General features: G+C 34.4%; 59 protein-coding genes (1 of these 59 running past the window's edge). 28 read left to right on the top strand and 31 right to left on the bottom strand.

The window, feature by feature from the left end:
* Positions 1 to 887, top strand: partial view of a single-stranded-DNA-specific exonuclease RecJ gene (gene recJ / locus J3U09_RS10575; protein ID WP_220225586.1) — the 3' portion only. The gene continues 844 nt to the left of window position 1, outside the view; only the last 887 of its 1,731 coding nucleotides appear in the window; its start codon lies beyond the left edge, outside the window; its stop codon occupies positions 885 to 887.
* A 121-nt stretch (positions 888 to 1,008) separates the two neighbouring features.
* Positions 1,009 to 2,391 carry a UDP-N-acetylmuramate:L-alanyl-gamma-D-glutamyl-meso-diaminopimelate ligase gene (mpl, locus tag J3U09_RS10570; RefSeq protein ID WP_220225585.1) on the top strand — a complete coding sequence of 461 codons (1,383 nt, stop codon included), beginning with the start codon at positions 1,009 to 1,011 and terminating at the stop codon, positions 2,389 to 2,391.
* Positions 2,392 to 2,645: 254 nt separating this feature from the next.
* On the opposite strand, the gene J3U09_RS10565 is transcribed toward mpl, so the two are convergent.
* Together J3U09_RS10565 and J3U09_RS10560 are read right to left on the bottom strand one after the other, a co-directional pair.
* Positions 2,646 to 4,004 carry an L-serine ammonia-lyase gene (locus tag J3U09_RS10565; RefSeq protein WP_220225584.1) on the bottom strand — a complete coding sequence of 453 codons (1,359 nt, stop codon included), beginning with the start codon at positions 4,002 to 4,004 and terminating at the stop codon, positions 2,646 to 2,648.
* Positions 4,005 to 4,241: 237 nt separating this feature from the next.
* Positions 4,242 to 4,622 carry a hypothetical protein gene (locus tag J3U09_RS10560; protein WP_220225583.1) on the bottom strand — a complete coding sequence of 127 codons (381 nt, stop codon included), beginning with the start codon at positions 4,620 to 4,622 and terminating at the stop codon, positions 4,242 to 4,244.
* A gap of 171 nt (positions 4,623 to 4,793) precedes the next feature.
* On the opposite strand from J3U09_RS10560, the gene proS reads away from it, so the two are divergent.
* The 3 genes from proS (at position 4,794) to J3U09_RS10545 (ending at position 8,683) form a co-directional block, all read left to right on the top strand.
* Positions 4,794 to 6,509, top strand: coding sequence for a proline--tRNA ligase (gene proS / locus J3U09_RS10555; RefSeq protein ID WP_267358163.1), 1,716 nt, complete (start codon positions 4,794 to 4,796; stop codon positions 6,507 to 6,509).
* 33 nt (positions 6,510 to 6,542) lie between these two features.
* Positions 6,543 to 7,094: a tyrosine-protein phosphatase gene (locus tag J3U09_RS10550; protein ID WP_065735038.1), complete on the top strand. Its 552-nt coding sequence runs from the start codon at positions 6,543 to 6,545 to the stop codon at positions 7,092 to 7,094.
* Between the two features lie 134 nt (positions 7,095 to 7,228).
* The gene (locus J3U09_RS10545) at positions 7,229 to 8,683 is read left to right on the top strand and encodes a M48 family metalloprotease (protein ID WP_065562019.1); all 1,455 of its coding nucleotides are present in this window, start codon (positions 7,229 to 7,231) and stop codon (positions 8,681 to 8,683) included.
* A 61-nt stretch (positions 8,684 to 8,744) separates the two neighbouring features.
* Here J3U09_RS10545 and J3U09_RS10540 read toward each other — a convergent pair whose 3' ends face one another.
* Both J3U09_RS10540 and rluC read right to left on the bottom strand, forming a co-directional pair.
* A complete protein-coding gene (locus J3U09_RS10540) occupies positions 8,745 to 9,404 on the bottom strand; it encodes a histidine phosphatase family protein (RefSeq protein WP_220225580.1) in 660 nt (219 codons plus the stop codon).
* A gap of 26 nt (positions 9,405 to 9,430) precedes the next feature.
* The gene (gene rluC, locus J3U09_RS10535) at positions 9,431 to 10,405 is read right to left on the bottom strand and encodes a 23S rRNA pseudouridine(955/2504/2580) synthase RluC (RefSeq protein WP_267358162.1); all 975 of its coding nucleotides are present in this window, start codon (positions 10,403 to 10,405) and stop codon (positions 9,431 to 9,433) included.
* A gap of 144 nt (positions 10,406 to 10,549) precedes the next feature.
* On the opposite strand from rluC, the gene dsbB reads away from it, so the two are divergent.
* The 4 genes from dsbB to rapZ all read left to right on the top strand — a co-directional run bounded on the left by dsbB (position 10,550) and on the right by rapZ (position 13,428).
* The gene (gene dsbB / locus J3U09_RS10530; RefSeq protein WP_065735035.1) at positions 10,550 to 11,083 is read left to right on the top strand and encodes a disulfide bond formation protein DsbB; all 534 of its coding nucleotides are present in this window, start codon (positions 10,550 to 10,552) and stop codon (positions 11,081 to 11,083) included.
* A 75-nt stretch (positions 11,084 to 11,158) separates the two neighbouring features.
* Entirely contained in the window at positions 11,159 to 11,815 is a 657-nt protein-coding gene (gene rluA / locus J3U09_RS10525; RefSeq protein WP_065562015.1) for a bifunctional tRNA pseudouridine(32) synthase/23S rRNA pseudouridine(746) synthase RluA, read from the top strand.
* 74 nt (positions 11,816 to 11,889) lie between these two features.
* Complete coding sequence (locus J3U09_RS10520) at positions 11,890 to 12,486, top strand: XTP/dITP diphosphatase (RefSeq protein ID WP_065735034.1); 597 nt, start codon at positions 11,890 to 11,892, stop codon at positions 12,484 to 12,486.
* Between the two features lie 93 nt (positions 12,487 to 12,579).
* Complete coding sequence (rapZ, locus tag J3U09_RS10515; RefSeq protein ID WP_065735033.1) at positions 12,580 to 13,428, top strand: RNase adapter RapZ; 849 nt, start codon at positions 12,580 to 12,582, stop codon at positions 13,426 to 13,428.
* Between the two features lie 6 nt (positions 13,429 to 13,434).
* Here the strand turns inward: rapZ and J3U09_RS10510 are convergent, their stop codons facing one another.
* Both J3U09_RS10510 and envC read right to left on the bottom strand, forming a co-directional pair.
* On the bottom strand, positions 13,435 to 14,232 hold the full coding sequence (locus tag J3U09_RS10510) for a divergent polysaccharide deacetylase family protein (RefSeq protein WP_065735032.1): 798 nt from the start codon (positions 14,230 to 14,232) through the stop codon (positions 13,435 to 13,437).
* A complete protein-coding gene (gene envC, locus J3U09_RS10505) occupies positions 14,229 to 15,437 on the bottom strand; it encodes a murein hydrolase activator EnvC (protein ID WP_267330946.1) in 1,209 nt (402 codons plus the stop codon). The genes J3U09_RS10510 and envC overlap by 4 nt, the downstream gene beginning before the upstream one ends.
* 202 nt (positions 15,438 to 15,639) lie before the next feature.
* Here envC and glyQ point away from each other — a divergent pair, with 202 nt between their 5' ends.
* The 4 genes from glyQ (at position 15,640) to ybaK (ending at position 20,123) form a co-directional block, all read left to right on the top strand.
* A complete protein-coding gene (gene glyQ / locus J3U09_RS10500; RefSeq protein ID WP_065562010.1) occupies positions 15,640 to 16,572 on the top strand; it encodes a glycine--tRNA ligase subunit alpha in 933 nt (310 codons plus the stop codon).
* Between the two features lie 10 nt (positions 16,573 to 16,582).
* Positions 16,583 to 18,655 carry a glycine--tRNA ligase subunit beta gene (gene glyS / locus J3U09_RS10495; protein WP_065735030.1) on the top strand — a complete coding sequence of 691 codons (2,073 nt, stop codon included), beginning with the start codon at positions 16,583 to 16,585 and terminating at the stop codon, positions 18,653 to 18,655.
* A 60-nt stretch (positions 18,656 to 18,715) separates the two neighbouring features.
* Complete coding sequence (locus tag J3U09_RS10490) at positions 18,716 to 19,540, top strand: hypothetical protein (protein ID WP_267330944.1); 825 nt, start codon at positions 18,716 to 18,718, stop codon at positions 19,538 to 19,540.
* A 97-nt stretch (positions 19,541 to 19,637) separates the two neighbouring features.
* Positions 19,638 to 20,123: a Cys-tRNA(Pro) deacylase gene (gene ybaK, locus J3U09_RS10485; protein ID WP_065562007.1), complete on the top strand. Its 486-nt coding sequence runs from the start codon at positions 19,638 to 19,640 to the stop codon at positions 20,121 to 20,123.
* Positions 20,124 to 20,243: 120 nt separating this feature from the next.
* On the opposite strand, the gene J3U09_RS10480 is transcribed toward ybaK, so the two are convergent.
* The 4 genes from J3U09_RS10480 to J3U09_RS10465 all read right to left on the bottom strand — a co-directional run bounded on the left by J3U09_RS10480 (position 20,244) and on the right by J3U09_RS10465 (position 23,334).
* Complete coding sequence (locus tag J3U09_RS10480) at positions 20,244 to 20,516, bottom strand: HU family DNA-binding protein (protein ID WP_065562006.1); 273 nt, start codon at positions 20,514 to 20,516, stop codon at positions 20,244 to 20,246.
* Positions 20,517 to 20,691: 175 nt separating this feature from the next.
* On the bottom strand, positions 20,692 to 21,285 hold the full coding sequence (locus J3U09_RS10475; protein WP_267358161.1) for a YjaG family protein: 594 nt from the start codon (positions 21,283 to 21,285) through the stop codon (positions 20,692 to 20,694).
* Positions 21,282 to 22,352 carry a uroporphyrinogen decarboxylase gene (hemE, locus tag J3U09_RS10470; RefSeq protein WP_065562004.1) on the bottom strand — a complete coding sequence of 357 codons (1,071 nt, stop codon included), beginning with the start codon at positions 22,350 to 22,352 and terminating at the stop codon, positions 21,282 to 21,284. Before hemE ends, J3U09_RS10475 begins: the two co-directional genes overlap by 4 nt.
* 76 nt (positions 22,353 to 22,428) lie before the next feature.
* Entirely contained in the window at positions 22,429 to 23,334 is a 906-nt protein-coding gene (locus J3U09_RS10465) for a LysR family transcriptional regulator ArgP (RefSeq protein WP_065562003.1), read from the bottom strand.
* Between the two features lie 208 nt (positions 23,335 to 23,542).
* On the opposite strand from J3U09_RS10465, the gene rpiA reads away from it, so the two are divergent.
* The gene (gene rpiA, locus J3U09_RS10460) at positions 23,543 to 24,202 is read left to right on the top strand and encodes a ribose-5-phosphate isomerase RpiA (protein ID WP_065562002.1); all 660 of its coding nucleotides are present in this window, start codon (positions 23,543 to 23,545) and stop codon (positions 24,200 to 24,202) included.
* A 69-nt stretch (positions 24,203 to 24,271) separates the two neighbouring features.
* On the top strand, positions 24,272 to 25,513 hold the full coding sequence (gene serA, locus J3U09_RS10455; RefSeq protein ID WP_065562001.1) for a phosphoglycerate dehydrogenase: 1,242 nt from the start codon (positions 24,272 to 24,274) through the stop codon (positions 25,511 to 25,513).
* A gap of 178 nt (positions 25,514 to 25,691) precedes the next feature.
* Here the strand turns inward: serA and srlR are convergent, their stop codons facing one another.
* The 6 genes from srlR to srlA form a co-directional block, all read right to left on the bottom strand.
* The gene (srlR, locus tag J3U09_RS10450) at positions 25,692 to 26,471 is read right to left on the bottom strand and encodes a glucitol operon DNA-binding transcriptional repressor SrlR (RefSeq protein WP_065562000.1); all 780 of its coding nucleotides are present in this window, start codon (positions 26,469 to 26,471) and stop codon (positions 25,692 to 25,694) included.
* 100 nt (positions 26,472 to 26,571) lie between these two features.
* A complete protein-coding gene (locus tag J3U09_RS10445) occupies positions 26,572 to 26,940 on the bottom strand; it encodes a transcriptional regulator GutM (protein ID WP_065561999.1) in 369 nt (122 codons plus the stop codon).
* Positions 26,941 to 27,014: 74 nt separating this feature from the next.
* Positions 27,015 to 27,794 carry a sorbitol-6-phosphate dehydrogenase gene (srlD, locus tag J3U09_RS10440; protein WP_065561998.1) on the bottom strand — a complete coding sequence of 260 codons (780 nt, stop codon included), beginning with the start codon at positions 27,792 to 27,794 and terminating at the stop codon, positions 27,015 to 27,017.
* 10 nt (positions 27,795 to 27,804) lie between these two features.
* Complete coding sequence (locus tag J3U09_RS10435; RefSeq protein WP_267337709.1) at positions 27,805 to 28,173, bottom strand: PTS glucitol/sorbitol transporter subunit IIA; 369 nt, start codon at positions 28,171 to 28,173, stop codon at positions 27,805 to 27,807.
* A gap of 95 nt (positions 28,174 to 28,268) precedes the next feature.
* Complete coding sequence (locus tag J3U09_RS10430; RefSeq protein WP_065561996.1) at positions 28,269 to 29,258, bottom strand: PTS glucitol/sorbitol transporter subunit IIB; 990 nt, start codon at positions 29,256 to 29,258, stop codon at positions 28,269 to 28,271.
* A 31-nt stretch (positions 29,259 to 29,289) separates the two neighbouring features.
* Positions 29,290 to 29,838 (bottom strand): glucitol/sorbitol-specific PTS transporter subunit IIC, encoded by a 549-nt coding sequence (srlA, locus tag J3U09_RS10425; RefSeq protein WP_267358160.1) that lies wholly within the window; start codon positions 29,836 to 29,838, stop codon positions 29,290 to 29,292.
* A gap of 267 nt (positions 29,839 to 30,105) precedes the next feature.
* Here srlA and J3U09_RS10420 point away from each other — a divergent pair, with 267 nt between their 5' ends.
* From J3U09_RS10420 to J3U09_RS10370, 11 genes are all read left to right on the top strand, one after another.
* Positions 30,106 to 30,702 (top strand): Dps family protein, encoded by a 597-nt coding sequence (locus J3U09_RS10420; protein ID WP_267358159.1) that lies wholly within the window; start codon positions 30,106 to 30,108, stop codon positions 30,700 to 30,702.
* 79 nt (positions 30,703 to 30,781) lie between these two features.
* A complete protein-coding gene (locus tag J3U09_RS10415) occupies positions 30,782 to 31,330 on the top strand; it encodes an NADPH-dependent FMN reductase (protein ID WP_065735025.1) in 549 nt (182 codons plus the stop codon).
* A 69-nt stretch (positions 31,331 to 31,399) separates the two neighbouring features.
* Entirely contained in the window at positions 31,400 to 32,077 is a 678-nt protein-coding gene (mutH, locus tag J3U09_RS10410) for a DNA mismatch repair endonuclease MutH (RefSeq protein ID WP_267358158.1), read from the top strand.
* Positions 32,078 to 32,291: 214 nt separating this feature from the next.
* Positions 32,292 to 32,711, top strand: coding sequence for a PTS sugar transporter subunit IIA (locus tag J3U09_RS10405; RefSeq protein WP_065561992.1), 420 nt, complete (start codon positions 32,292 to 32,294; stop codon positions 32,709 to 32,711).
* Positions 32,712 to 33,206: a PTS system mannose/fructose/N-acetylgalactosamine-transporter subunit IIB gene (locus J3U09_RS10400; RefSeq protein WP_065561991.1), complete on the top strand. Its 495-nt coding sequence runs from the start codon at positions 32,712 to 32,714 to the stop codon at positions 33,204 to 33,206.
* A gap of 24 nt (positions 33,207 to 33,230) precedes the next feature.
* Complete coding sequence (locus J3U09_RS10395; protein ID WP_065561990.1) at positions 33,231 to 34,037, top strand: PTS mannose/fructose/sorbose transporter subunit IIC; 807 nt, start codon at positions 33,231 to 33,233, stop codon at positions 34,035 to 34,037.
* Between the two features lie 17 nt (positions 34,038 to 34,054).
* Complete coding sequence (locus J3U09_RS10390) at positions 34,055 to 34,891, top strand: mannose/fructose/sorbose PTS transporter subunit IID (RefSeq protein ID WP_267330940.1); 837 nt, start codon at positions 34,055 to 34,057, stop codon at positions 34,889 to 34,891.
* 157 nt (positions 34,892 to 35,048) lie between these two features.
* Complete coding sequence (locus tag J3U09_RS10385; protein ID WP_065561988.1) at positions 35,049 to 36,293, top strand: zinc-binding dehydrogenase; 1,245 nt, start codon at positions 35,049 to 35,051, stop codon at positions 36,291 to 36,293.
* Between the two features lie 102 nt (positions 36,294 to 36,395).
* A complete protein-coding gene (locus J3U09_RS10380) occupies positions 36,396 to 37,367 on the top strand; it encodes a sugar-binding transcriptional regulator (protein ID WP_065561987.1) in 972 nt (323 codons plus the stop codon).
* A 156-nt stretch (positions 37,368 to 37,523) separates the two neighbouring features.
* Positions 37,524 to 38,936, top strand: a complete 1,413-nt coding sequence (locus J3U09_RS10375; RefSeq protein ID WP_267358157.1) for a glycoside hydrolase family 28 protein — start codon at positions 37,524 to 37,526, stop codon at positions 38,934 to 38,936.
* 618 nt (positions 38,937 to 39,554) lie between these two features.
* Positions 39,555 to 40,808, top strand: coding sequence for a PTS ascorbate transporter subunit IIC (locus J3U09_RS10370; RefSeq protein ID WP_267358156.1), 1,254 nt, complete (start codon positions 39,555 to 39,557; stop codon positions 40,806 to 40,808).
* 41 nt (positions 40,809 to 40,849) lie between these two features.
* Here the strand turns inward: J3U09_RS10370 and argA are convergent, their stop codons facing one another.
* The 4 genes from argA to aroE all read right to left on the bottom strand — a co-directional run bounded on the left by argA (position 40,850) and on the right by aroE (position 44,379).
* Positions 40,850 to 42,178, bottom strand: coding sequence for an amino-acid N-acetyltransferase (gene argA, locus J3U09_RS10365; RefSeq protein ID WP_065735021.1), 1,329 nt, complete (start codon positions 42,176 to 42,178; stop codon positions 40,850 to 40,852).
* Between the two features lie 166 nt (positions 42,179 to 42,344).
* A complete protein-coding gene (aroL, locus tag J3U09_RS10360) occupies positions 42,345 to 42,860 on the bottom strand; it encodes a shikimate kinase AroL (protein ID WP_267358155.1) in 516 nt (171 codons plus the stop codon).
* Between the two features lie 201 nt (positions 42,861 to 43,061).
* Entirely contained in the window at positions 43,062 to 43,415 is a 354-nt protein-coding gene (locus J3U09_RS10355; RefSeq protein ID WP_065561983.1) for a DUF1870 family protein, read from the bottom strand.
* Positions 43,416 to 43,548: 133 nt separating this feature from the next.
* Positions 43,549 to 44,379, bottom strand: a complete 831-nt coding sequence (gene aroE / locus J3U09_RS10350) for a shikimate dehydrogenase (protein ID WP_267358154.1) — start codon at positions 44,377 to 44,379, stop codon at positions 43,549 to 43,551.
* A gap of 382 nt (positions 44,380 to 44,761) precedes the next feature.
* On the opposite strand from aroE, the gene rpmB reads away from it, so the two are divergent.
* Positions 44,762 to 44,998 carry a 50S ribosomal protein L28 gene (gene rpmB / locus J3U09_RS10345; protein ID WP_025314527.1) on the top strand — a complete coding sequence of 79 codons (237 nt, stop codon included), beginning with the start codon at positions 44,762 to 44,764 and terminating at the stop codon, positions 44,996 to 44,998.
* Between the two features lie 15 nt (positions 44,999 to 45,013).
* Positions 45,014 to 45,181, top strand: a complete 168-nt coding sequence (gene rpmG / locus J3U09_RS10340) for a 50S ribosomal protein L33 (protein ID WP_034884348.1) — start codon at positions 45,014 to 45,016, stop codon at positions 45,179 to 45,181.
* Between the two features lie 122 nt (positions 45,182 to 45,303).
* On the opposite strand, the gene gltP is transcribed toward rpmG, so the two are convergent.
* From gltP to J3U09_RS10285, 11 genes are all read right to left on the bottom strand, one after another.
* A complete protein-coding gene (gene gltP, locus J3U09_RS10335) occupies positions 45,304 to 46,614 on the bottom strand; it encodes a glutamate/aspartate:proton symporter GltP (protein WP_176713972.1) in 1,311 nt (436 codons plus the stop codon).
* Between the two features lie 91 nt (positions 46,615 to 46,705).
* Positions 46,706 to 49,399 carry a DNA topoisomerase (ATP-hydrolyzing) subunit A gene (gene gyrA / locus J3U09_RS10330; RefSeq protein ID WP_065561980.1) on the bottom strand — a complete coding sequence of 898 codons (2,694 nt, stop codon included), beginning with the start codon at positions 49,397 to 49,399 and terminating at the stop codon, positions 46,706 to 46,708.
* A gap of 97 nt (positions 49,400 to 49,496) precedes the next feature.
* Positions 49,497 to 50,075 carry an SIS domain-containing protein gene (locus tag J3U09_RS10325; RefSeq protein WP_065561979.1) on the bottom strand — a complete coding sequence of 193 codons (579 nt, stop codon included), beginning with the start codon at positions 50,073 to 50,075 and terminating at the stop codon, positions 49,497 to 49,499.
* Positions 50,076 to 50,092: 17 nt separating this feature from the next.
* Positions 50,093 to 50,467 carry a YraN family protein gene (locus tag J3U09_RS10320; protein ID WP_267358153.1) on the bottom strand — a complete coding sequence of 125 codons (375 nt, stop codon included), beginning with the start codon at positions 50,465 to 50,467 and terminating at the stop codon, positions 50,093 to 50,095.
* Complete coding sequence (locus tag J3U09_RS10315; protein ID WP_267358152.1) at positions 50,430 to 52,283, bottom strand: penicillin-binding protein activator; 1,854 nt, start codon at positions 52,281 to 52,283, stop codon at positions 50,430 to 50,432. Before J3U09_RS10315 ends, J3U09_RS10320 begins: the two co-directional genes overlap by 38 nt.
* Positions 52,284 to 52,303: 20 nt before the next feature.
* Positions 52,304 to 53,386 carry a 23S rRNA (cytidine(2498)-2'-O)-methyltransferase RlmM gene (gene rlmM / locus J3U09_RS10310; protein ID WP_267358151.1) on the bottom strand — a complete coding sequence of 361 codons (1,083 nt, stop codon included), beginning with the start codon at positions 53,384 to 53,386 and terminating at the stop codon, positions 52,304 to 52,306.
* A 38-nt stretch (positions 53,387 to 53,424) separates the two neighbouring features.
* Positions 53,425 to 54,369: an LpxL/LpxP family Kdo(2)-lipid IV(A) lauroyl/palmitoleoyl acyltransferase gene (gene lpxL / locus J3U09_RS10305; RefSeq protein ID WP_065735011.1), complete on the bottom strand. Its 945-nt coding sequence runs from the start codon at positions 54,367 to 54,369 to the stop codon at positions 53,425 to 53,427.
* 239 nt (positions 54,370 to 54,608) lie between these two features.
* Positions 54,609 to 55,403: a thymidylate synthase gene (gene thyA, locus J3U09_RS10300; protein ID WP_065735010.1), complete on the bottom strand. Its 795-nt coding sequence runs from the start codon at positions 55,401 to 55,403 to the stop codon at positions 54,609 to 54,611.
* The gene (gene lgt / locus J3U09_RS10295; RefSeq protein WP_065735009.1) at positions 55,400 to 56,269 is read right to left on the bottom strand and encodes a prolipoprotein diacylglyceryl transferase; all 870 of its coding nucleotides are present in this window, start codon (positions 56,267 to 56,269) and stop codon (positions 55,400 to 55,402) included. Before lgt ends, thyA begins: the two co-directional genes overlap by 4 nt.
* Positions 56,266 to 56,838 carry an RNA pyrophosphohydrolase gene (gene rppH, locus J3U09_RS10290; RefSeq protein WP_065735008.1) on the bottom strand — a complete coding sequence of 191 codons (573 nt, stop codon included), beginning with the start codon at positions 56,836 to 56,838 and terminating at the stop codon, positions 56,266 to 56,268. Before rppH ends, lgt begins: the two co-directional genes overlap by 4 nt.
* A 98-nt stretch (positions 56,839 to 56,936) precedes the next feature.
* Entirely contained in the window at positions 56,937 to 57,497 is a 561-nt protein-coding gene (locus J3U09_RS10285; protein WP_065561971.1) for a YgjV family protein, read from the bottom strand.
* Positions 57,498 to 57,671: the final 174 nt, after the last annotated feature.

The following is a 57,671-nucleotide window of genomic DNA, read 5'->3' as shown; positions in this document are numbered from 1 at the left end:
ATCTTGCTTATTATATAGCCCCGAGACTAAATGCTGCTGGACGAATGGATAATATGTCTCTGAGCGTAGAATTATTGCTATGTGAAGACTATGATAGTGCAGTCAATCAAGCAGCCGATCTTGATACGCTTAATAGTGATCGAAAATTAATTGAGCAAACGATGTATCAAGAAGCTTTATCCCACGTTGAACAGATACATAAACCTTCTTTACCTAATTCAATAGTGGTACATCATCCTGAGTGGCATCAAGGTGTTATTGGTATAGTCTCAGCACGATTGAAAGACAAATATTATCGTCCTGTGATATGTTTCGCTTCGACAGAAGATGGATTATTGAAAGGTTCTGGAAGATCAATAGATGGTATTCACTTACAAAATGTACTCTATGAATTGAATCAAAGATATCCAGATATTTTGGTTAGCTTTGGTGGTCATGCCATGGCTGCTGGATTAAGTATTCAAGAAAAAGATTTAGATAAATTTAGGGATCTTTTAGAAACAGTGATAACTGAGCAACTTGATTTGAAGGTACTTGAACAAACGATTGAAACCGATGGCGAGATAAATAACGAAGATTTTAATTATTCAATTGCAAAACTACTAAAAGACTCTGGTCCATGGGGTGAAGGATTTATCGAACCTACATTTGATGGCGAATTTATTATTCATCAGCAACGCATATTTGCTGAAAAACACCTTAAATTAGTATTAGAACCCAAAAATGGGGGACCAATAATTGAAGGGATCTGTTTTAATGTTAATTTAACAAAGTGGCCAGACCAAACGATAAAAGAAGCAAAAATTGTTTATCACTTAGATGTAAATGAGTTTCGAGGAAATCAAACCCTAAAATTAATGATAAGACATATTTGGCCTATCGCATAAGCGATTAAGATCGACTATAATTACTAGATTCTGTAAAATCAGATCAGTTAATCATAAAAATAAAATTAGCAATACAATAGTTTTATCATTAGTACATTTTATACAACATTAAGGACAAAAAATGCATATTCATATTCTTGGGATTTGTGGCACATTTATGGGCGGTATTGCATTAATAGCTCGTTCATTAGGTCACAAAGTAACAGGATCAGATAAAAATGTTTACCCACCAATGAGTACGCTGTTACAAAAAGAGCATATTGATATTATTGAAGGAGACGATCCATCACAATTAACACCAACTCCTGATCTAGTTATCATTGGCAATGCTCTATCAAGAGGAAATCCTTGTGTTGAATACATTTTGGACAATAACATTCCTTACGTCTCTGCACCACAATGGTTACATGATAATGTACTAAAAGACCGTTGGGTTATTGCTGTGGCAGGTACACACGGCAAAACAACAACGGCTGGAATGGTTAACTGGATTTTAGAAAAACAAGGCTATAAACAGGGTTTTGTTATTGGTGGTGTTCCGGGTAATTTTGAAGTATCAGCAAGATTAGGTGAAGGTAACTTTTTTGTTATTGAAGCGGATGAGTATGACTGTTCATTTTTCGATAAACGCTCTAAATTTATGCATTATTGTCCCAAAACACTGATTATGAATAATTTGGAATTTGATCATGCAGATATTTTTGATGATCTTAGTTCTATCCAAAAACAGTTCCATCATCTAGTTCGTTTAGTACCAAGTAAAGGATTGATAATTTCTCCTCAAGAAGATGTCAATTTAAAACAAGTATTAGCAAAAGGTTGTTGGAGTAAACAATCTTTTACCGAATCTGAAGACGGTTGGTTAGCGAAAAAGATTGCTAATGATGCCAGCCAGTTTGATGTTTATTACAACAACAAAAAGATGGGTACAGTTAACTATTCTTTAGTTGGTGAACACAATATGCATAATGCCTTAATGGCAATTGCCGCTGCACACAATGTTGGTATAGATCCAGCAGATGCTTGTTTAGCGTTAGGTTCATTTTTAAATGCTAAAAGACGCTTGGAGCTATATGGTGAGGTCAATAACATTGAAATTTATGATGATTTTGCTCATCATCCAACGGCAATTTTAGCAACATTAGAAGCATTACGCAGCAAAATTGGTGCAAATCGACGAATTTTAGCAGTATTAGAGCCTCGTTCTAACACAATGAAGTTAGGGATTTCAAAAGATGAACTCGCTCCATCATTAGGTCGCGCTGATGAAATATATATGTTCCAACCAGAACAACTACCTTGGTTAGTTGCTGATGTAGTCGATGCCTGTATCCAACCGGCTTATTGGACAGCTGATATTGACTTATTAGTTGAAATGATAACAAAATCAGCCAAACCAACCGATGCCATTTTGATTATGAGTAATGGTGGTTTTAGTGGAATTCATAACAAGATTTTAGAAAGCTTAAAAAAACAACAATTAAGAAAACAATTAGATGCATAACGATTAATCGCACTAAATAATTAATTTTCCTAAATGCATCTGCATATTAAAAGATGCAAAAAAGATTGTTGTAATACTTAAATATGCCACTCTTATTTATAATCAGATAATAGTGGCATCGAGTAATAGTGGTAATGTTTTAACAGTGATTATGGTAAGACTTATAACTTAACATTTATCACTCACTAAAGTAACTTCGGTGAGTGATTACTTACATTGTACAGCAAAAAGCTCACATAATTAACTCTTCATTATTAACTACAGTGAACAGTAATTGCTAACCCACCACGTGAAGTCTCTCGGTATTTTGCATTCATATCCTTTCCGGTTTCGTACATAGTTTCAATCACCTTATCAAGCGAAACGATAGCTGCAGTAGTGCGCCTTAATGCCATGCGTGTCGCATTAATTGCTTTAACTGCAGCAATCGCATTACGTTCAATACAAGGAACTTGTACTTGACCATCAACAGGATCACAGGTTAAACCTAAATTATGTTCCATACCAATTTCGGCTGCCATACAAACTTGCTGAGGATTACCCCCCAACAATTCAGCCAGACCAGCAGCCGCCATTGAACAAGCAACACCGACCTCACCCTGACAACCAACTTCAGCACCTGAAATAGATGCATTTTTTTGATAAAGTAAACCAATGGCTCCACAAGTTAAAAAATAGCGAATAAAAATATCGGGCGAGACCGGATCGATAAACTTATCATAATAGGCAAGAACGGCTGGTATTATGCCGCAAGCGCCATTGGTAGGAGCCGTCACTACCCTTCCCCCTGCGGCATTTTCTTCACTGACTGCTAACGCAAACATATTTATCCAATCAATAATAATCATTGGATCATTATTATTTTTGCTAGTCAATAATTGGCGATAAAGTGCATTTGCTCGACGAGGAACCTTAAGCGCACCAGGTAATAATCCTTCAGTATTCATGCCGCGTTTAATACAATTAAGCATTGTTTGTCCAACTAAAGAAAAATAATTTACAACATCATCATAACTATGCAGTTGTAACTCATTTTTTAACACAATACTCGATACCGACAACGAATTATCATCACAATGCTTCAATAATTGCGCTGCTGTTGAAAAAGGATAAGGCACATCAACAGAATTCTGCTGTTGTTGTCCAAACTGCTCCTCTTCAACAATTTTTCCTCCACCCACTGAATAATAGGTTTTCTGGACGATGAGTTCATTATCATGATAAGCGCTTAACGTCATACCATTTTCATGTAATGGTAAAAAAGTTGAATGAAAAATAATGCTTTCGTTTGAAAAATCAATTTGGTATTTACCATTATATATCGGTAATTTACCACATTGGTTCATGGTTTGAATAAAATGGGGAATTTGGTCAATATTAACGGTATCAGGCTTTTCGCCAGATAATCCAAGAATAATTGCAACATCAGTATGATGCCCCTTGCCGGTCAGTGATAAAGAACCATAAACATCTGCCACAATTTTTGTCACTAATGGCATTTGCCCATTATCAATCAGTTGATCAATAAACGCCTTACCCGCTCGCATTGGACCAACTGTATGTGAACTAGAAGGACCTATACCAATTTTAAATATCTCAAAAACTGAACCCATTTTATCCCTTTTATAATCTTTGACATGCACGTAGTTATGAATAAAAAATGACTTATATAATGCTATATTATGGTGATAAGTATTAGCTAATCAAGCTAATAATTGAGATTAAATTTTTATCCTTAAATAAATTAAAAAAAAGTTGAGGAGCGGGGTTTTTGACACCTAATTTTGGTTTAAAAACATATCAAAGTGATTATATAGAATCATAGTAACAATTTTATAATACCCGTAATTTTAATCCATAACAGAGTCGAAGTAACAAATTAACCCCGTATCTATATGTTCAATTTTTAATGTTCCCCCTGTATAAAGCTCCGTTTGAAAATAGCTTGGTTTTTCTATCAAAGTCACCTTACCATAGAGTTCATTATCCAAGAACATGTATCCTTCGTTGTTAATGTAAAAACCATCATCCGGTTCGATTAATCCACCACACGGGCAATCATTACTGCTTACTAAAGCATCATCTTTAGTTTTGCAAGTATCAAAGTGCCAACCGACATTTGAAATTTCATCATAACTCATATCCATTAAATAATATTTGGTAATTTTGAATGGATAGTAAAATAGAACCATGCAAAACAGAATAAGAGCAATACGAGATAAAAATTTCAAAAATATTCAACCTTATTATTTTTCTAATCTTATAATTATCTAAATTTACTCTATATTTTTAATCATAACAACAATAACCAATAAAATTACTTTAGTGTTACGTTAGGTACTGCTAAACTAGCTCACATTTTAGTATATTCATTAGTACATTATTTTTTTCAGGATAAATTTATGCGAACCAGTAAATATCTTCTATCTACATTAAAAGAGACACCCGCTGATGCTGAAGTGATAAGCCATCAATTAATGTTACGTGCCGGCATGATCCGTAAAGTTGCCGCTGGACTATATACTTGGCTACCCACTGGCTATCGTGTACTTAAAAAAGTTGAAAATATTGTTCGGGAAGAGATGAATAAAGCCGGTGCAATTGAAGTATTAATGCCTGTTGTACAGCCTGCTGATATTTGGCAAGAGAGTGGTCGTTGGGAACAATATGGTCCAGAGCTATTACGTATTAAAGACCGTGGTGACCGTGATTTTGTATTAGGCCCAACCCATGAGGAAGTGATCACTGACTTACTTCGTAATGAAGTCAGTTCCTATAAACAATTACCGCTTAATGTTTATCAAATTCAAACCAAATTCCGCGACGAAGTCCGCCCACGATTTGGGGTAATGCGTTCGCGTGAATTTATTATGAAAGATGCTTATTCGTTTCATACTTCACAAGAATCTTTACAAGAAACCTATGATGATATGTATAAGGCTTACAGTGCGGTATTTACTCGTGCAGGCTTAAATTTTAGAGCAGTGCGTGCTGATACGGGTTCTATTGGTGGCAACTGGTCGCATGAGTTCCAAGTATTAGCCGATAGTGGTGAAGATGATATTGTCTTTTCAACTGAATCTGACTACGCTGCTAATATTGAGATGGCACAAGCATTAGCACCAACGCAAAGCCGATCAGGACCAACTAAGGCAATAGAACTGGTTGATACACCTGATGCCAAAACAATTGATGAATTAGTTGCACAATTCAATTTACCGATTGAAAAAACAGTTAAAACACTCATGGTTAAGGCGACTAAAGAGAGTGGGCACCAACTTGTAGCTTTATTAGTCCGTGGTGATCATACGTTGAACGAAATCAAAGCGGAAAAAATTGATATTGTGGCATCACCGCTTGAATTTGCAACTGAAGAAGAAATTCGCGTGGTAGTGAATGCAGGACCTGGCTCTTTAGGACCAGTAAACCTTAATATGCCAATCATCATTGACCGTGATGTGGCAGTAATGAGTGATTTTAGTGCTGGCGCCAACATTGATCATAAACATTATTTCAATATCAATTGGGAAAGAGATGTCGCTTTACCTCGCATTGAAGATATTCGTAATGTGGTTGAAGGCGATATTAGCCCAGATGGTAAAGGGACATTACAAATTAAACGTGGTATTGAAGTTGGGCATATTTTCCAACTTGGTACTAAGTATTCAGAAGCAATGAAAGCAACTGTCCAAGGTGAAGATGGACAAAACCATGTGATGATCATGGGCTGTTATGGAATTGGGGTTAGCCGAATTGTTGCAGCTGCAATTGAACAATGCCATGACGATCGAGGGATTATTTGGCCAGAAGCGATTGCACCATTTAGTGTTGTCATTATTCCAATGAATATGCATAAATCAGAAAAAGTACAAGCCACTGCTGAAAAACTTTATGCCGATCTCCAAGCTCTGGGTATTGAAGTATTATTTGATGATCGTAAAGAGCGTCCTGGTGTTATGTTTGCAGATGCCGAACTTATTGGTATTCCTCATACTATCGTTATTGGTGAACGTAACCTTGATAATGGTGAAGTGGAATACAAACATCGTGCGGGTGGCGATAAAGAATTAATTAAAGTTGATGATATCGTTGAATTTATTAAAAAACGTCAACAATAAATTTAAGAATTAGATTTTAATATTGGAGCACAAATGGCCTGTAATAAAATATCCAAAATAACTAATATTTTCTTATTGTGTTACTTGTGCTTTATCATTAGTGGTTGCCAATCTAATATCAATTCTTTACATCTCCCCGATAATTTTTATCAAGTTTCTAATGATGTCTATCGCTCTGAGCAACCCAGTGTAGAGCAGATAGCGCAGCTTGATAAACTTGGCTTTAAAACCATTATAAATTTACGGCTATTTCACAGCGATCGAGAGTTAGTCGAAAATGCACAGATATCAGAAGTTTGGATTCGAATGCGGGCAGGTGATATTACTGATGAGAAAATGATCCAAGTAATGAAAGCGATTCATACCTCTCCTAAACCGATATTAATCCATTGTTGGCAAGGCAGTGATCGTACCGGCGTCACTATTGCTATGTACCGTTTGGTTTTTGAGAATTGGACTAAATCTCAAGCAATTAATGAGTTAATGCAAACTGAATTTGGTCATCACTACAATGTTTATCCTAACATACGAAAATACATTGAAAACGTTGATGTAGAATATATTCGCCATGCTGTATTTGAATAATTTCATTATTTAATTTAATAAACTAAATAGTCTTTATCAAATAAATAGCTCAATTTGATAAAAAATTCAAAGTGATATTGTCTTTTTTTTAAGCTAAAATGTTTCATAATCAAATTTTTTTATGAGTCATAAATATGTTAAAAAAAGCAATCGCATTGGTACTATCAACATCACTATTCTTACAAAATACACCTATTGTTTATGCAGCAGATAATATAACACTACCTGAGATGGGAACCGCAGCTGCAACCACATTAAGCATCGGGCAAGAAAAAGAGATGGGTGATTATTATGTGCGATTGTTACGAGGCAGTGCTCCTATAGCCAATGACCCTGTCTTAAATCAGTATATTAATAATTTAGGGAAAAAATTAGTTTCTAAATCTGAATCAGTTCAAACCCCTTTCCATTTTTATATAATGAAAAGTAATGTGCTCAATGCCTTTGCTTTTTTTGGCGGTAATGTTGTCATTCATTCAAGAATAATTATGGATACTGATAATGAAAGCCAATTAGCTTCGGTTATGGCTCACGAAATTGGGCATGTTACTCAACGCCATTTAGCTCGCGCTATGGAGGCTCAAAATAAAAATAGTCCTTATGTTTGGGGAGGAGCCTTAGGTTCATTACTATTAACATTAGCTAATCCAGAAGCGGGTATGGCGGCAATGACAACCACCATGGCAAGTTCGACACAGAGCATGATTAGTTTTACTCAATCAAATGAACAAGAAGCCGATAGGGTTGGGCTTAGAACCATAGCAAAAGCCGGATTTGATCCTCATGCATCTTCTGAATTTTTACAAAAACTGGCTGATCAAAGTCGCTTCAGTAGTAAACCGCCTGAAATTTTAATGACTCACCCATTACCGAATAGCCGTTTATCGGATATGCGCAATCGCTCTTTGCAATATTCTAAAAAAAATGTACCTTCCTCATTAAGTTATTATTTAGCTAAGGCCCGAATAGCAATACTTATGGGAAATAATAATACCGCTAAACTATTACTTGATAATTATCGCAAATTGAATACCGATCAAGGTAAAAAGGCGCTAACCTATGCCGTCGCATTAAGTAATTACAAAAGTAAAAATCTTGTTCAAGCAAAAATTCAATTGCAACCGTTATTAGATAATGATCCAGATAATATTTGGTACATTGATTTAATGACAGATATCAATTTAGAAAGTAATAATAATAAAGAAGCCATAGCTCGTTTACAATCTGCCTTAAAACGATCACCGGATAATGCTGTATTACAATTAAATCTTGCTAATGCTTATATAAAAGATGGCCAATATCAGCAAGCGGTGAGTTTATTGCATCGTTATACATTTGATCACAATGATGATACTAATGGTTGGGATTTACTGGTTACCGCTTATGGGGGAATAAAATCGAGAGCTCAAGAAATGAGTGCAAGGGCAGAATCAATCGCGCTTGAAGGACGTTTCCCAGAAGCAATTCAATTATTAACCAATGCTAGAGCTCAAGCTAAAGGTAATCAAACATTAATTTCAAAAATTGACGCAAGAATTAATCAATTAAAACAATTACAAAAACGTTACGCTGCTTATAGCAGAAGGTAGTCTGAATATTACTCGGCTAATAACTTAATTAGCCGAGTATACATGACAAAATTAACGGTAATTAATTGTTTAAATGATCGACATTATTATAAAACTTAACTGAAAATTCCCCTTCAGGCTTATCATCAGTTTGCTTATAGTTAACTACACTTATACTGGTATTTAACACTCGTGGGAAATAATCTTCATCACGATGTCTACGCCAATCTCCACCATTTAAAACACAAAGTAATATTCTTAAAACCGTACCATGTGATACAACTAAAATATTACCTTCATCTTGCGGTGCATTTTTTACGATAACATTTAAAGCTTCTTTCATACGAGAAAGTATATCAAGGTAGTTTTCACCTTGGTTAATAGATGAGTCAAAGTTTTCAGGATCGGTTAAATAAGTCGTGAATTCAGGTATTTCTTTTTTTAATGAAGGAACATGTTTGCCTTCCCAAAGACCAAAATCCATTTCTCTTAGATTATCAAGTTCAAAAGTCGGAATGACATTGTCATTTTCATGAATGATATAATCTCGAGTTTCTTTAGCCCGTTGTTGTGGGCTTGAGTAGGCTTGTATAAAAGGTATATTTTTCAGATGCTTTCCTGTGATTTGAGCGCCTAAAACACCATTTTCTGTCAAAGGCGAATTTTTCGATCCTTGCATTTGATCTTTAATATTCCATTCGGTTTGACCATGTCTAATTAAATATAAATTAAGATCTTTCATTATTGTTGATTACCTTCTCATTTAAATCATTGTTGATATTTATCATTTCTAATCTGGATTAAACAGTTTTGCAATATATTATCCATCGGGGCATGTAATTGCATCTCTTGTAAAGTTTTTGGATGAATAAATTTCACATTAGCTGCATGTAAAAATAATCGATTAAGTTTGCTTTTAGCTAATAATTCATCAAATTGGCTATCTCCGTAACGATCATCAAATGCTATTGGATGATTAACATATTGAGTGTGTACACGAATTTGATGCGTTCGTCCGGTTACGGGGCTAGCTTTTATTAATGTTGCAAAACCAAAGCGTTCTTCCACTTTGAATCGTGTTTCAGATGGCTTACCTTCTGCATTTACCTTAACCACGCGTTCACCACTTTTGAGTACATTTTTTAATAGTGGTGCTTGTACAACTTTACATTCAGAAGGCCAATTACCTTTCACTAAAGCTAAATAATTTTTTTGCATCTGTTTTAAACGAAGTTGTTGATGTAATGCTTTTAGTGCAGAACGTTTCTTAGCAATAAGTAAAACACCAGATGTTTCACGATCGATACGATGTACTAATTCTAAAAATTTGGCTTCAGGTCTTAATGCTCTTAATCCTTCAATAACGCCAAAACTTAAGCCACTTCCACCATGTACGGCAATGCCAGATGGTTTATTAATCGCAAGAATCACATCATCTTCATAAATAATTGATTTTTCTAAATCAGCAACTTTATTCAGTTTTTTTGAAATTTCAGGAACTGTTTTTTCTGAAACACGAATAGGTGGAATTCGAACTTCATCACCAACAGCTAATTTATATTCTGGCTTAATCCGCTTTTTGTTGACACGCACTTCCCCTTTTCTAAGTATGCGATAAATCATACTTTTAGGCACACCCTTAAGGTATGTTATTAAAAAGTTGTCAATTCGTTGTGTCACATTTTCTTCAGTGATTGTGACAAATGAGACTTGTAATTTTGTTTGTTGAACGTTTGAGTCCATAAGAAAAGATTAATCCACCCTTAATAAAAGTCGTTTTACATTACTTAAAAATAAACTACACTAATGGTAAAAAGAATAAGATTGGTTAATTTTAATAACCTTAATATAAAATGATTATAGCGGAATATGGAGGAATAAAATAGTATGTTGTATTTACTCAACCAATACTCTCGAGGAAGATTTGCTTGGTTTTTATTGTTTCTTTCCACCGCTATTTTTGAATTGACCGCTCTCTATTTTCAACATGGTTTAGGCCTAGCTCCTTGTACTTTATGTATTTATCAGCGCTGTGCAATTTACGGTATTATGTTTGGCAGCATCGTTGGACTTATCAACCCCAAAAAATTAATATTTAGACTAGCTGGCATATTAATCTGGCTATTTAGCGCTTTTAAGGGGTTTGAATTAGCAACTTTTCATGCCCATTTGCAGTTCGAACCGGATTTAAGTGATACCTGTGCAATTAATGTCCAATTCCCTTCTTGGTTACCATTAAATGAATGGTTACCAAGCATGTTTAATGCTTATGGTTCTTGTTCAGAAAAAATTTGGTCGTTCTTAACTATTGAAATGTCGCAATGGATGATAATCATTTTTGCTTGCTATCTTTTTGTTAGTTTAATTATACTATTTTGCCAATTGTTTTCAGCTAATAAAAAGTCAATCTGGAGTAAATAAGTTTATTTCAACTGGCACTTTTTACCGAGTTTGTTAGAATGTGTGACAATTTAATTTGACAAATTATCACACTAAATGCTTTTGGAATATCATCCCCCCATTGATCCTTGGTTAACTATTTTATATCAAGATGATCATATTGTTGTGGTTAACAAACAACCTGGTATTTTGTCGGTATCAGGAAATAAACCACAATTTATAGATAGTATTATTCATCGTTTACAACAAAAATATAGTTATGTTGAATCAGTCCATCGTCTAGATATGGCTACGAGTGGCATTATGGTTGCTGCTTTATCTAAATTAGCAGATAGAGAAATTAAAAAGCAGTTTAGAGAGCGTATACCTAAAAAAACATATATTGCTGTGGTCCACGGTCACCTTAAGGATGACGCAGGCCAAGTCGAACTCCCATTAATTTGTGATTGGCCTAATCGCCCAAGACAGATGGTAGATCATGAAAATGGCAAATATGCATTAACACATTATCAAGTTATTTCACGCAATAATGATAATACAACTCGGGTGGCATTGTTTCCATTTACAGGGCGCTCTCATCAATTAAGAGTGCATATGCAAGCTATAGGGCATCCTATTTTAGGCGATAAATTTTATGCTCATCCTGAAGCATTTTCAATGTCAAAAAGGTTATTGTTACATGCTCAACATCTAACAATAAATCATCCTAAAACCGGTGAAACTCTGACATTCCGTTGTGAGCCTGATTTTTAAAATTTAAGCGTACATCTACTTGCTATACTTAATTAACTAATTACGATATAAAACTAATATCATGGAGTCATTAAATGCAGAAAATTGTTTTAGCCACTAATAACCAAGGAAAGGTCAATGAATTACAAACGCTTTTAGCCGATGCTGGATTTGATGTTATAGCCCAAAATAGCTTCAATGTTCCTGATATAGAAGAAACAGGCCTAACATTTATTGAAAATGCCATCTTAAAAGCAAGACATACCGCAAAAGTGACTCAACTACCGGCGATAGCAGATGATTCAGGTTTAGTTGTTCAAGCACTAAACGGGCAACCTGGTATCTATTCCGCTCGTTATGCGGGAGAACATGGTAATGACAAAAGCAATAATGAAAAGCTATTACTTGAATTAAAAGATGTGCCTAAAGAAAAAAGGACAGCATACTTTTATTGCGCACTCGCTTTTATGCGACACGAAAATGATCCTACACCAATCATCTGTTTAGGGAAATGGAATGGATTAATTATGAATGAACCTCATGGAAGTGGTGGTTTTGGTTATGATCCATTATTCTATATTCCTGAGCTTAATTGCAGTGCAGCAGAGTTAACTAAAGAACATAAAAGTCAGATTTCTCATCGTGGACAGGCTTTAAAACAGTTAATAGCTAAAATAAAAACAGATTATTAGAGAATTTATTTAGCTTATTGTTTCTTTTCATGAATTGCACATGTTGAACTAAACAGTATATACTAGTGCACCAATTATTTTGGAGTCGATATTGTGATATTGTTGATAGTAAGTGGCCGTTCTGGTTCAGGAAAATCAATTGCATTACGCGCATTAGAAGATATGGGTTTTTATTGTGTTGATAATATTCCCGTCGCATTATTACCGCAACTTGCAGAATCATTAAAAGATAACAATACACCTGTTGCGGTTAGTATCGATATTCGCAATTTACCAGCTAACTTTAATTTTGATCATGATATTTTTCAGCGATTACCATCCTCTGTTACTCCTGAAATAATCTTTTTTGATTGTAGTCGTAATACTCTGATCCGACGTTATAGCGAAACAAGACGAATACATCCACTAACCAATCAAAAATACTCTTTAGAAGAAGCCATTGATCTTGAAGAGAAGTATTTAGAGCCTTTAAAATCACACGCAAGTTTAGTTATAAATACTGATAATCTTTCAGTTCATGAGTTATCTAATATTCTTCGTTCACGGATTTTAGGAAAAAAAGAGCGGGAATTAACCATGATTTTTGAATCATTTGGCTTTAAACATGGTTTACCTGTCGATGCTGATTTCGTATTTGATGTAAGATTTTTACCTAACCCGCATTGGGATATATCATTACGTCCATTAACTGGCTTAGATGAGCCTGTTAAAAATTTCTTACTAAAACATGATGAAGTTACCAATTTCATTTATCAAACAGCCAATTATTTACAACAGTGGTTACCAATGTTAGAAAAAAATAATCGTAGCTATTTAACGATAGCCATCGGTTGTACAGGCGGGCAACACCGTTCTGTTTTTATTGCAGAACAATTAGCCGGGTTTTTTAAAGCGCAAAATAAACAAGTGCAAATTCGTCATCGAACACTTGAAAAAAAATAATTACTACTACTCTGAAAGTTCAAAATTTGGTAACTCCTCAAATCGTTTTTTATATTTTTCAAAAATATCTTTCAGAGTTAGCTTAGGTTTAGCCGGTTTAATTAATTCACTGACTTTAACTAATTCGATATTGTCAGGCAAATTAGCTAATTTTGCTCTTAAAACATTAACGGTTTGAGGATGTGGATGGCCAATGGCGATAGCATAACCATTTTTTTGCGCAATTTTAACTGCCAGATCAAACTGCTGACTAATAGCACTTTCTATCTGCTTATCATCTAAAAATACATCACGCCCAATTACAGTTATATTATAATCAGTTGCGGCATTTTTTACTTGAGTTTTACCTATCGTTTTACTATCCAAAAAAAACATTGAGTGATGACTTAATGCTTTCATAACATTGTGCATACCATTGAAATTTGATGTCATCAAACTGCCCATATGATTATTTACACCTATTGCATATGGAACTAGGGATACTGCATCATCAACAATTCTTTTTACTTCTGCTTCATCCATATAAGGAAATAGAGTATCTTTTTCTAGAGGTTGTTTCCCCATAGGAGCCATAGGTAAGTGAATAATCACATCATTACCATGTTGATGAGCAAAGGTTGCGATATGTTTGGCATTTGGTGAATGTGGTAAAACAGCAATTGTAATGTTGGGTGAAAATAAAATAATCTGTTCTTCATTATGTTGACGATAACCAAAATCATCAATCACTAACGCTAGTTTCGCAGCATATGCACTATTTACATTTAATAATAATATCCCTATATATAATATACGTTTAATCATTTTAACCAACCACTAGGATCTAATGCTTTACCATCTCGGCGAATTTCAAAATAAAGCCCAGGAGTATTTTGACCTCCGCTTGAACCAACAATTGCAATCGGCTGATCTGTCCTAACATTATCACCGACTTCTACTAAAACACGTTGGTTATAGCCATATAAACTCATATCGCCTTTACCGTGCTCAAGCGCAACCACAAAACCATAACCTTGCAGCCAGCTGGCTAGGATAACTCGACCATCAGTAATTGCTTTGACTTGTGTGCCATCTTTGGCATTTATCACCATTCCCTTCCAACGAAGTTCACCTTGCAAAGCCTCACCAAATCGATGAGCAATACTACCATTTACAGGCCAAAGAAATTGATTCTGTGGTTTACCAATACCACTAACTCGAGCCATTAATGCACGTTCATCCGCGTTAGGTGTATAATTTGTATTCTTTTGTTTTTCTTGGATATTTTTGGCTTGTCTTGCTTCTTCTTCCGCAATTCGACGGTTTTCTCTTTCTGCTTGAGCAATCTTAGCCTGTAATTTCGCTTCATTATCTTTAAGTTGAGCTAATTTTTGTTGATTTTTTTGCATTGATGATTCAAGAGAATTGATAGTTTTTTGGCGTTTTTGGTGATTTTTTTCTAAGGCTATTTGCTCTTGTTTTTGCTTGTTATGTAGTGTTTTTTGAGTGGCTTGCTTTTTTTGCAAAGCATTTTTCTTTTCATTGAGTTGTAATTGCGTTTCACGAAGCTTATTTATTTGTTGTTGTCTTGCTTCATTAATATAACGAAAATAAGTAATAAGGCGTTCATTACGCTCACTTTGTTCGCTAGCAAAGATCAACTTAAAATTGGTATTTTTTCCTAATTTAAATGCGCTTTCAAGCTGTTTGGATAACTCATCTCGTTGTTGATTTTGTTTAATGGTTAATTCATCAATTTGCTTGATTAAATTAGTAATTTCCCCATCTAATTTTTTTAGAGTAAGACCATTTTTTTCAATCGATGTAAGTAAATTAGCAATTTCAGTTTCTTGGTTTTTAAGATCATTGACCAATTGAGTCCGTTCTTTTGTTTGTTCTGCTAGGCGCTTTTCATGCTCTTTAATTGAACGACGCAATGATTCTAATTGTTGATTATCATCAGCATACACAAAATGTGTATTCATTAATCCAATAAATAAAATAATCAATAGATTACGATAAATAGACATGGCCTTTTTATTTATGATTTATTACCAAGCAATAAAGATAACTTTACTATACCTACAAATGTGTAAAGATGCAAAATGAAAACTATATTATGTAACTTTATTAATAAAAGTAATTAGGCATTTCACAAGCACTAATAAAAAGTATAAAATGTAGCACTATTTAATTTGTAGTAAAAATTAATTTAACCACAAAGATAACATCATGCAAAAGTTTAATGTCAAAACCTTTCAGGGTTTAATACTTACGTTACAAGATTATTGGGCTAATCAAGGTTGTACAGTGATTCAGCCATTAGATATGGAAGTCGGCGCAGGTACTTCTCATCCAATGACCTGTTTAAGAGCACTTGGTCCTGAACCGATTAATGCTGCTTACGTTCAACCTTCTCGTCGCCCTACTGATGGTCGTTATGGTGAAAATCCTAATAGGTTACAACATTATTACCAATTCCAAGTTATCTTAAAACCATCACCAGATAATATCCAAGAACTTTACTTAGGATCACTAAAAGAGCTTGGTCTTGATCCAACTGTTAACGATATCCGTTTTGTAGAAGACAATTGGGAAAATCCAACATTAGGTGCATGGGGATTAGGTTGGGAAGTTTGGTTAAACGGTATGGAAGTGACCCAATTTACCTATTTCCAACAAGTTGGTGGTCTTGAGTGTAAACCGGTGACTGGAGAGATTACTTATGGTTTAGAACGCCTTGCTATGTATATTCAAGGTGTAGATAGCGTTTATGATTTAATCTGGAGTGATGGCGCATTTGGTAAAACCACTTATGGTGATGTTTTTCACCAAAACGAAGTTGAACAATCCACTTATAATTTCGAGTACGCTAATATTGATTTCTTATTTTATTGTTTTGAACAACATGAAAAAGAAGCAAAAATGTTACTTGAATTAGAAAAACCTCTACCGCTACCTGCTTATGAACGTATTTTAAAAGCAGCTCACTGCTTCAATTTACTTGATGCCCGCAAAGCTATTTCAGTAACTGAGCGACAACGTTACATATTGCGTATCAGAACATTAACAAAAATGGTTGCTGAAGCATATTACGCCTCTCGTGAAGCACTTGGATTTCCAATGTGCCAAAATAAACGTTCTAACCAAAATGCATCAAAGTAGGAATTGATATATTATGCAAAAAACATTTCTAGTAGAAATCGGTACTGAAGAGTTACCACCGAAATCACTCCGCACTTTGGCTGAAAGCTTTGCAGCTAATTTTATTGAACAACTTGATAATGCTAACTTAGAACATGGTGAGGTACTTTGGTTTGCATCGCCGCGCCGTTTAGCTTTAAAAGTATTGAATTTAAATGACACTCAACCAGATAGCCAAGTTGTTAAACGCGGTCCTGCGGTAAGTGCCGCATTTGATGCAAATGGTAAACCAACAAAAGCAGCAGAAGGCTGGGCTAGAGGATGTGGCATCGATATCTCTCAAGCAGAGCGCATTCAAACAGATAAAGGCGAATGGTTATCTTATACTCATAATCAAAAAGGACAGCCTGTTGTTAATTTATTATGTGATATGGTTAAAAATGCATTAAATAAATTACCTATTCCTAAACCTATGCGCTGGGCAGCTCGCCAAGTTGAATTTATCAGACCAAGCCATACTGTAACTATGCTATATGGTGATCAACTTGTACCGGGCGTCATTTTAGACATTCAATCAGATCGTATTATTCGCGGACACCGCTTTATGGGTGAACAAGAATTTACCATTGATAATGCTGACCAATATCCTGAAATCCTTGAACAACGAGGCAAAGTTATTGCTGACTATAACAAGCGAAAATCAATCATTAAGCAGCAAGCTCAAGAAGCTGCTGAAAAACTTAATGGTAAAGCAGATTTAACTGAAAGCTTACTTGAAGAAGTTTCATCATTGGTTGAATGGCCTGTAGTATTAACAGCAAAATTTGAAGAAAGATTTTTAGAAGTTCCAGCCGAGTCATTGGTATATACGATGAAAGGCGATCAAAAATATTTCCCTGTCTATGATAAACAAGGAAAACTATTACCAAACTTCATCTTCGTTGCAAATATTGAATCAAAAGATCCTCAAGTTGTTATTTCTGGTAATGAAAAAGTGGTTCGTCCTCGTTTAGCTGATGCCGAATTTTTCTATAGAACAGACTTAAAACAACGTTTGGAAGATCGCCTTCCTCGCCTTGAGACGGTTTTATTTCAACAACAACTTGGTACAGTTAAAGATAAAGCACTTCGTATTGAAGCCTTATCTGGCTTCATCGCCGAAAAAATTGGTGCTGACACTGAACAAGCCAAACGTGCAGGGAAATTAACTAAATGTGATTTAGTTACTAACACGGTGTTTGAATTTCCTGAAACACAAGGCATCATAGGTCGATATATAGCGATTAAAGATGGTGAAAGTATTGAAGTCGCTACCGCTATTGAAGAACAATATAAACCTCGTTTTTCAGGCGATGAACTACCAAGTACTCCTGTGTCTAGTGCGGTATCTATTGCCGAAAAAATGGATACATTAGCCGGTATTTTTGGTATTGGTCAACATCCTAAAGGTGATAAAGATCCATTTGCACTTCGCCGTGCAGCTATTGGTGTATTACGTATTATTGTTGAAAAAAGCTTACCTCTTGATTTAGTTGAGCTAGCAAGTTTTGCCACATCTTTATATGGAAATAAATTAACCAACAACAATGTTGTTATAGATATTGTTAATTTTATGCAAGGTCGATTCCGAGCATGGTATCAAGAAAAAGGATTTGCGATAGATACCATTCAGGCTGTCTTGGCAATTAATCCAACCAAGCCTGCAGATTTTGATACCCGCGTTAATGCGGTAACACATTTTAGAACGTTACCTGAAGCTTCTTCATTAGCAGAAGCAAATAAACGTGTATCAAATATTTTGTCTAAATCTGAAAACGCTATCCCTGAAAATATTAACGCTTCACTTCTTGAAACGGGAGCAGAAAGCGAATTAGCTATGCAAATAGCAATATTGACAGATAAGTTAGCACCTTACTTTACTGAAGGTCGATATCAAGATGCCTTAATTGAATTAGCATCACTTAAAGCACCTATTGATACATTTTTTGAGAAAGTAATGGTAATGGTTGATGACGAAAAAATTAAACTAAACCGATTGGCTCTTTTGAAAAAATTACAAAATTTATTTTTGAAGGTTGCCGATATTTCTATACTACAATCATAACTTTTGAATTAAATATAAAGACCGTGGTAATACTAGTATTACCACCCATAAGGAAAAACGATGGACTCACAAAACAATTTATCATTTTTAGTTACTTTTGAAAAAACAGTTAACTTTATTCGCAATAGATTCCCAATAATCGCAATCGCAAGCGTAGTGCTTGCATTAGCTAATTCAGTATTATCGTATATTATTTTTGATCCAGCTGCTCTTGCAGCAAGCATGGTCTATTACGCAAATCCAGCTCAAGTTCTTAGTTCATTATTTGGAAAAGTATTGCTTTTATCAATTGTCTTTCTCTTTATTGCTGCCGTGACAATTGGTATTATTTATAATTTAACTACTAGTGACAAATTTGATATGAAATTAGTGTCACAACGCATATTACCTGCTTTTCTAAATCTTGCAGGATTTACCGCTATTTATTTTATTATTTTAATTATAGGAATAATTTTGCTTTCTTTAATTATGTGGATTATCGGAATGATATTACCCCAACAGTTAATTGCTTTATTAACTTTATTGATAGCTTTTGTTATATTTCTTGTATTAAGCATCATTGCGAATTACTTTAGTGCTTCATTAATCGTTCCTGATTCAATGGGATTTTTTCAAAGATTTGTTGGTAGCCATAAATTAGCTGTAACAAAATGGAAAGCACCTTTACTAATGATATTAATTTCTTGTGGTATTACTATCGTTCTAGGGCTTATTAATTACTTATTGGGTAATAATATTATTGTAACGACTATTACTTCAATAGTATCTATGTTTGTTAGTTTCTTTGTATGTAGCTTCTTCTATCGCTTGTACAACGCATCTAATAATGTTGAATTACCGAAACTAGATGATAATAATCAAAACAATCAACAAATCATCTCTTAATTTTTTTAATGTAGTATAGTTTAGTTTAATCCTAAAAATCCCTATTAATGGCAATTAATAGGGATCATCATTCTCACTTATAATAATTCTTACTATTATGACGCCAGCCATTAGATTGCTCAAAAAGCATAAAATTAAATTTAATATCCATCAATATCAACATGACGCACAACAAACCCATTATGGACAAGAAGCTGCGGATAAACTTGGATTAGAACTAAATGTTGTTTCAGGTCAGATATTTAAAACACTGATTGTATGCATAAATGGGGACAATAAATCATTAGCAGTCTGTGTATTACCGGTTGATTGTACATTGGATCTTAAACAAGCCGCTAAAATTCTTGATTGCAAAAAAGTAGCATTAGCTGACCCGAATCTAGCACAAAAAACAACAGGTTATTTAGTCGGTGGGATAAGTCCTCTCGGGCAAAAAAAGCTATTACCTACACTTATTGATGATAGTGCTAAACAATATGCAACGATGATGGTATCAGGGGGTAAAAGAGGATTAGAAATCGAAATATCACCGCAAGATTTAGCTGATCAATTAAATGCTAAATTTGCTAAATTAACGGTTTAGATAATAAGTAAAATCGTTTCTAAAAACTCAAGAAAAAATAGATTAAAAAGTTGGAGTTAAAAATAAAGCCATAACGATTAGTTATGGCCTTAAAAAATTCTCTAATAGAAAGCAATAAAATTATTTGATTGCTTCTTTTAAGCTTTTACCAGAAACAAATGCTGGTACTTTGCTTGCTGCAATTTTGATTTCTTTACCAGTTTTTGGGTTACGACCAGTACGAGCTTTACGAGCATTAACTTTAAATGTACCGAAACCAACTAATTGAACTGGCTCACCAGATTTTAATGATTCAGTGATAGAAGCTAAAGTTGCTTCTAAAGCAGTTTTTGCTGCAACTTTAGTAATATTAGCTTTGCTAGCAATAGCATCTACAAGTTCTGTTTTATTCATGGAATATCCTTACATATTTATTTTATTGTTAAAGTTAACATTAATAAACAAAGTTAAAACCCAACTTTGCTTCTGTAAACGTGATTTAGATTACATTGTTGTTAAATGTAGTCTATATTTGCCTAATGTTAAAGAAAAATTTAATAAAAATTAAAAAAATCACGCTTTAACCGCTTTAATTGCTCAAAAAAACACCAATATTGCTAGTTTCTGCAGACCGAATGTCCATTTTCAAGCCTTTAATCAAGTCTAACATTTCATTATTTTCATCACTCAATAAGCGAAAAATTTCCCACTGCAAATCAAATTCCTCAATTACACTAGGCAAAGTTACTTGTTCATCTTCTGAAAGTTCAATATTATCTTTTGTCATTTCAAATTCAGCTACAGTAGTTGCGGAAATAGAGCTAACTTTGGCTGAGTGTTCATCTATTTCACCACTTATATAAGAGTGTAGAATTTCACTAAGAGCCTGACAAGCATCAATAGCAGGGTAAACCATATATGGGCTATCTTCCTTAATGACTGGAATTAACGATTCAAGTTTCTCAAGTTGTAAATCAAAATTAATTTTCACATTCTCAACCAATAGTGATTCCCAAATAAGATCTAGAATTTTTTTATATCCTACTGCTGATTGTTCATCTTGTTGTAAATTGCAATAATAAATAAAGTTTGTATACATTCGTTCGCATAGACAAACCATAAATAAACGCTGCTTCCAAACTGGCAATTTTGCTATTCTTAATTGAATAGGATTTTTAATCATGAATGAAACCTTTTTGACCGTGTGTGTACTGATTCAACTAAATATTGTACATGCTCAATGGGAATATCTTGGTGAATACCATGACCTAAATTAAAGACATGACCATTATGATAGCCAAATTCACTTAGAACTGACTCAACGTTAGACTCAATCGTTTCCTTATTGGCATACAATATAGAAGGATCTAAATTACCTTGTATGGCAATCTTACCTTTTTGTTCTATCTGATTCAAATCCACTGTCCAATCAACACCGATGGCATCAGCCCCTGATTTAGAAATAGTATCGAGCCATAAACCGCCACCTTTTGTAAATAGCGTCACAGGAACATAAGAAGTGATATTCTGGCTTTTCTTACCCCTTTTTAGTTGAGATAAGATAAGTTCCATATAATGCAAAGAAAACGCTCGATAACTTTCATGGCTAAGCACCCCGCCCCAAGTATCAAATATCATAATCGATTGGGCGCCAGCTTCAATTTGAGCATTTAAATACAATATTACACTGTTAGCTAATTTTTCTAGCAGCAAATGTAATGCTTTAGGTTCACAATAAAGCATCTTTTTTATTTTAGTAAAGGTTTTACTACTACCGCCTTCAACCATATAAGTTGCCAAAGTCCATGGACTACCAGAAAAGCCAATTAATGGAACTTTGCCACCTAACTCTTTTTTCGTTAACCCAATAGCATCCATTACATATTTGAGAGATTGTCCTGGATCAGGTATAGGCAATTGTGCAATATCATCTAAACAAGAAATCGTTTTTTTAAATTTAGGCCCTTCGCCTGTTTCAAAATATAAACCAAGTCCCATTGCATCGGGAATGGTTAAAATATCTGAAAAAATAATGGCAGCATCAAGATCAAATCGCCGAATGGGTTGTAAAGTTGCTTCACAGGCAAGTTCTGGTGTTTGGCACATCGTCATAAAATCACCAGCTTTAGCCCTAAGCTGCCGATATTCAGGTAAGTATCGACCGGCTTGGCGCATCATCCAAATTGGCGTGTAATCCACAGGTAAACATTGTAATGCACGTAAATAACGATCGTTTTTCAATTGGCTCATCTTTTTAGCTCTATAAATTGTGAGATAGGGTAAATGGGACAGTTCTACATTTAGCTCAAAATAGCTAATTTGACAATTATTTCCGATCTTGAGGCTGCGACAATATACGTTGAGCGTAACAAATCAATGTTTCAGAAATATTTTGCATCACGCTACTTTCTGGAGCAAAGCGATGCCAATACAGCATACGTCTTTGAAATAAGCCTTCCGTTAAATTAACCAATTCACCATTTTTTAACTCTTGTTCAACTTGTAACATTGGTATCATACAACATGCAGAACCTTGTTTAGCCAATTGGACAAAAGCTTCAGATGAACTAGTAATATGACAAATAACACTACCTGGTGTAAGATTAAAATTTTCTTGCAAAAAGGCTTGGTGCATATCATCCAAATGGTCAAATGCCACTGCAGGCGCTTTTAAAAGCGATGACCGAGTAACACCATTAGGAAAGTATTTTTTAGCAAACTCAGGAGAAGCAACAAAAATATAATCCAATGCACCTAATAAATCAGATAAACATCCCGGTAAAGGATTGGGTTGAATGCTAATTGCAGCAACGACAGTACCTAAGCGTAGAAGTTCTAACGTATGCTCTTCATCTTTGACTTGAATATCAAAGCGTAAAATATTTTTATCTAAAACTGGTTTTAAAGCGGGTAAAAACCAAGTTGCTAAAGAGTCAGCATTAATTGCAATTGATAATGACAATGGCGTAGTATTTTGCTCATTGTCACCTAACCATTGTTGTTCTAATAATTCAACTTGATGCAATAATCCTAAAAGATGTTCACCTTGTTTAGTCGCTTTTGGAGGAATCGTTCTTACTAATAGTTGCTGACCAAAAAAGCTTTCTAATTGCTTAATGCGTTGCGATACTGCTGGTTGCGTAATACACAATTTGTCAGCTGCTCGTTCAAATCCTCGTTCTTTTATCACTGCATCTAATGCTTGTAATGCTCTATAATCTGGACGCTTCATAATCTCTTTACTAATGATTTGATCTTCGCTTGGTCATTCAAGCTATTTTAATTTTGCAAAAAATTTGAAATAGATCTAAAACCTTATAGATTTTCTTAAAATACTAATGATTTTTGCTTCCCAATTGGGTACTATGCCATATCTTAAACAATTTTGCTTTTAAAATTTTAATTTTTTGATCAAAATTATATTTACACACGGTGATATCATGACACAAGATGAACTAAAAAAAGCAGTAGGTTGGTCAGCCCTTAAATTTGTTAAACCAGATTCATTAGTAGGCGTAGGCACAGGTTCTACTGCGGCTCACTTTATTGATGCTCTTGCAACAATAAAAGATCAGATAAAAGGAACTGTCTCTAGTTCAGAAGCGTCAACCCAAAAATTAAAAAGCTATGGTATTCCAGTTTTAGACTGTAATGACGTTGATAGCTTAGATATTTATGTCGATGGAGCAGATGAAATTAATCATAATATGCAAATGATTAAAGGCGGGGGAGCCGCGTTAACACGTGAAAAAATAGTATCGGCTCTGGCAAAACAATTTATCTGTATCGTTGATGAGTCAAAAGTGGTCGATGTTCTCGGGAAATTTCCACTTCCAGTAGAAGTCATTCCGATGGCCCGTTCTTATGTTGCTCGAGAATTATTCAAACTTGGCGGCAAACCTATCTATCGTCAAGGAGTGGTTACTGACAATGGCAATGTTATTTTAGATGTTCACGACCTTGTAATTGCAAAACCAATGGAATTAGAAGATAGGATTAATAGTATCGCCGGTGTAGTCACAGTAGGGTTATTCGCTAATAAAGGCGCGGATATCGCTTTAGTAGGCACGAGTTCTGGTGTGAAAGAAATAAAAAAATAATAAATGACTTTTTTAATTGATAACTTTGCATGACAAATTGTTTTAAATATTAAAGATAGAGAGGAAGAAATGGTTGTTCAAGCGTTAACCAAAGATGAAAACAAGTTTCTATTACTTGAAGGTGTCCACCCTAGCGCGATTGAAACACTTAAATCGGCAGGCTTTAACAACATTGAATATCATAAAGGTGCGCTATCCAAATCCGAACTTGAAGCGGCAATTAAAGATGCAAGATTTATTGGTATTCGCTCAAGAACACATTTAACAAAAGATATAATCGATGCTGCCCCAAAACTTGCAGGAATTGGTTGTTTCTGTATTGGAACCAATCAAGTTGAACTTGATGCTGCAACCGTTAAAGGAATTCCTGTTTTTAATGCACCGTTTTCTAATACGCGTTCTGTTGCAGAGCTAGTATTGGCTGAAGCGATTTTATTACTTCGCCGAGTACCTGAAGCTAATGCCAAAGCTCACCAGGGGAAATGGAATAAATTAGCCACAGGTTCTCATGAAGCGCGTGGTAAAAATTTAGGTATCATTGGTTATGGCCATATCGGTAGTCAATTAAGCGTATTGGCTGAATCATTAGGCATGAATGTTTATTTTTATGATATCGAAACTAAATTACCATTAGGCAATGCCAAACAAATTTCATCCATGAAAGAATTACTTGCCATGAGTGATATTGTAAGTATGCATGTTCCAGAAAACTCAACCACAATTAAAATGATTGGCAAATCAGAAATCGACATGATGAAATCAGGCTCTATATTGATTAATGCCTCTCGCGGTAGTGTGATTGATATTGAAGCCTTAACTCAAGCGTTGGAAAACAATAAACTTAGTGGTGCTGCTATTGACGTTTTCCCTAGTGAACCGGCAACTAATAGCGATCCATTCGAATCACCACTGTGTAAATTTGATAATGTCATTATTACCCCACATATCGGCGGTTCAACTACTGAAGCTCAAGAAAATATCGGTATTGAAGTTGCAACCAAGTTGGCAAAATATTCTGATACAGGCGCAACACTTTCAGCGGTTAACTTCCCTGAAGCATCATTACCGATTCCGGCAAAAGGATCTAGTCGATTTATTAATATTCATCACAATCAACCCGGCGTGTTGACTGCAATAAATACGCTATTTGCAGAACAAGGTCTAAACATTTCAGCTCAGTATTTACAGACTGATTCTAAAATTGGTTATGTTGTGATTGATATTGATAGAGTAGAACAAAATAAAGCAGAAGAGTTATTAGTTAAACTAAAAAATGTCGCTGGTACAATTCGAGCAAGATTATTGTTCTAATCCACTTTGCTAAGGCGTTCGGGCAATTATTTCCATGTCCGAACGCATAATATTAGGTTTAGAAATTATTCGAGTGTTTCAGATAGATCGTTAATATCAAACCAATTTTAATAAAATTACCACTATTATTAACGTCAAAAACCCCGTTCCTCAACTTTTTTTATATTTTAATGTCTTTTTACTTATCTAAAGGTTTTACTTTTATAACTTTAATACCTTTTTGAATTAATGCGTCGTAATATTTATCATCTAAATTATTGTCTGTAATAATCGTATCAACTGATTCTATATCACAAACGACATTTGGGCTACGCCGCCCAAATTTAGTTGAGTCAACGAGTAAAATCAATTTTGCAGCGGCTTTACTCATCGCCACACTACCATGATAGCTTTCGTTGAATGTTGTCACACCACCAACTACATCAACACCATCAGCACCCATAAATAATTTATCAAAAGTATAAGATTCAAAGGCCGCAATTGCTGATGCATGATTACTATGGAAGGAGGCTGATTTTCGGCGAAAAGTGCCACCTGTTAAAATAATGGTTTGATCGTTATCATTAGCTACCAGTTCATTAACCATATGTAAACTATTGGTCATAATAGTTAAATTATTAAACTGGGCTAACATTGGAATCATCTGTGCGACAGTACTGCCTGCATCGAAAATAATTGAATCACCTTCATGGATCAATTTAGCGGCTTCTTGAGCAATCGCTTTTTTAGCAGCAGTATTAATGTAGGTTTTATGATCAATAGCTCTGTCACCGATTTCTCGATTTAGCATTGCTCCACCATAAGTCCTTAAAACTAATCCACTCTCATTAAGTTGAGTAAGATCTTTCCTTATAGTGGTTCCAGTAGTCCGAAAATGTGCGACTAATTCATCTACACTAACCTGTCCATGATTTTGTAAATATTCTAAAATTGCGGTTTGCCTTTGTTTAACTTTCATGCCAAGATTCCATTATTTTCACAGTAAATAAGATCATTTACTTTGCAAGATAGTATACTTCAATATAAAAGAAAATACTTTTCAAAATAAAAGTTAAATACTATTTATTGCTCGCGGTTAACGCAACTGATAATGCACTTCGCGAAGCAGGATCGTTTGGGTAAATCGTTTCAGGTATAATCTCTTTTGCATTAAGTCCATGTAATTGAGGAATAGTCTTAGGTAATGCAAATACTGTAATGCCCTTCATTTTTACTGAATCAATTACATTTTGGTTTTCATCTAATGAGATAGCAATTAAGACTCTTGGCTTAAACCATTTAGTTTGACTACGACCAACCCCCAAATATCGCCCTTTTTTCATCGCTAAAAAGGCTTGATTAAATCGGCGAATTTGCAACCAACTAAATATGATTTGGACACACCAAGCCATAAGCGCAAAAATAATTAAAGTTGTCGTCATGTTCATGGCTATCTCCATTAATAATTTAGGCTAAATAAAAATGCGAAAGTGATAACAAACACTTTCGCACTTTATTTTAATTAGAACATTACTTGGCCACCAGTAATATTAATTGATTGTCCAGTACAATATGAAGCCTTATCACTTGCATAAAATAATAAGACATTAAGCACATCTTGATAATCACAACCACGTTTAAGTGGCACCTTATCAATATAAACTTGCTCAACTTCGTTTTCTGGAATACCTAATTTTTTAGCGTATTGAGGAATTAATGATTGGAACATTGGTGATTTTAATAAATTACCTAACATTAATGAATTTACAGTAATACCATAATCTGCAAGATCAAGTGCTAATGATTGAGTTAAACCAACACCACCAAATTTAGCAGCACTATAACCAGAATTATGTTTACTACCAACTTTACCTGATTTTGAATTTATTTGAATAATTCGTCCAGCCGTTTTATGTTTGAGCATTAATTTAGCAAACTCACGAGCACACAAAAAGTAACCAGTAAGATTAACATTTACTGATAATTGAAAATCGCTTAAAGCAAAGTTTGTAATAGGAGCTGCTTTAGCAACACCTGCACTATAAACCATTAAATCAGCTCGGTTAAATGTATTATCAACATCTTGTGCAAGCTTAATCACACTCTCTTCATTTGTTGCATCAACACCAAAGCCTTTTGCGGTACCGGCTCCATGTTTCTGATTGATAGCATCTGCTACTTTATTTGCATTTTCAATATTTAAATCAGCAACAGCTACATTATAACCAGCATCAGCAATCCCTTTACATAAGAATTCACCTAAAGTTTGACCACCACCTACAACAACTGCAACTTTTTTCATTCTCTATTCCTTAATTAGTTAAAATTTTAATTTCATCACCCACAAAAAGTTGATTTGGAATGTCACCTTTTACATGGATAGTTCCCGGTAATTCTGCTTGGCTACTGCCGTCAAACCTTAATGTGATATGCCCTAATTCACGAAAATTGGTGCTAGCAACATCGCCAACGGAGGTAATTTGAAAAGTATGTTTGCCAATTTGAAATACTTGCCCTACTCGTAGATCTTGTTTTAAATCATCATGACTATGTACAAAACAGTAATCAGCTAAGTCTGATGGTGCGCCATTTTTAAATAGTATTAGCATGCCATCAGCCAATGCATCTGGGGCAAACTCACCAATTTGATTAATTTTTGATTGATAGATAACATTCGACATCGTTAACCTTCTTTAATTTTTAGTTGAAGCGAAATTTTCAAATTTCACTGTTTGCTAAAGAGGGATGATGTTCATCCCTAAATACTTAAATATGTCTATTGATAGATAAATAATGACACTGCCCAAGCGATTAATACGGTTGGTGCACCAGTTAAAAATCGACTTACTAGAACCGAAGGAACACCTACACGAACAGTATCTTGTTTTGCTTCTGCTAGTGATAAACCGACAGGGATAAAGTCACATGCAGCTTGAGCATTTATGGCAAACAATGCTGGTAGTGCTAAATGAGGTGGAATATTACCTAACCCAATTTGTACACCAACTAATGTACCGATAACTTGCGCGATTACCGCGCCAGGACCTAAGAACGGTGAAAGTAATGGGAAAGAACAAATTAATGCTAATATCACTAAACCAAGTGGATTATCTGCTAAAGGGACTAATCCATGGGCAATGAAGTCACCTAATCCAGATGCAATAATGATCCCGATTAAGGCTGAAACAAATGCCATGAAAGGTAAAATCGTTTTGAGAACAGTATCAATAGTATCTCGGCCAGCTTGGAAAAAAACTGCTACACCAGACCCCATACCGATACCAATTTTGGCTAATAAGCCATCACTTTGTTCAGTGATTTTTTTACTACTGTCATAATCTTTAAATTCTGACGCTTTAGTATTTGCTTGAGCTGTTTCTCCTACAACATCACCTTCCTTTTCAATTAGTTTGATATTGTTTGGCTTAACAGCAGAAACATAAATGTCTTCGACAATATATTGTGCAAGTGGTCCTGATTTACCAGTTGCGTGGATGTTGATAGTTGGTATTCGATTTTTTGGATAAATACCACAACGGAGAGTACCACCACAGTCAATTACAGCAACGCCTATTTCGTCTTTTGGTGGTTCACCTTCTTTAAAACCATCAATTGCTTCCCAACCAGTTAGTTCAACTAAAGTATCGACTATTGCTGGTCTAGTACCAGCTGCAATGTAAACAATTTTTTTACCAGCAACGATTGGAAGCTCTAATGGACCACCCCAACCTGCTTCACCTTTTTCAATATGAATATATTTAGCCATTTTATTTTCCTTATATCGTGATAGATAATTGTTATAAATGAACTTTTCTATCTAGTTTAATTCCCATTTTTTTCTCAAAAATGGCTGTACAAAAGTCTGTAATCCAACCTCTAAAGAAGTTAGTAACTAAACCGACAAGGAAATAACTAACAGCTAATGGACCTAATGGTAAATTTAATGTAGTTAATCCAGCAGCAACCCCTAAATAAACAAAAAGTTCGCCAGGATTTACATGTGGAAATAAACCATTCATTGAGTGGCAGCTATAAGAGGATGCTGCATAATAGCTAGGTTTGTAAAACTCTGGCATAAAGCGACCTAAGCTTAGTGTCATCGGATTACAAAATACAAATGTACCAATTAAAGGAAGTAATAAATAACGTGAAACAGGGTTACCCGCACAAGCTTGAGCTAAACGTTCAATACGATCTTGTCCAATAAATTTAATGACCGCATTCATAACTACTAACAATGAAATTAATAAAGGTAAAATCGAGGTGACCATCCCGACTAACACTTTACCGCCTCCTTGGAATAAACCGATAAACCACTCGGCTCCAAATGAAATTGTATCAATCATATTTTCTCCTATTGATTTAAATTGCAAAGAAATATTAACAATTATGAAATCAAAAAAACTTTAACTGGATCACAATTTGAAATATTTTCTTTTATTTTGAAAGAAATATTTTAAACAATAGAAAAAAATAGGGTAATTAATCATTCATAGATAGTTGATATAGCAGTAATAGTTAAAAATAGCTCATTTTGATTGGACTTTAATAAAGAGTTGGCGTAATTTGGTGATGTTAAATAATCATTTAATTCACCTATAGGAGAATATTACATGGCTAAAAGTACTACTAAAAAAAGCACAACGACTTCGAAATCATCAACAGCTCCAAAAGTTTTAAAAAATGTAAGTTCTGCCAAAAGATTACAGCAATCTGCAATTTTATTTCCAACTGATTTAGGCCAAAAAGCTTCAAAAGATATTTCTGGCGCAATGAACTCTGTATTAGCAGATGTGTTTGCTCTATATTTAAAAACTAAAAACTTCCACTGGCATGTCAGCGGTCCACATTTCCGTGATTATCATTTAATGTTAGATGACCATGGAGAAGAACTATTTGCAATGACAGATCCAATTGCTGAACGTGTACGTAAATTAGGTGGAACGACTTTACGTTCAATTGGTCATATTTCTAAATTACAAAGTATTTCAGACAACAATGCTGATTTTGTTGAACCATCAGATATGCTTGCTGAACTTTGTCAAGATAACATCAAACTTACAGAACGTATGCGCGTAGCACATGATATCTGTGACAAATATAACGATACCGCAACAGCTAGTTTAATTGAAGAGTGGATTGATCAAACTGAAAGACGCGCATGGTTCCTATTTGAAACAGGTCGTAGAATGGACTCATCAGGACACTAAAGCTCTGTGAAGTTCTGTAATTATCATAAATAAGAGACACTCATGGTGTCTCTTATTTTCAATTTAAGAGGAACCAAAAATGAGTAAAAAAATTGCAGTACTTGTTGGTAGTTTACGTAAAGATTCCTATAACTTAAAAGTAGCCAAAGTTTTTCAACAAATTGCGCCATCATCACTTTCACTAAATATCATCCAAATCGGTGATTTACCTTTATATAACGAAGATATTGATACTGATACACCGCCACAATCCTATAATCGTTTTCGCCAAGAAATTGCCAATTGTGATGGTGTGATTTTTGTTACACCAGAATACAATCGCGGATTACCCGCTGTCATAAAAAATGCACTTGATGTTGGATCACGCCCTTATGGTAAAAGTGTTTGGTCTAAAAAGCCAGCCGCTGTGGTTTCAGTATCACAAGGCGCTATTGGTGGCTTTGGTGCTAATCATCATTTACGACAATCTTTAGTTTTTCTTGATATGCCTACCCTACAACAACCGGAAGCTTATATCGGTAATATTGGTACAGCTTTTGATGAAAGTGGCAATATTAACGAAAAAACCAAGTCTTTTCTTTCATCAATCATTGAAAGTTATGCTAAATGGGTTGAACAGCTAAGTTAATAATGATTTATTTTAATATCCACAACCAATATAATTGATTGTGGATATTATTAAATTTATTCGAAACAGATGCTAAACTTTTATCCTTCTAATGAACAAGAGTTATTGAGTCGAGCAGAAATGGCCGCTGGCTATAGCTTTGCTGAGATAGCTCAATATGTCAATATTCCTATCCCTGCTAATCTTAATAAACAAAAAGGATGGGTAGGCAATCTGATTGAAACTTATCTTGGTGCGAATGCCGGCAGTAAAGCAGAACAAGACTTTTCTAATTTAGGCATTGAACTAAAAACAATTCCAGTCAATAAAAAAGGTAAACCATTAGAAACTACTTTTGTTAGTGTTATTCCTTTAATGGCAAATCACGGTGTGATTTGGGAAACCAGCCATGTTAAATACAAGCTTAGCAAAGTACTTTGGATCCCGATTGAAGGGGAAAGAAGTATACCTCTTGCAGAAAGAAAAGTTGGAAAACCAATACTTTGGACACCAACTTTAGAACAAGAGCAACAACTTAAACAAGATTGGCAAGAATTAATGGATATGATAGCACTTGGTCAAGTTGAAAAAATCACCGCGCGTTATGGCACCTATTTACAGATCAGACCTAAAGCTGCCAATGGAAAAGCTTTAACTGAAGCCATTGGTGAAAATGGCGAGATTATTTTAACTCGCCCAAGAGGGTTCTATCTTAAAAAGTCATTTACTTCACAAATCCTACAGAATTCCATTGATCATTTAAGTTAAGAAGAAATGATCATTTAATTTCAATCACCCTTATTTTTTTAGCCTTACAAAATACTCCTTTTTTCGTTAAGAAAAAAACCATTTCTTTTATTTTGCAAGAAAATCAAATCTACGTCACATTTTTGCACATTAGTGATTTACTTTGAGCATTTGTGCATATAAATTCATTTAAACATTTGTGAAGCAACAAGAGAATTTGTGAAAGAGGTGTGAGATGAACTTTATATTAGCGGGTCATGGAAACATTGCCGTGGAAATGAAAAATAGCATTGAAATGATAGCTGGTGAGTACCCAAATGTACGGGCTATCACTTTTCAGTTAGGTGATGGTATTGAGACATTAAAAGACAAATATCTAAAAATTATTAATCAATCAACTGAGCAACCATTCATCATTATTACTGATATTTTTTCAGGTAGCCCTTATAACGCAGCGGCAATGTTGGCAATGCAATCAGAAAACATCGAAGTCATCAGTGGTTTATCTTTACCACTTTGTTTAGCGTTATTACATCTTGATTACTCTTCAATTAGCCTTGAAGAAACTTTTGAACAACTTAATGACATGAAATCCGATTTCATCAAATCTTTCAAAAAAATAGCTAAAAATATCGCTGAAGAAGAGGAACTTTAAATGATTATAAATTTAGTACGCATTGATGACCGTTTAATACATGGTCAAGTCACAACAGTTTGGACCAAAGAAGCAAAAGCAGAAAGAATCATTGTTGTTAGTGATGAAGTTGCTAATGACGAAATCCGAGCCACATTAGTTAAACAAGCTGCACCTCCTGGAATTAAAGTTTCTGTTGTGAGTATTGAAAAAGCGGCAGCGGTTTATAAAAACCCAAAATATGAAAACGATACCGTGTTTTATCTTTTTACCAATCCAACCGATATTCTGCGATTAATCGAACAAGGTGTACCAATTAAGAGTATCAATATTGGTGGTATGTCTTTCAAAGCAGGTAAAAAGCAGATTACTAAAGCGGTGTCAGTGGATGAAAACGATGTATCGGCATTTAGAAAGATGCATGAGATGGGAGTTGATCTTTGCTTAAAAGTGGTAATTACCGATCCTAACGTCGATTTTATCAAGCTACTTGAACAAGAATTCCCTATTAATTAATAGGAATAAACAAGGAGGCAAAAAATGGAAATTTCATTATTTCAAATTGTATTAATATTCATCTTCTCTTGTATAGCAGGTATGGGAAGTGTGCTTGATGAGTTTCAAACTCATCGCCCATTAATTGCCTGTACCGTCATAGGCTTAATATTAGGTGATATAAAAACAGGTATCATTTTAGGTGGTACGCTTGAATTGATTGCATTAGGCTGGATGAATATTGGTGCGGCACAATCACCTGATTCAGCACTGGCTAGTGTTATATCCGCGATATTAGTTGTAGTAGGTAAACAAGATATTCAAACTGGAATCGCAATCGCCCTCCCCGTTGCAGCAGCAGGTCAAGTTCTAACGGTATTTGCAAGAACAATCACGGTTGTCTTCCAACATGAAGCTGATAATGCCGCAGAAAAAGTTCAATTCAAAAAAATAGAACTTTTACATTATAGCGCGCTTTTTGTACAAGCTTTACGAGTAGCAATACCGGCAACATTGGTCGCCATTTATGTTGATGCCAATACCGTTAACACCTTATTAAGCATGTTGCCAGATATTGTTACTGGTGGTCTTGCTGTTGCGGGTGGATTTATTGTGGTAGTTGGTTATGCAATGGTATTAAACATGATGATGGTTAAATATTTAGCACCTTTCTTCTATTTAGGCTTTGTTCTTGGAGGTTACTTAAACTTCAGTTTACTCTCATTCGGTATTTTAGGCGTTATTTTTGCCACCATTTATGTCCAATTAAATTCAAAGTTTAACACGACTAAAAATAGCGAAAAAAGTATTGTGGCAAATTCAATCATTGCTGATGACGAGTTAGACGATTAATAAATAAGGATTCTATTATGAAAGAAATGTTAAATACCATTCAAAAGAAAGATATTGTTAGTACATTTATTCGATCTAATTTTCAACAAGCATCTTTCAACTATGAACGAATTCATGCCTTAGCTTTTTGTGTGGATATGATTCCTACAATCAAACGAGTATACAAAACCAAAGAGGAGCAACGTGAAGCATTAAAAAGACATCTAACGTTTTTCAATACGACTCCAGCAATGTGTGGACCCGTTATAGGCGTTACCATGGCAATGGAAGAAGCTAGAGCAAATGGTGCTGATATCTCTGATGGCACAATTAACAGTTTAAAAGTTGGTTTAATGGGACCGTTAGCGGGAGTGGGTGATCCATTAGTTTGGGGAACCTTACGCCCAATAACTGCAGCGCTTGGGGCATCACTAGCACTAACCGGAAATATAGCTGGGCCATTACTGTTTTTTGTCTTATTTAACTTAATTCGACTTGCCATGAAATGGTATGGATTAACGTATGGGTTATCTAAAGGAATCGGAATTGTTAAAGATCTTTCAGGTAATATTCTTCCAAAATTAACAGAAGGCGCAACAATTTTAGGCCTATTTATCATGGGTGTCTTAGTCACAAAATGGACCTCCATAAATGTCCCACTTATTGTATCCCAAACGACCGGCATGAATGGAGAAGAGGTCATTATGACAGTACAAGGCATTCTCAATGACCTTGTACCAGGATTATTGCCATTAGCGTTAACACTTTTGATGATGAAATTGTTAAGAAAAAAAGTCAGTCCAATAATTTTAATCTTTGCATTATTTGCGGTAGGTATTATTGGCTATGGTTTAGGTATTCTTGCTAAAGGTTAAAGAGTTAAAGAAATAAAAAATTGACCGTTGAAAATGAATAAAAAGGTTTAAAGCAATTACCGAGAACTTTATTAATAGTAATTTGATTTTTTGAAATAAAAACGCTTTAAACCTTTTCCTAAATAAATTTAACCAAATTAGAGAATTAGAGGAATATATGAAAACTCAAGCAGTTAGACTGTATGGAAAAAATGATTTGCGATTGGAGTCATTTCAACTTCCTGAAATTACTGATGATGAAATTCTAGTTACAGTCATTGTAGATAGTATGTGTATGTCTTCATTAAAATTAGTCAATCAAGGTGAAAATCATAAGAAAACGCCACCCGACTTAAAAAATAATCCCATTATTATTGGGCACGAATGCTGCGGTGAAATTATACAAGTGGGTAAAAAATGGCAACATAAATTCAAACCAGGACAAAAATATGTCGTTCAGGCCAATTTACAACTTTCTGATAGCCCATATTGCGTAGGTTATTCTTATCCTTATACTGGTGGTTGTGCAACTTACATGATAATTAACCATGATGTACTAAAACAAGACTGTTTGATTCCTTATGATGGACAAACTTATTTCGAAGGTGCGTTAATTGAACCATTGTCGTGTATCATTGGGGCATTCAATGCCAATTTTCATTTAAAGCCAAATAGTTATGAACATATTATGGGCATTAAGCCTAATGGTAATCTGATTATTTTAGGTGGTACGGGCCCTATGGGTATGCTAGCAATAGATTATGCATTAGGGGGACCCATCGCACCTAAAAAGGTTGTCGTAACTGGTCGTAGCAAAGAGAAAATAGAACATCTAAAAACCCTTTATCAATCTCGTAATGGTATTGAATTAGAATTTGTGGATATTTCTAATGTCGATGATCAAGCGAAATTATTAAAAGATAAATCCACCACAGGAAGTTTTGATGATGTTTTTGTTTTCTTACCTTCTCAAGAGTTAATTCAACTCGCCTCTCAACTATTAGCGATTGACGGTTGCCTTAACTTTTTTGCTGGCCCCCAAGATAAAAACTTTTCGGCTGAAATTAATTTCTACGATGTTCATTATAACTTTACCCATATCGTTGGCACTTCAGGCGGTAATACTAATGATATGCGAGAAGCGGTGAAACTAATCGAATCAGGTTCGGTAGATGTGGCAAAAATCGTAACTCACATTATGGGTATAGACCAAGCAAGTAAAGTCACTCAAATACAGGATCAGATTAAAGGTGGAAAAAAATTAGTTTATACCCACAAAAAGTTTGATCTTAAATGCATAGAATCATTAGATAAAAATGCGGATGATATTACTTTACAAAAAATACTCTCTAAAAATAATGGTATTTGGTCAAAAGAAGCTGAAGATTATGTTTTAAATTATTTTCCTGATATTGATTCTTGATTTATACTCTATTCAAATCAAGATGACATTTATTTGTGACATCTTGATTTGAATAAAAATATGGAGTTTTTTAATAACTAAAGATAATAAGATAACGCTACTATGATTAATCAAAATTTTAGCAACGACGAGTTTGAACAGCATAAGATGTTAATTAAGATTGCTCAATTGTATTATGAAGAGAATAAAACACAGTCCGAAATAGCAAAAATAGTTAACATACATCGCTCAAGCATTAGTCGAATGTTAAAAACAATACGCGAGCTAGGCATTGTTTCAATTTCGATTAATTATAATCTGTTGCCTGATATAGCGTTAGAAGAAAAAATTTGTAATAAATATCATTTAAAACAAGTCATTGTTGTACCCGTCAACACTGATATAGACAATGAAAGTAAAAATCAGATTGTTTGTAATGTGGCAGCAAGTGTCCTACTCAAAAATATTACCGATAATGATGTGATTGGTGTGTCCTGGGGACGCTCGATCAATTATATTGTGAATAGTTTAAAAAATGATAATGCTACATTTGAAAATGTTACCATCGTACCAATGATTGGTGGCCCTTCTGGCAAGATCGAAACAAAATACCACGTAAATAATATAGCTTGTAAACTTTCCGATAAACTTAAAAGTAAAGCAATATTAATTGATTACCCCGCTATCGTTGATACCGCTAATTTAAAAACTGAAATTGAAAAAACTCAACACATGAAAGAACTCAATGATTGGTGGAATAAGATCACAGTTGCTTTATTTAGTATTGGTTGTCCAGCTATATCCAAAAGCTCAATTTGGTATGGTTTTTATGGTGAACTTTTTCAAAAAATTACTAACAGAAAAATTGTCGGCGACATTTTATCGCGATTTTATGACAAAAATGGTAAAGAATTACAAACGCCATTCCATGATCAAATTATTGGCGTGACGTTAGAAAATTTAAAAAAAATCCCTCTAAAAATATGTGCAAGTGGCGACGCTGAAAAACTTAACAGTTTAATCGCTGCATTAAATGCAAATTATATTGATGTGTTAGTCATTAGTGATGAAATGGCAAATCAATTAGTTAATTGATCTCATAAAAAAGCTGACACTTGCGTAAATTAAAACATCATTTCAATTTTTATAAATTATTTTTTAAATTTGTGACTCTATTAACAGATTCTTAGACTATTAACCTAGATAATCATTTTATACTTCATCTTTTTTATTCTTCATTAAGGAAAAAACATGTATCGTTTAATTATAAAAAATGGATTATCTATTAGTTTACTCACGCTTACCGCTAGTTTCGCTGTGATAGCTTCACCACCATTTGTTCCAGTTACTTTGGACAAACTTAATATTCCTAATAAACAATGTAATGTTAGAGATTATGGCGCTGAAGCAACAGGTATTTGGTATGATACAAAAGCATTTCAAACCGCTATTAATGATTGTGCGCAAAATGGCGGTGGTAAAGTTATTGTTCCTGCGGGTTATTACCTATCTGAACCTCTATTTTTAAAAAGTAATATTGAATTTCATTTAGAAAAAGGGGCGGTAGTACAAGCTTCAGCAGAGGAAAGTGCATATCATCCTTCAGAAGAACAAAAAAAATGGTCATCATCAGCTGAATCATTACCACTAACAAAACAATGGATTGGGTTTATTAATATTGCAGAAGAAAAAAATATTGCTATCACCGGTGAAGGAATTATTGATGGGCAAGGTTCAACGCTTTTAGAAAAATACCGCGCCGAGACTCGTCAAGCCGGAAAAAAGGGACCAACAAATCGCCCACGTCTACTTTTATTTAAAAACGCTAACAATATTTTAGTTGAAGGCGTCACAATACAAAATTCGCCAAGTTTTCATATTGTTTTTAAAAATGTGGAAGATATTACAATTAATAAAACAACAATATCCGCTCCAGCTTGGTGGCAAAACACGGATGCCATTGATCCAATGGATAGTAGAAGAGTCAGTATTACAAAAAACACAATAAGTGTGGGTGATGACCATGTTGCCATTAAATCAACGGTAAACAACCTTAGCCATGATTTTTATATTGCAGATAATAACTTTATGCTCGGTCGTGGATTATCTATTGGTTCAGAAACATATGGCGGTGTGAGCAATTTACTGGCAGAAAATAATACCTTTACCGATGCGATGTATGGTATTCGAATCAAATCGCCAAGAGGCAAAGGTGGTGAAGTTAAAGATATTGAGTATAACAATACAACAATGGTCAATGTAAAAACGCCAATTGTTTTGTCAGCTTATTATAAAGGCGGCCCAACAACAAAAGATGCAAAAATTAAAGCGTTACAAGAAGGTGAATTTGCTGGTGGATTTATGTTAGGCGATCAGATTTATCCTGCGGATACTGAACAACCAAAAGAGCATAAACAAACCCCATACTTCAATAACATTAGCTTCAATAATCTTACTGTAAAAGGTAAAAGTAATTACGCTGGTTTTATTATTGGAACACCAGAAAAGCCATTTGATAATATTAGATTTTCAAACATCAATATTGAAGCGGAAAACGGTTTTAAAATTCGTAACGCATCAGTTGAGTTTAGTCACACTAAAATTAATGTAGAAAAAGGATCAGATATTATAAAAGAAAAAGGAAGTCATATTACTCATCAATAGTAATTTGGTGGCTCAGATTTGAGCTAATAAAAAATTCACAAACTAGAGCGTTACCAATTGAAACTGTCAAACCGACAAACAAAATAGGTAACGCTTATATTTCTGACTCAAAATTAACGCAATAAATAGTCTTATTAAATTTACTTGAAGAACTACAGAATATTTCATTGATCTTCGCTAAAAAGTGCATTATCTATCATTAATTTCCGTGAAATCAAAATCGACTAAGCACAAGCAAGACATCACACTCTTGTTCATTATGCTGTTTTTTAATTTTTCTTTTTACCACAACGTGATCTCTCATTAATTGTTTTGACTTTAAAAGCTCGCCTCTAAAATGATTTTTATCCGTTCAATGTAAATTAAGTAATTCAATATAGAACTCAAAACTTAATGAAATGGTATAGACTCCTCAATTATTTTTACAAATAAACATCAATCAACCCAGAAAATCATCAACTAAAAAGTTTAATTAATGTTCCATAATCAAGATCAATAATTTGCTACCAATTGATTATTTGCATATTTCATTTGTTAATTTGTGATCCAAAACACAATTTGGAACGCTGTTTTAATTATAATGATCTTTAGTTTTGTTATTAAAATTGGAGCAAAAACATGGATCTTTTTCTAAATATATTTGGTCAGCCTGCTATCATTATTGCATTAGTTGCGTTCATAGGATTGGTACTACAGAGAGCAAAACTTTCTAAAATTATTACTGGCACCCTACTTTCATTTATTGGTTTTGTGTTAATTAAAACGGGTGGAAAAATCTTAGGTGGCGTGTTAATTATGTTCAGTAACATGTTTACTCATGCATTTGGAATGCATGGGGTCGTACCAAGTAATGAAGCCATTACCGCATTGACGATGGAATCACTTGGTACTAGTGCCGCCTTTATCCTCTTTTTTGCGATGATAATTAATCTACTATTAGCAAGATTTACCCGCTTTAAATCGATTTATTTATCATTGCATTTAGTGCTATTCATGGCATTTTCATTTACCGCAGTTTTACAAGGTATGGGATATAATGGCTATATCATTGTTGCAACTGGCGCAATGATTATTGGCCTTTATATGGCGATATTTCCAACTTTACTCTCTAAATTTAGCCGTACAATAATAGGGAATAATGATTATTGTATTGCCCATGCTGGTACAGTTTCATACTTATTAGGTTCCTATTTAGGTAAATGGCTAGGAAATAAAAAAAATGATATCGAAAAGATTAAAATAAATGATCGTTTTAGCTTTTTAAGGCAATCAGATGTTGCGACTTTTATTACCATGTTTGTTTTACTATGCTTATCCGGTGCTTTTTCATCCGCTGAGTATTTGAATGAGATACTTAAAAACAATACGTTTATTATTTTTGCGTTGGAACAATCAGCTATTTTTGCCGGAGGACTCTATATTGCCAAAAAAGGGATCGCTATTTTTACTGAAGAAATCATCCCAGCTTTTAAAGGATTTGCCCAAGTTGTCGCACCTGGTTGTGTGCCGGCGGTCGATCCAATGGTGTTATTTGATAAAGCACCAAATTGTGTATTAGTTGGTTTTATTGTGAGTTTCTTTACTGAAATAGCTTGTGTGGTCGTTTTCCCTTTTATTGGTTTACCTATTATCATTCCCGGAATTATGGCAAGCTTCATCACTGGTGGAACAGCAGCAATATTTGGTAACTCAACAGGTGGAGCAAGAGGAGCGGTTATTGCCTCTTTCGTTAATGGTTTACTTTTATGTGTGTTGCCAGCCCTCGCATTACCTCTCTTCAAATTTTTAGGTGTTGAAGGTGTAACCTTTGCTGATCCTGATTTCACATCCTTATCGTTAATCACTGAATTTATTGTTAAGCTATTTAGTTAATCAAAAAGTCCGTTGCTATAACGGACTTTTTCTCGATAAATTTAAATTAAATCAAACATTAATATTTTTGAATTTCTTTGATAATTATAGAGTTGTTTCTTTTTAATCGGTAGATCATCCACTTCAGCTGGATTAAAACCTTTTTCACGAAACCAATGAATGCTTCGAGTGGTAAGCACAAAGATTTTTTCTAATCCTAAATTATTAGCACTTTCTGAAATTTTTTCTAATAATAAATCACCGCGTGATGAGTTTCTATATTGTGGATGAATCGCCAAACAAGCCATTTCACCCATTTTTTCTTCTGGATAAGGGTAAAGCGCAGCACAGCCAATTGTCATATTATCACGTTCAATAATAGTGAATTTATCAATTTCCATCTCTAATTGTTCTCGTGAACGTTTAACTAAGATACCCTGCTCTTCAAGTGGTCGAATCAGCTCCAATATTCCACCTATATCATTGATTGTTGCCAAGCGAACTTGCTCTGAATGTTCCATAGCAACTTGTGTACCAATACCATCACGAGAAAACAGTTCTTGCAAAATAGAGCCATCTACTAAATAGCTAACTAAATGGCTACGACGGACGCCATTACGACATGCTTTGGATGCCGCACGCAAAAAACGAGCCTCACTAGATAGGTGTTTACCACATTCTTCTTTGCGATTAACATAATTATCAGCATCCACTGGGAACAGATCAGTTATTACATGATTTTGTTCATCAAGTACACCTTGTTCTGCACAAAAACTGATTAGTTTATCGGCTTTAAGTCGAATAGCTACTTCGGCTGCAACATCTTCTGACGATAAATTAAAACTTTCACCTGTAACTGACACACCTACAGGACCTAATAGTACAATCGAACCACGATTTAATTGCTCATCTATTGCTTCGTTATTAATTCGACGTATTTTACCTGTATGGCAATAATCTACACCATCATCAACACCTAATGGTTGTGCTATAACAAAATTACCACTAACCACATTAATATGTGCGCCTTGCAAAGGTGTATTATTTAAGCTCATTGATAAGCTGGCGGTAATATTAAGTTGTAATAACCCTGTTACCTGTTTAACTACATCTAGAGTTGGGCCATCAGTGATCCGAGTATTTTTATGGTATTTAGGTTTAATATTATGATTTTTCAGTGATTCATCTATTTGGTTACGCGCACCATTAACAATGACCAGTTTAATACCCAAGCTATGTAATAAACCAATGTCACTAATGATACTTGCATAATTATTACTTTTTAAAACTGCACCAGTTAATAAAATAACGAATGTTTTGCCTTGATGTGCATTAATATAAGGTACTGAATGCCTTAAACCATCAACGAGTTCAGTTGTTCTTTCTTTCATCGCACCACCATCCAAAATGAATATTTATTCAGATTTTTTGTATTTTTATTTATTTTTTATCCAATGGCAAGTCTTTTTTGAAAAATTCAAGAACGTAAAATAGATAAAACTATTTTATAAAAATAGCTTAGCGAATAGTTAATGGAAGGAAATGAAAGAAGTAGAGTTAATGATTTTTCAGTTTCTCAATTATTTGATTTAGAATTAAATTTTCATCTTGATCAACATCTACAATATGATTAGCAGCATCATGATATAAAGGTAAACGTTCAGCAAGAACTTTCTCCATTTCATCAGAAATTGATAAACCCGTTAATGATGGTCGTTGAGCAATATTAGGATCTTTCATCAAACGAGCTGCTAATATTTCAGCAGGCGCAGATAGAAATATGACGACACCATTTTGCTTCATAAACTGTCGATTTTTTTCAGCTAATACCATACCGCCCCCAGTTGCAATAACGCGATTTGGCTTAGCGGTATCAATAAGGACTTGGCTTTCTCTAGCACGAAAACCTTCCCAACCTTCTTTTTCTACAATCTCAGCAACCGTTTTTTGAGTGGTTTCAAGTAAATGACAATCTGTATCGATAAAAGAAAATGATAACTCTTTGGCTAACATTTTACCCATTGTTGTTTTGCCAGCAGCTCTTGCGCCAACTAAAAAAATTATTTTTTTCATTTTGGGCCCTTCTTGATATACAGATCTTAAAATAAGTTATTTATGTATGCTAGTGATTCATTTTTATTTTTGCAATATTTTTTTACAATTTGATTTTATTATCCATATGATTTAATGAATAATAATATCCAAAAAAGTGTAAATAATTTAATGCAATTTACCTAGCATTCTTTAAACATAATCTAGCGTTGAGCATAACAATCAACACAACTTTTCTAAACCTCTAAAATAAAGTTCAGTAGCAATCGATTGATGCAATCGCCATTGAATCACATCTAATTCAGGATTCACTTTTTTAAACTCTTGGTATGTCATGAAATATCGAATGGTATTACTTCCAACACGATCATTAATACTATTGATAATCAGTTTTATTTTTTCACTACGAAGATTTTTTAATTCTTTCATTGTAGTTGCGACATTTTCAGGAACCGGTAAAACTCCGTTTTCCCAATCATGCCAAGTTTTTACGTCCGTTTTACCGATATACTCACTTGCCTCTGATACTTTTAGCATCAGAAAACGGCGAAATGCTTGTAACTCTAAATTAGTCATAAATACTCCCTTTTAATCACATTTTAAATTTATTAATCACTTTAACAGTCTTAGTCGATTTAATAAATTTTTAAGATGAAGATTAAATATTCAGTCACCATCCCAATTGAATGAGATGGTTAATTTTTAGCTTTTATTTACCAGATAAAGCATCAATCACAGCTTGTTTTGCTCTATCTGAAAGCTCTTTTCCTGTCCAAATTTTAAATTGAGCATTTGCTTGACCAATAAACATCTCACGTCCAGAAATCGATTCCCATCCTGCTTTTTCAGCTTCTTGTCTAAACTTCGTGTTATATGGTGTGTACACAATATCGTAAGCTATGCCTTTACCTTTAAACCATGCTTGTTCATAAGGCGTTTGATCTTCAAATTTACCTTGCATACCTAATGGAGTAGAGTTGACAATAATTTGTGCTTCAACTTTATCTCTATCTGCCCAAGCTACCGTTTTAAGATTAAATTCTTTAGCTAATGCTTCGGGTAAATCAGAGACAATATCGGTAACTGTTATATCACTATATCCAAGATCTTGTAATCCAACAACCGCCGCACGTGCTGCACCGCCCGCCCCAAGTATTAACACTTTTTTATATTCAGCTGGTAATTTTTTTTGCGCTAGTGGTTGCATAAAACCAATAATATCGGTGTTATCGCCACAAAGCTTATCGCCATCCCAATAAACTAAATTAGCTGCACCCGCTTTTTTAACATGATCAGTGACTTCATCTAAATAAGGAATAATAGTTTGTTTGTGAGGGATAGTAACGCACAAACCACGGATATTTAGTAATCGTACTGATTTAAAAAGTGTCGCAATTTCCTCTGGTGGTGTAGGAAAAGGTACCAGTACGGCAGGAATACCATAATCTTGGAAAGATGTAGTATGAATAAGTGGGCTCATACTATGCCCCAAAGGATAACCGATAATGCCATAGATGCTATATGGCGTAAACTGACTCATACTATCTCCTTGAAAGTAAATAAATTCAGACTAATAGATGAAATTTAAAATCCATAGTATTAAAACACAGTTATTATAAGATTAAATCGTTTTATATTGAACAAAAACAATCTAAATTATGAGATAATTATTTCGTCATAATAATCAATTTAGAATTACTAATCTTTTTCAATTAAAAACTTATTTTTAAGCTTAGATAAGATAATGCTTGAGAATTTACCTGTAAAAGCGTATACTTCGCTACCTCATTATTATGGGTGTAGTGTGAGAGGTTAGACTGCTTCTCAAATAGAACTGCAGCAAACTAAAAGCCTGACGAGGTTAATTCCATTAACATATTACGCCCAAGGCTTAAGCATAGAAATTTCGGAGAATTATTGACATGTCACGAGTATGCCAAGTAACAGGAAAAGGTCCTTTAGTGGGAAATAATCGTTCTCATGCGATGAATGCTACTAAACGTCGTTTTCTACCAAATCTTCAAACTCACCGTTTTTGGGTTGAGAGTGAAAAACGTTTTGTAAAATTACGTATATCTGCTAAAGGTATGCGAACTATCGATAAAAAGGGTATTGATGCAGTTTTAGCTGAACTTCGTGCCCGTGGTGAAAAGTACTAATAAGGAAACCATATCATGGCTAAAGGTGTACGTGAGAAAATTAGATTAGTTTCTTCTGCTGGTACCGGTCATTTTTATACCACTAGCAAAAATAAAAGAACAATGCCTGAAAAGATGGAGATCAAAAAATACGATCCTGTTGTTCGTCAGCACGTTGTTTATAAAGAAGCTAAAATTAAATAATTTTACTTTTAAATAAAAAACCCAGCTTAGCTGGGTTTTTTTATATCTATGATTGTGATAATTAGATTAAATTAATAAAAAAGCTCCAGTTTCAACTGAAGCTTTATAAATTAAATGATGTCTTATTTTAAATATTCTTGCTCATATGCTCTTGCTTTTTTATCATCAAAAGCATGTTCCCAGCGGGCTATAACGATAGCAGCCAATGCATTACCCACAACATTAACTACTGTTCTACCCATATCTAAAATACGCTCAACACCCATAATATAACCAATACCCTCGATTGGAATACCAACACTACCAAGTGTAGCTGATAACACTAAAATTGAAGCACCAGGTACACCAGCGATCCCTTTTGATGCTATCATCAATGTTATAACAATGATAATTTGATCCAGAATGCTTAAATCCATACCAAATAATTGCGCGAGAAAAATAACAGTTATACTTTGATATAGTGTTGAACCATCAAGATTAAATGAATATCCAGTAGGGATAACAAAACTCGTGATTGCTTTCGGTGCACCATAAGCTTCCATTTTTTCAATGATCTTAGGCAAAGCTGTTTCAGAGCTTGCAGTTGAAAACGCAATGACGAGTTCTTCTTTCAATATTTTTAATAAGGTAAAAATATTAAATCGGCACAATTTACAAACTAAACCTAATATGACCAAGGTAAATATAATCATTGCTGAATAAACGGTTAAAATCAATTTCAGTAATGGCAATAATGAAGCGAATCCATATTTGGCAACAGTTACCGTGATTAATGCAAATACCCCAATAGGTGCGTAACGCATAATCATATTAGTGACTTTAAACATTGTATCTGATACCACTTTTAACAAGAATAAAAATGGATCACGCTGTTTATCCGGTAGCGACATTAAGCCTAAGCCAAAAAAGACACAGAAGAAGATAACAGGTAAAACTGCACCATCAGACATTGCTTTAAAGATATTAGCTGGAATCATGTCTAAAATCATAACAATTAAACCGTGAGGTTTACCGCTAAGTTCTTCAGCTGCTTTAGTATATTTACTAATATCTGCTGAGGCTAACGTTGAAGAATCAATTCCCGCGCCAGGTGCAAAGAAATTTCCCCAAAAAAGACCTAATAAAATGGCAATAGTGGTAATAATTTCAAAATAAAGAATAGTTTTAAAACCAAGCATTCCTAAACGTTTTGAACCACCAATGCCTGCTATACCTAACGTTAAAGTACTAAGAATAATTGGTAATACAATCATCTTAATTAAGCGGATAAAGATATCACCTGCTGGTTGGAAAATATTAACAATTGCAAATTGATAATATGAATGTAATTCATGATTAGGATCAGCTAATTCATATAGAAAAGCACCTGCCACTACACCTAAGACCAAGGCAATTAAAATTTGCCAAGCAAGATTAGTTACAACTTTTTTTATAGAGAAAGACATGTAATTCTATTCCTTGTCGTGGTTTTCGAAAACAAAAAAGGATTAGTCTGTGTGGCTAATCCTTTTTTATAATTAAAAATTATTCTTCGGATTCTTGAGCGGAATCATCACTATCATAAGCCTCTTGGGACAATTCCGATTCATCATCATCTTCCGTTTCAGCAATTCGTTGTAATCCGACCACTTTTTCGTTTTCGGCTGTTCGAATTAAGGTTACCCCTTGAGTGTTTCGACCAACAATGCTTACTTCAGATACACGAGTACGTACTAAGGTACCCGCATCAGTAATAAGCATGATTTGGTCAGTTTCTTCAACTTGTACTGCACCAACTACTGCACCGTTTCGTTCACTCACTTTAATAGAGATAACCCCTTTTGTAGCGCGTGATTTAGTTGGATATAATTCTTGTTCAGTACGTTTTCCATAACCATTTTGAGTTGCAGTTAAGATTGCACCATTTCCTCGAGGAACAATTAATGATACAACTTTATCATCACCTTCTAATTTAATACCTCGAACACCTGTCGCTGTTCGTCCCATGCAACGAACTTTATTCGCTGGGAATCGAACCACTTTACCATTAGCAGAGAATAACATAATGTCTTCGGTATTAGAAATTTGAGAGACTTCATCATCACTATCTGTCTCTTCAACAACCACATCATCGTTTAGTTCTTCATCATCAACGATATCAGATGTTTCATTACTTGTTAAATCAACACCAATAAGTTCATCATCATCACGTAAGTTAATAGCAATTATGCCACCGCTTCGAGGACGACTAAATTCAATTAGAGAGGTTTTCTTAACCGTACCTTGTGCTGTTGCCATGAATACACAATGTTCATCATCAAATTCACGAACAGGTAGAATTGCTGTAATGCGTTCATCAGCTTCTAGCGGTAATAAATTAATAATTGGACGACCTCGAGAACCTCGGCTGGCTTCTGGTAATTGATACACTTTCATCCAATATAAACGGCCACGGCTAGAGAAACAAAGTATAGTATCGTGAGTATTCGCAACTAATAACTTCTCAACAAAATCTTCTTCTTTAATTTTTGTTGCCGATTTACCTTTACCACCTCGACGTTGCGCTTCATAATCAGATAGCGGTTGATATTTCACATAACCTTGATGAGAAAGTGTAACTACAACATCTTCCTGAGCGATTAAATCTTCAATATTGATATCAGCGCTGCTTGCAGTAATTTCTGTTCTTCTTGCATCTTGGAATTGATCGCGAACCGCTTCAAGCTCTTCACGAATAACTTCCATTAATCTTTCAGGGCTTGCAAGAATATGGAGTAAACCACTAATTTGAATTAATAACTCTTTATATTCATCAAGAATTTTTTCGTGTTCAAGTCCGGTTAATCGATGTAAACGAAGATCTAAGATAGCTTGAGCTTGAGCTTCTGAAAGATAATAATGGCCATCTCGAATACCAAACTCTGGCGCTAAATCTTCCGGTCGAGCAGCATCATTACCAGCTTTTTCAAGCATTGCAGCAACATTACCTAGTTGCCAAGCTTGCGATAATAGTTTAGCTTTAGCTTCCGAAGGCGTAGCCGCGGCACGGATTAATTCAATTACAGGATCTATATTAGCTAATGCAATAGCTAAACCTTCCAATACATGCGCACGTTCACGAGCTTTACGAAGTTCATAAATAGTTCGACGCGTTACCACTTCACGGCGGTGAAGAACAAACGCTTCGATCATTTCTCTTAAATTTAATAGTTTTGGTTGGCCTTTATGTAAAGCCACCATATTAATACCAAAAGAAACTTGTAGTTGAGTTAATGAAAAAAGATTATTTAGAACAACTTCACCAACGGCATCGCGTTTAATCTCAATAACAATACGCATACCATCTTTGTCTGATTCATCGCGCAGTGCTGAAATGCCTTCAATTTTTTTATCTTTGACTAACTCTGCAATCTTCTCGATTAATTTTTTCTTATTAACTTGATAAGGAATTTCATTAACAATAATCGTTTCACGACCAGTGTGATCATCAACTTCAACCGTTGCTTTAGAACGAATATAAATGATACCACGACCAGTTCGATAGGCATTTTCAATACCTTTACGCCCATTAATTAATGCTGCGGTAGGAAAATCTGGACCTTTAATATACTCCATTAAACCATCGACAGAGATATTTTCATCTTCAATGAATGCCAAGCAGCCATTAATCACTTCAGCTAAATTATGAGGAGGAATATTAGTTGCCATACCAACTGCAATACCCGATGAACCGTTAATGAGTAAATTAGGAATTCGAGTTGGAAGAACATCAGGGATCATTTCTGATCCATCATAGTTTGGCGAAAAGTCTACGGTTTCTTTGTCAAGATCTGTCAACAATGCCCCTGCAAATTTTTGCATACGAATTTCGGTATAACGCATTGCAGCAGCAGAGTCGCCGTCAACAGAACCAAAGTTACCTTGACCATCAACAAGCATATAACGTAATGAGAATGGTTGTGCCATACGAACGATAGTGTCATAAACAGCAGAATCACCATGTGGATGATATTTACCGATTACATCCCCGACAACACGAGCAGATTTTCGGTAAGGTTTATTCCAGTCGTATCCAGCTTCATGCATAGCAAATAAAACTCGTCTGTGGACGGGTTTTAGTCCGTCACGTACATCAGGCAAAGCACGCCCGACGATAACAGACATTGCATAATCAAGATAAGAGGATTTTAATTCGTCTTCAATATTGACGGGAGTTATTTCTTTGGCTAGTTCGGTCATAACACCATGTTCTCTTATTAATTTAAATCTTAAAATAGCTTATAATTATAGCACAAAAATAGCTATTAATGCAGAACTAAACTGTTTTTATTTCAACTTATTCTGTATGAATAAACAAAGTATTTTCAATTAATTGGCATAAACAGTTCAAAATCATTGTGTGCATTTCGTAGGCCATCACCTTTTTGTAAGATGGAATTCTGATTTCAATATCATTCTGACCAAGCAATCCGATTACTTCACCGCCATCAAATGCGGTTAATGCAACAATTTTCATATCTTTTATCACAGCTTCTTGGACGGCACGAATAATTGAACGACTATTACCTTCACAAGTGGATATAATCAAAATATCACCTTGTTGCCCTAAAGCTTGAATTTGCCGCGCATATATCTCTTCATGATTTGATATCGCACTTAACAAAACATTATCCGAAACTAAAGCAATAGCAGGAATACTTGGCCTTTCAATGTCAAGACTTGTAATTAAGCGTGAAGTAAAGCTTTGTACATTCGCTGCCGCAGCCCCATTACCACATCCCATAATTTTATTACCATTAAGTAATCCACCAACAATAATATTAGCTGCTTTTTCAATTGAAGAGCCTAGTGATTCCGCCATCACTATTTGAGTTTGAATACTTTCAGTAAAATAATTTTTTATTAAATCTTGCACGTTTTTTCACCTAACCATTAAAACGCATTAACTATCCATTTTTGATCTTCGCCCGTTATGGCAAAAACATCAAATCTAAACTCTGTTTCTTCAATATTAAAGTTATTTTCTAACATCCAAAGTTGTGCAGCTTGTTTAATTTTAGATTGTTTATTAAACGATATTGTCATTTCAGCTTCACCAAAATGGGCATTTTTTCGATATCTAACTTCAATAAAGACCAAGCAGGTTTTGTCTCGCATAATTAAATCAATTTCACCAATTTGGTATAGGCTATTTTGTTCCAATAATACAAGTCCTTGCTTGGTTAAAAATTGGCAAGCTAATTGTTCATAATACTTACCAATTTTTTTACTATTCGCTTTGCTGTGAGGACTGATCAGATGCTTCATAAACATATTCTTGCCAAGAAAGTGATCGCGTTACTTCGCATTGATTACTTGTTGACAATTTACCGGTCATACCATCTAAAAAATTAGGTTGATAAGAATCCAATTGATTGAAACGATTAGCGAGTCTCCATGCATCAATACCCATAGCGTATAATCGAGTTAAAGAATAATCTTTTTGAATATTGCCAGGGATAAGGGAAGACATTCTATCAGATGACTGAATAATCAATGGAATATCAGCATACTCAGTTTTATTCATATCATAGTTAAAATCATTTGAAGCGCTTGCTACATGGCTTTTAGAACTAGAATAAAGCGTAACTGATGATGACCCATTACCAATAGTTTTGCCCGCTCCCAAATCAAGCATTGGTTTTATTAACGTTAATTCATCATATGATGCATAAACATAAATCGCGTCAAAACCAGCGGAACTTGATGATGTTGTAGCACTACCATCATCAAAAGAGACTGGACGGCCAGTTAAACTTATTCCACTATTATGATTCATATTGCCCCTCAAAGTACCGATACTACCGACATATTGGACATAAGCTTGAGAACCATTAGCAATTTGTGACCATTGTTTAGCAAAACTTTTAGCAACTCGTCTACCTAAATCAGTTTGTGGAACAATTAATAGTGGTTTTTGCTTATTTTGAGCAAAAATATGGTCAGCCGAATCTTTTGCTTCATCTTCAGGAGATAATGCGAAGAAACACATCTTATTAGAGGAAACAGTACCATCATCCACTTTATTTAATGCTAAAACAGGAATAGACGGTGCTAACTGTTTTATTTTAATGACTTCTTCTTTCAACAATGGACCAACAATTAATTCAACATTTTGTGCTTGAGCTTGTTCAATTAAGCTTTCCATTGGCAATGATGTGGTATCTAAGACAACAACATTTTGTTGCGGTTCTTGTGGATAAAATTTAACTGCATCAACATAACCTTGACGAATTGTATTACCAAATATACGAGAAGAGCCATTTAAAGGTAATAATAAAGCAACTGTTTTCGTATTTACATTATCAACAGAAAGCTTTTGGCCACCTACTAGCGCCGAAACAATCTCTTGGGCTGGATGATTTGGATATCTTGATGACCAATCTTCAATAGCTTGTTTTAATTGTGCACTTTGACTACTATTTGTTGCATCAACAACATCAGTACTATCACCTGACTGAGCTAATGCTTTTTTATTATTACTTTTATATGTATAACTTAAATCAATCCAACCCCTTAATATTACTTCATTATCAGCAGCAGAAATTTGACTTATTTGACTTGCAGATAGTTTGCTAAAGAATTTCCAAGTATTATTTAATATCTGCTTTTGATGTTTCTCAGGGGCAAATTTTTGTAAAGATAAATAATCATGAGCTTGTTCATTTATATTTCTAGCTTTGCGATCTAAAGCTAATTTTATTGAATAATAACGATATGATTGTGAATCATTTAATTTATCAGCAGATAGTTGATTAATATTAAATGGCTGTCCTTTTCTGACCGCTATTTCGCCTTGAGATAACAATTGGTCTTTTTGTTGTTCAGCATTAAGATTCGCAGGAAGCTCAGATAATAATTTGTTTGCTTGAGACAATTTATTCTCATTTATTAAAGCCCGCACGGCTAACAATTGCCAATCGATTTTGGCATTTCCTGAACTTGATTCAGCTTGCGACAAATAATAATTGGAATCTCTAGTCTCATCATATTTACCACTTTTCGATAAGCTGAGATTACAGCCAATTAAAAGCGAAAATAATGCTAACATAACAATAGCATAAAAGGATTGTTTTAATTTCATACCCATTCTCTTATAAATTTTCATCCCCAAATTCGTTGCACATGAACAGTAACTTCCTCACGATCGTGATAAAGCTGCTTAGCCTGAATTTGTACATTGATTTGATTATTATTTAGTTCTTTTATTAGTAATTGTAAATTTTGTTTTACTTCTTCATAACGTTTTTTCATTGGCAACTTGAGATTAAAAATTGTCTCTCGGCACCAACCATTAATAAGCCACTTGGCAATTAATTCTGTTACTTTGGCTGGTTTTTCAACCATATCACACACTAGCCAATAAATATTATGCTTTTTAGGTATAAATTTGAAGCCATCTTCACGATAATGTTTAACTTGCCCTGACTCCATAAGTTTTTCATTCATCGGACCATTATCTATAGCATATACCATCATGCTTTTTTTGACTAATTGATAAGTCCATCCTCCAGGACACGCACCTAAATCAACTGCATTTAAACCACCTTTTAGTCGTTCATCCCACTCTTCATAAGGAATAAAAATATGAAAAGCTTCTTCTAGTTTTAACGTGGAACGGCTTGGGGCATCAGCAGGAAATTTTAATCTTGGTATTCCCATATAAAAAGGCGAATTATTTTGACTTAAGGAATATCCTACATAACAACTATTATTGTTAATGAATAATAGATGAATTACTGGCCGTGATGGATTTTGAACTTTTAAAAGGATGCGCTTATTTCGTAAAGCTTGTCGAAGAGGAACTGTAAATTTCCGACAAAATCCTGCTAATTGTTTACCTTCATTCGTATCAGCAACTTCGACACGCAAATCACCTGCTTTATCAACAATACCAGATAATGCCTCGATTATAGGAGTGATACGATCTTCTGTTGGTAAATTATCTAATAAATCACCTGCAACAAACATTTGTCTGGCAAAAATCAGTGTTCGAAATGAAATTTCTTTAATCAATAATTGAGCATCACCATCTTGGTAACATTCAAATATTATATAACCACTATTTTCTTTAACTTTCGCAAATCCAAATATCTCTTTTTGTGCGGCCCTATCTGTTATTTCTGCCGCACATTCTTTTTCGAATCCAGGCCGGCAATACAAAATTATTTTATTTAGTTTTTGCATATCGTATCTTATCGTTTTTCACAATCGAATTTGTTAAATTAATCTGATTGAACTTTATCAGTATATAAAGGTGCATCCCCTTTGGGACGAGTTTTAAATCGTCGATGCAACCACATATATTGTTCTGGTGCTTTAAGAATTTCCTGTTCAATTGCTTTATTCATAAACGTGGCTGCTTGAACATCATCATCGATAGGATATCCCTTAAGTTCAGGAGTCACATAAACGGTATAATGACCTTTTGTTTCACGTTTAGGAGTGAAAGGTATAATTGCTGGTTGGCCTAATTTAACTAAAATTCGAGTCCCTATTGTGGTTGCGGCTTTTTCGACAGCAAAAAGTGGAGCAAATACACTATTTTTAGGTCCATAATCATGATCAGGAGCATACCATAACAATTCACCATTTTTTAGTGCTCTAATCATGCCTTTAGTATTATGGCGATCCAACATATATTTGTTGGATTTTAAACGTCCTTTTAATTGAATATAATCCATAACCGGATTATCGTTTGGTCGATAAACACCAACACCAGGATGACTCATTCCTAAAATACGTGCACCTAGCTCTAACGTTAAAAAATGAATCCCAATTAATAGAACACCTTGTCCAGATTGTTGTATGCGAGTGATATGCGAATCACCTACAATTGAAGAGTGTTTAGCAAGTCTTTTATCTGACCAAAACCAAGCCATACCCGTTTCAAATATAGCAAGTCCAGTTGAAATAAAATTATCTCTTAATATTTTATCGCGTTCTTGATCGGTTTTTTCAGGAAAACATAGTTTCAAGTTCTGTTTTGCGGTTTCTTTACGCTTACCGATTAACTTCATTGAAAGCAATCCTAAGCCTTTTCCTATTTGATAAATTATTGGATATGGCAACAATACGATTAGATATAAAACACTAATACCAAACCACGTTAACCAGTAACGAGGATGTAATAACCGTTTTGTAAAAGTAGGATGAATTTCTTGACTCATATTAAGATTAAATAACAATTTAAACAAAGTGAATTATTATATACCAATCTTGAATTAAGCGGCAGAAAAATAAAATAATTAAGCATGGTGGAACATCATTTTATTAATAGATTTTTTTGTAAAGATAATGTTTTAAAAAAGATGTTAGGGATTAAATTGATTAATCCCTATTCTATAATTTTTAGTAATTGTTAAATTGAAACATGCTCAAAAAGGCCGCTCCTCAACTTTTTTTAATTTTAAATAGCTACTGGCGCTTTAATTGCAGGATAAGGGTCATAGCCAACAATTTCGAAATCTTCAAACTCATAATCAAAAATTGTAGGTGGCTTACGTTTAATAACCAGTTTAGGCAATGGTTTCGGCTCACGACTTAATTGTAAATGGGTCTGTTCCATATGATTAGAATAAAGATGTGTGTCTCCACCAGTCCAAACAAAATCACCGACTTCTAAATCACACTGCTGAGCTATCATATGAACGATTAACGAATAACTGGCAATGTTAAATGGTAATCCTAAAAATACATCACATGAACGCTGGTAGAGTTGACACGATAGTTTACCTTGAGCAACATAAAACTGAAAAAAAGCATGACATGGCGCTAATGCCATCTGATCAAGTTCGCCAACATTCCATGCAGAAACGATCATTCGTCTTGAATCAGGATCATGTTTAATTTGTTCAATTACTTGAGAGATTTGATCTATCTGACGACCATCGGCGGCTCCCCAAGCACGCCATTGTTTACCATAAACTGGGCCAAGATCACCATTTTCATCCGCCCATTCATCCCATATCGTTACTTTATTATCTTTTAAATAATTAATATTGGTATCACCTTTAAGAAACCAAAGCAATTCATAGATAATTGAACGTAAATGACATTTTTTTGTTGTTACCAACGGAAAGCCATCTTGCAAATTAAATCGCATTTGATGACCAAAGATCGATAATGTACCTGTCCCTGTTCGATCTGATTTAGGTGTTCCCTCATCTAAAATTTTTTGCATTAATGCTAAATATTGTTTCATTTTGAGATAACCTTATTGTTAAATCTATATGCATATAAAAGGATCAAAATTCCACCGATAATCATTGGTAGACAGAGAATTTGCCCCATACTAATAAAATTCAAAAATAATCCTAACTGTTCATCTGGTTGTCTGAAGAACTCTATGATGAATCTGAATATTCCATAGCAAACCAAAAATAGCCCTGACACAGCACCTGTTGGACGTGGTTTACGGATAAAAAGGTTCAAGATAATAAATAAGACTATACCTTCAAATACCATTTCATAAAGTTGTGATGGGTGTCTTGGTAAAACACCATTTAATTGGCTATATAAAGAAAACCATTCGGGATGTGATTGTACAAACATAAAGTCGGCATGAGTCGAAGTCGGAAATAACATACCAATTGATGAGTTAGTTACACGTCCCCAAAGTTCACCGTTGATAAAATTACCAAAACGACCAAACATCAAACCGATCGGAACTAACGGTGCAACAAAATCGGCTACTTGCATAAATGTTTTTTGGTTCTTTTTAGCAAATATAGCAATAACGCAAATTGCACCAATCAATCCACCATGGAAAGACATGCCGCCTTCCCAAACTCGAAATAAGATTGCAGGCTCATCAATAAAAGCATCAAAGTTATAAAATAATATATAGCCTAATCGTCCACCAATGAAGAGACCTAAAAATCCCCAGAAGAGTAAATTTTCAACTTGTTGCGATGTCCAATTACTATTTGGTTTGTTTGCTCGTCGCTTAGCTAAATATAAGGCGCCAAGTATGCCAAATAAATACATTGCACCGTACCAGTGTAAGGAAATAGGTCCGATTGAAAAAGCAATTGGATCAAAATTGGGGAATTGTAAAAATTGATTCATTTTTTAACACGCTGTTTATTTTTTCGTTTATGAGTAAAGAAGTTAAATCGTTTTTTCTTAGAAAGATTTGTTATAGGATCTTCTATGTCAGATTGTATAGTAAAAACAGGCAAAGAAAACTCTTTCATCGCCTTACGATATACATCACGCTTAAAAGCAATAACCTGCCTTATAGGATACCAATAACTTACCCACTTCCAATCATCAAATTCTGGCGTTGGTGAAATATTTAAGTTTATTACCGATGTATCAGAAATTAATTCTAATAAAAACCACTTCTGCTTTTGGCCGATACATACAGGCTGATTATCCCAACGAATCATTCGTTTAGGTAGTTTATACCTTAGCCAGCCATTGGTAACCGACAAAATTCTTACATCTTTGGGTTGTAATCCTACTTCTTCATTAAGTTCACGAAACATTGCTTGTTCAGGTGTTTCGTTTAGTTTTATTCCGCCCTGAGGAAATTGCCAAGAGTTTTGCCCATAACGTCGAGCCCAAAGTACTTGACCATACCTGTTACAAATAACGATTCCTACATTTGGACGGTAGCCATCATTATCGATCACTGACTACCTCAAAAATTTATTTTTTTATATAGCTGAATTGTTTCATACATACACTAATAAATAAATAGGAAAATGATATTAATCGTCTAAATCTAATATTATATGCGAGATTTTTGGGATAATTTAATAATAGTAATAATATTAATTAGCGCAAATGTAATCTCTATCGCTAGGCTTCCTAAAGAGCCTATCCATAAACTATAAATGATCCATAAAGCACTACTCAATAATATAAGTAATCGCATCTTTTGTTGTTCAAATCGAAATAGTGCAATGGTTACTAATGTCGTTCCAATAACCGAGAAATAATTAATGAATTGCTTCCAATCCGGCGTTGTAAAAAAATAAAATATCCACATCAATGCAATAAAGAAAAACATTGCTAAAAAATTCTTAGTATAAGTAGAAGTCACATTCCTAAAAATATTTACAATATTGAGTATAGCAGCAGGATAGGATTCAGGACCTAATAAATAAAAATGCAGCGTCATAATGACGTTAACAATCGTTAATTGCCATCGGAACGCATTATCATTACGTTGCAAAAAGGCACTAACACCGACAAGATAACCTAATATACCAATTAGTTGAGGAACTGTTGTGTATTTTTCAATAAAATCTGAACCAAAAAATTGATATAAAAAGTTTAGATTATCCACTGTTTACTCCTTAGACAAATGGATCTGAATAATAAATGATTCATGAATATACTTTTACTAATTGTAGAATGCAAAAAAGCCCAGCATTACTGCTGGGCTTTCGCTCTAATTTAAAAGTCTGGCGGCACCCTACTCTCACATGGGTAATACCCACACTACCATCGGCACTACGGC

The organism is Gilliamella sp. B2889, assembly GCF_026536885.1.
Lineage (GTDB): Bacteria > Pseudomonadota > Gammaproteobacteria > Enterobacterales > Orbaceae > Gilliamella > Gilliamella apicola_E.
This window is presented reverse-complemented; position numbering and strand designations above follow the sequence as displayed.

Bases quoted from the DNA above. Each gene is read 5' to 3' on its own strand.
- rluC (WP_267358162.1), bottom strand. From the start codon at position 10,405: ATGGACTCAAACGTTCAACAAACAAAATTACAAGTCTCATTTGTCACA.
- srlD (WP_065561998.1), bottom strand. From the start codon at position 27,794: ATGAAAAAAGTTGCAGTTGTTGTAGGTGGTGGTCAAACTTTAGGTGAA.
- J3U09_RS10540 (WP_220225580.1), bottom strand. From the start codon at position 9,404: ATGAAAGATCTTAATTTATATTTAATTAGACATGGTCAAACCGAATGG.
- argA (WP_065735021.1), bottom strand. From the start codon at position 42,178: ATGAAAGAAAGAACAACTGAACTCGTTGATGGTTTAAGGCATTCAGTA.
- J3U09_RS10400 (WP_065561991.1), top strand. From the start codon at position 32,712: ATGATTATAAATTTAGTACGCATTGATGACCGTTTAATACATGGTCAA.
- mutH (WP_267358158.1), top strand. From the start codon at position 31,400: ATGCTAAACTTTTATCCTTCTAATGAACAAGAGTTATTGAGTCGAGCA.
- J3U09_RS10355 (WP_065561983.1), bottom strand. From the start codon at position 43,415: ATGACTAATTTAGAGTTACAAGCATTTCGCCGTTTTCTGATGCTAAAA.
- rlmM (WP_267358151.1), bottom strand. From the start codon at position 53,386: ATGCAAAAACTAAATAAAATAATTTTGTATTGCCGGCCTGGATTCGAA.
- srlA (WP_267358160.1), bottom strand. From the start codon at position 29,838: ATGATTGATACAATTTCATTTGGAGCCGAGTGGTTTATCGGTTTATTC.
- lpxL (WP_065735011.1), bottom strand. From the start codon at position 54,369: ATGAGTCAAGAAATTCATCCTACTTTTACAAAACGGTTATTACATCCT.
- J3U09_RS10385 (WP_065561988.1), top strand. From the start codon at position 35,049: ATGAAAACTCAAGCAGTTAGACTGTATGGAAAAAATGATTTGCGATTG.
- J3U09_RS10415 (WP_065735025.1), top strand. From the start codon at position 30,782: ATGAGTAAAAAAATTGCAGTACTTGTTGGTAGTTTACGTAAAGATTCC.
- J3U09_RS10430 (WP_065561996.1), bottom strand. From the start codon at position 29,258: ATGGCTAAATATATTCATATTGAAAAAGGTGAAGCAGGTTGGGGTGGT.
- rpiA (WP_065562002.1), top strand. From the start codon at position 23,543: ATGACACAAGATGAACTAAAAAAAGCAGTAGGTTGGTCAGCCCTTAAA.
- J3U09_RS10370 (WP_267358156.1), top strand. From the start codon at position 39,555: ATGGATCTTTTTCTAAATATATTTGGTCAGCCTGCTATCATTATTGCA.
- J3U09_RS10420 (WP_267358159.1), top strand. From the start codon at position 30,106: ATGGCTAAAAGTACTACTAAAAAAAGCACAACGACTTCGAAATCATCA.
- aroE (WP_267358154.1), bottom strand. From the start codon at position 44,379: ATGAGTCAGTTTACGCCATATAGCATCTATGGCATTATCGGTTATCCT.
- J3U09_RS10395 (WP_065561990.1), top strand. From the start codon at position 33,231: ATGGAAATTTCATTATTTCAAATTGTATTAATATTCATCTTCTCTTGT.
- J3U09_RS10520 (WP_065735034.1), top strand. From the start codon at position 11,890: ATGCAGAAAATTGTTTTAGCCACTAATAACCAAGGAAAGGTCAATGAA.
- J3U09_RS10390 (WP_267330940.1), top strand. From the start codon at position 34,055: ATGAAAGAAATGTTAAATACCATTCAAAAGAAAGATATTGTTAGTACA.
- J3U09_RS10550 (WP_065735038.1), top strand. From the start codon at position 6,543: ATGGCCTGTAATAAAATATCCAAAATAACTAATATTTTCTTATTGTGT.
- rluA (WP_065562015.1), top strand. From the start codon at position 11,159: ATGCTTTTGGAATATCATCCCCCCATTGATCCTTGGTTAACTATTTTA.
- J3U09_RS10435 (WP_267337709.1), bottom strand. From the start codon at position 28,173: ATGTCGAATGTTATCTATCAATCAAAAATTAATCAAATTGGTGAGTTT.
- J3U09_RS10375 (WP_267358157.1), top strand. From the start codon at position 37,524: ATGTATCGTTTAATTATAAAAAATGGATTATCTATTAGTTTACTCACG.
- J3U09_RS10480 (WP_065562006.1), bottom strand. From the start codon at position 20,516: ATGAATAAAACAGAACTTGTAGATGCTATTGCTAGCAAAGCTAATATT.
- aroL (WP_267358155.1), bottom strand. From the start codon at position 42,860: ATGAAAAAAATAATTTTTTTAGTTGGCGCAAGAGCTGCTGGCAAAACA.
- serA (WP_065562001.1), top strand. From the start codon at position 24,272: ATGGTTGTTCAAGCGTTAACCAAAGATGAAAACAAGTTTCTATTACTT.
- proS (WP_267358163.1), top strand. From the start codon at position 4,794: ATGCGAACCAGTAAATATCTTCTATCTACATTAAAAGAGACACCCGCT.
- hemE (WP_065562004.1), bottom strand. From the start codon at position 22,352: ATGAGCCAATTGAAAAACGATCGTTATTTACGTGCATTACAATGTTTA.
- J3U09_RS10380 (WP_065561987.1), top strand. From the start codon at position 36,396: ATGATTAATCAAAATTTTAGCAACGACGAGTTTGAACAGCATAAGATG.
- rpmB (WP_025314527.1), top strand. From the start codon at position 44,762: ATGTCACGAGTATGCCAAGTAACAGGAAAAGGTCCTTTAGTGGGAAAT.
- dsbB (WP_065735035.1), top strand. From the start codon at position 10,550: ATGTTGTATTTACTCAACCAATACTCTCGAGGAAGATTTGCTTGGTTT.
- ybaK (WP_065562007.1), top strand. From the start codon at position 19,638: ATGACGCCAGCCATTAGATTGCTCAAAAAGCATAAAATTAAATTTAAT.
- J3U09_RS10405 (WP_065561992.1), top strand. From the start codon at position 32,292: ATGAACTTTATATTAGCGGGTCATGGAAACATTGCCGTGGAAATGAAA.
- mpl (WP_220225585.1), top strand. From the start codon at position 1,009: ATGCATATTCATATTCTTGGGATTTGTGGCACATTTATGGGCGGTATT.
- lgt (WP_065735009.1), bottom strand. From the start codon at position 56,269: ATGAATCAATTTTTACAATTCCCCAATTTTGATCCAATTGCTTTTTCA.
- J3U09_RS10320 (WP_267358153.1), bottom strand. From the start codon at position 50,467: ATGAAGCATCTGATCAGTCCTCACAGCAAAGCGAATAGTAAAAAAATT.
- J3U09_RS10565 (WP_220225584.1), bottom strand. From the start codon at position 4,004: ATGGGTTCAGTTTTTGAGATATTTAAAATTGGTATAGGTCCTTCTAGT.
- J3U09_RS10445 (WP_065561999.1), bottom strand. From the start codon at position 26,940: ATGAACATGACGACAACTTTAATTATTTTTGCGCTTATGGCTTGGTGT.
- J3U09_RS10315 (WP_267358152.1), bottom strand. From the start codon at position 52,283: ATGAAATTAAAACAATCCTTTTATGCTATTGTTATGTTAGCATTATTT.
- envC (WP_267330946.1), bottom strand. From the start codon at position 15,437: ATGTCTATTTATCGTAATCTATTGATTATTTTATTTATTGGATTAATG.
- J3U09_RS10545 (WP_065562019.1), top strand. From the start codon at position 7,229: ATGTTAAAAAAAGCAATCGCATTGGTACTATCAACATCACTATTCTTA.
- glyQ (WP_065562010.1), top strand. From the start codon at position 15,640: ATGCAAAAGTTTAATGTCAAAACCTTTCAGGGTTTAATACTTACGTTA.
- J3U09_RS10465 (WP_065562003.1), bottom strand. From the start codon at position 23,334: ATGAAGCGTCCAGATTATAGAGCATTACAAGCATTAGATGCAGTGATA.
- gyrA (WP_065561980.1), bottom strand. From the start codon at position 49,399: ATGACCGAACTAGCCAAAGAAATAACTCCCGTCAATATTGAAGACGAA.
- J3U09_RS10475 (WP_267358161.1), bottom strand. From the start codon at position 21,285: ATGATTAAAAATCCTATTCAATTAAGAATAGCAAAATTGCCAGTTTGG.
- J3U09_RS10510 (WP_065735032.1), bottom strand. From the start codon at position 14,232: ATGATTAAACGTATATTATATATAGGGATATTATTATTAAATGTAAAT.
- srlR (WP_065562000.1), bottom strand. From the start codon at position 26,471: ATGAAAGTTAAACAAAGGCAAACCGCAATTTTAGAATATTTACAAAAT.
- J3U09_RS10490 (WP_267330944.1), top strand. From the start codon at position 18,716: ATGGACTCACAAAACAATTTATCATTTTTAGTTACTTTTGAAAAAACA.
- thyA (WP_065735010.1), bottom strand. From the start codon at position 55,403: ATGAAACAATATTTAGCATTAATGCAAAAAATTTTAGATGAGGGAACA.
- rpmG (WP_034884348.1), top strand. From the start codon at position 45,014: ATGGCTAAAGGTGTACGTGAGAAAATTAGATTAGTTTCTTCTGCTGGT.